The organism is Prolixibacter denitrificans (assembly GCF_003014495.1).
In the GTDB taxonomy this organism is placed as follows: domain Bacteria; phylum Bacteroidota; class Bacteroidia; order Bacteroidales; family Prolixibacteraceae; genus Prolixibacter; species Prolixibacter denitrificans.
This window is the reverse complement of the sequence record NZ_PYGC01000016.1, coordinates 1-51,138: the sequence shown is the minus strand read 5'-3', so window position 1 is coordinate 51,138 and position 51,138 is coordinate 1. Positions and strand designations below refer to the sequence as shown.

Sequence of the window (51,138 nt, the reverse complement as noted above, 5' to 3'; positions counted from 1 at the left end):
GGCTCTGGTGGCCTAAATTGCATCTCAACCTTATTCCACTCTTTCGTTCTTTCTGTTAATTTTAAAAAGATAAGAAAATGTAAACTTAGGAATTGTCATATGGCAGGCGGGTGCCCTCTCGGTTTGACAAGTCAAACCAGTGTTGCCACTCTCCTGCGGGTCTGACAGGATTTCTCTTCGAAATCCCGCCCGACCACATACAAGTGACCGTTAACTATTATTTCAACAATAAACCAACAAATTGACACAGATCAAATTATTTAATCACAGATAAAACAGTCTAACATTCAATCTCATGAAAAAAGTACTTGCGATCATTCTTTGCACATTTGCCTTCTCAGGCAATTTGATAGCACAGTGGCAACAATCCAATGGCCCTTATGGTGGTGACATACGGGCACTCGCAGTTGATACCACCACGAACCACCTGTTTGCCGGCCTTAACCATGGAGGGGTTTACAAATCAACCGACAATGGAGCCAGTTGGACCATGATAAACAATGGCATTGAATTCAATACCGTATATGCACTTGCCGCAGATAACAGTAAGATTTTCGCCGGCACCTATGGTAATGGTATATTCATTTCAACTGACGATGGCAATAGCTGGACCGCAATTAATACTGGCCTGACCACCTATGGCAAATTTGTTAGTAGTATCGTTGTATTTCGGGGTAATGTATTTGCCGGAACGAATGATGGTGTTTATTTTTCTTCGAACGATGGTAGTACCTGGACTTCGGTCAACAGCGGAATCCCTGACAATTCCCTGTATGTTCAATCATTGCTATTAAGTGGGGGAATCTTATATGCCTCCGTCGCAGGAGGAGGTATCAATGGAGGCATTTACAGGTCGGCTGATAATGGTGGAAGCTGGACAGAAGTAAATAACGGCTTATCGGGGAACAGCTTAAATGTTAGCTCGATGGCTGCAAATGATAACGGAATTTTCGCTGCTACAGGAGATGGCATTTATGTATCGACCGATCATGGGGACACGTGGGCGAAAACTTCAAATTTTTTGACATCGACGAACGCTGTTGCTGTAAACGGAAGCAATATTTTTGCCGGAACAATTGGCAGTGGTGTTTATTTCTCTCCCGATAATGGTGACACCTGGGCGGCAGTCAGTGATGGAATACCAGCTAAGTATATTGGAGCTTTTGTCATATCTGGCAACAATATTTTCACCGGAACATGGGATGGGGGTGTCTTCTTGTCAACCAACAATGGAACCAACTGGACCGATGCCAACAATGGTATCACGGGCATGGCAATTAGCTCCATCGTCCATTCCGGTGACAGAATCTTTGCCGGAGGTTATGGTGGAGTTTACACTTCAACAGACCAGGGGAACAGCTGGACGCTTGTGAACAATGGCCTATTAAGTACTGCTGTTATCCCACTAGCGGTTAGTGGAGGTAATATTTTTGCCGGGACACAAAACAAAGGTATTTTCCTGTCGGCGGATAATGGTGCAAGCTGGACAGAAGCAAACAATGGCTTAACTAGTACAGATATCCGTGCCCTGACAGTGAAAGGAGACAGTATTTTAGCGGGAACGAACGGTGGAGTTTTCTTATCGACGGATAGTGGTAGTAATTGGGTGGAAAAAAATAACGAATTGTCAAAAGGATATGTGATGGCAATTGCTACCCGTGACACCTGTACTTTTATTGGAACCTCAGATGGTGTCTTACTATCAACCGACAACTGCGACAGTTGGGTCGACGCATCCAGTGGCTTACCAGGCGATACATGGGTAGATGCCATTGTTGTAAGTGGAGATAACGTTTTCGCAGGAACTTTTGGTGGTGGAGTTTACCTATCATCAAACAATGGTAGTAGTTGGACTGCTGTCAATAACGGCCTGTCCGATATGCAAATCATGTCATTAGCCGTTAATGAAAATGGAATTTTTGCCGGAACATACAACGGCGGTGTGTTTGTGTCAACGGATGATGGTAGTAGCTGGATAGCAGTAAACTCAGGCCTGTTGTGTAAAAGAGTAAGCTCTTTAATGCCAGGTTCAAATTATGTTTATGCAGGTACTTCAGACGCAAGCGTCTGGACAAACGACGTTGGAATAACCGGTGTACGAGAAATTAAAAAGTCAGAAATTTCAGTTTTTCCAAATCCGGCTAAAGAAACTCTATTCCTTAGAGATATTAAGCCAACCGCTGAAATTTCGATATACAACATCAAAGGGAAACTGTTCATCAATAAAATATTAACCAGCAACCAGGTTGATATTAGCAGCTTACCTCGCGGACTTTATGCCATTAAAATTGTCGATAAAACCGGAACAAGAACCGGAAAGTTTATAAAACAATAACTGAGTAGCAACCGGTATATGCTCGGGCGGGACTCTGAGACTTCAGCGCCGCCCGGCCATATACGAGGGACCATTGTGCTTAGGCTAAAAAGAAATTAACTAAACAAAATGAAACAATTGATTAAAAAGTATTCTATACTTTTAATTTCCGCTTTTATTTTAGCGAGATTATTGACTGCTACGATAATGGCAATATGGCCCGATATCCTTACAAAGCATAATATTGATGGAAGTACAACAACCTTTTCATCCGACTACATAGAACGGCTAATTGAATATTTAATGAACATTGTATTCATTGTATTGATATCATCTGAATTTAAAAGACAAAAGATTGAGTCAATTCCAATATTAGTTGTGACTTTCTTTTCAAGCTTCACTGGGGTTCTTTTCTTTTTAATATTTGCCGCTCAAAACAAATTAACTTTAATCACTAACGAACGATGAAAGATTTTATTAAAAAGATAAATAAGTACGTCATCTTAATGATTGTATCATCACTATTTGGAATGCCTTGGTTTTATTTTAGACACTTGATTTTTGAATATAATGGCCCGGATTCTATAATCGAATCAATTCCTACATTTGTTGACTATGCAATTAGATTGACTGTGATTATTTTGCTAGTAATTGATTTCAAAACAGAGAATCTAAAAAATGTTGTTTTGACTTGCATTGCTGCATTCTTCTTTCCTCTACTTGGAATCGTAATCTTCTCAATATTATTGATTGAAAGTAATAGACAAAAAACCAGCGCCTAACAACCCGTCATATCGGAAGGTCGGGTCCCGAAGTGCCAGGACCGCCCGAACACATATGAGTGGCCGTTACGCTTGAAATTCTGAATGAGCAAAAATGAATAAAAATATTTATGAGTTAATAGTTGGTTCTGTCATGATAGTTTTAGGAATAATGAACATATTTTGGGGCAGAAAGTGTTTTAGCTTTTTGTACAAAAGAAAAATAATTGACTTGTTACCTGGTGATAGTCTGGACACAAATCATTGGCGTTCATTAATAGGCTCAGTACTATTTATTGGATTAGGAATATTTTTGATAATTAAATCATTTCGATGAAATAAAACCTAAACGCCAGCCGCAAACCAATTGTCATATGGAGGAATAGAACCGTTTCAGTTTGACAAACTAAAAAACTTGTCGCCACCTCCGACTAACGTAACCTCATTCTAAAACTAGATGTCATGGCAAAAGCAAAGATTTTAAGTTTAATGACAATTTTGATAATTACTCTTTTTGCCTGTACAAAACCCAAGGGCATCTGGGAGGATAATATTCATCTTTCAACTAAAAGCGCTGAATTTAATGCTTCTGGAGATTCTGTAACAATAAAAACCGGCGGTGATTGGTGGTGGATTTCTGATGTTTCGGTTGATAGTACGTGGTATTATGGTTTTACAAGTGTTGATATGCAATCCGATAATTACACAATTAAGGAGGATTGTTTTACCGTTGAACGCCGTGATAAGAATACATTATTTATCAAAGTTGCAGCGAATCCTAATAACGTCAAAAGGATTATCACAGTTGGACTTGAAGCAGGAGACTATTTTGACAGGGTGACAATTACTCAAAAACCAAAATGATTCTCTGCCAGGAAAGATAAATATTTTTTGAAATGAGAAAAAAGCCCAGTCCATAATATATTGTAATATGGCAGGCGGTCCCGATGACTACTGGGATCGGTTTGACTAGTCAAAACAAAGTAGCCACCTTGCACTAACGTAAACAATCATTCTAAAACTAAACCTCATGGCAAAAGCAAAGCAATACGAAGTTGTTGGAAATAAACTAAAATGTCCAATCTGCGAAAATGAAACGTTCGAAACTCGCAAAACAATACTAAATCGAACCTGGTTTACGATTTTCCGGTTACAGTCCTGGGACAAGACAGTCATCAATTTTGTTTGTTCAAACTGCGGGCATATCCTACCGTTTCTCAGAAAGGATTGAGTCACCCACCGGGTGCAACGCGGAGATTCGGGCCTTCATCGATAAACCTTCCCCTGTGTTCATTGTTCCAACGTAAGCATATTCAATACCGAAAGAACCATGAGCGAAATCGTAAGTCATATCAAACCGTTGGGATTTCAGTGGGAAGCCCTTGACCCATTCTTGTTTTGCGTGCATCACGAAGATTTTTTCCCGAAAGGAAATGCCAACCTGGGTCCCGACAAAAAGGAATTGGCGGGAAGAAATATCGGCCAGGATTTCCATGTGAAAGATGGCTGGCGCATGTATCACGGGCAGACCGTTCCGGGTTTCCCGCCGCATCCACATCGTGGTTTCGAAACGGTAACGGTAGTTCGCAAAGGTTGGGTCGATCACAGCGATTCGATGGGTGCAGCCGGCCGCTACGGTAACGGCGATGTGCAATGGATGACGGCTGGTAAAGGTTTACAGCACTCTGAAATGTTTCCGTTGGTGAACCAGGATACAGATAATCCGATGGAACTTTTCCAGATTTGGTTGAATTTGCCGCGTACCAGCAAAATGGTCGAACCGCACTATAAGATGTTCTGGAACGAGAATATTCCTCGCTACGAAACGACTGATGCGCAAAACAGGAAAACAAAAATTGAATTGATTGCCGGTCAAATAGACACCCTGGCGGCTCCCGTTCCTCCACCAGATTCGTGGGCGGCAAAAGACGAAAACGAGGTGGCCATTTGGGTGATACACATGGAACCCAACGCAGCGTTTGAGTTGCCTGCCGCTTCACCCGGGGTTAACAGACGACTGTATTTTTATAAAGGTGACCAGCTTCAATTGAACGATACAAACCTGCCGGCATACCATTCGGCCGATTTACAAGCAGACCAGCAGATCAACATGATGGCCGGTGAGGAAGCCTGCTCTGCCTTGATTTTGCAGGGACGGCCCATGCGTGAACCGGTGGTTCAGTACGGACCGTTTGTGATGAATTCCAAACAAGAGATTGATGAGGCTTTTTCGGAGTACCGGCAAACACAATTTGGGGGCTGGCCCTGGCCGCAGGATGAAGTCACCCACGGCGCCGATGCGAAACGGTTTGCCATCTATTCGGACGGCACGAAAGAGGAACGGTAATATACTGCGAACACCGTTGCAAAGGTTACTGCCCGGAGAATACGGCTTTGCGGACAACTTCGTGAAATAGCGTTCTTTTTCCACCAGAGAGTACTGAAAGCTACAAGAACATGCTGTGAAATCAATGCTCATAAGAACAACACAGGAGCCGCCGACTTAAATCATACTGCCTGTTTTACCGCGGTGCTGCCGTTGCAATTTCTATCTTTCCGATACAAATATACTATCATTGTTTCCACAGTTGATGAACTTAATGCATCTTTACCTACGCAAAACATTTCAGCTTTGGAATGAACGACAAGAACCTACATACCCGAAAAGACCGTACGTTTGCATTCATGTCTCTAAGTGGTTTTTTCCGTAACCAATTCAACCGTTGGAGCCTTATTGCCGCTACGCTTGTGCTTCTCGGCATTTATGGCTATTTCCTCAGCTTTCGCGACATCCGGGTGTTTCCTTCGCAGCACAATTTTGCTGTTGGCTTTTACGACGATAGTGCCAACGGGGGCCATTCGGAAATTGTGCAACACAGCGTCTCCGATTCAGCTATCGCTCTCGATTTCCAGTTAAAGAAAGGATTTCTGAGCCCGTACGTCGGAATAAGTATCGGCCCCACCCGGGACAGTGTTATCAATCTGACCCACTACAACGAAATCCGATTGACTGTAGCTGCACAGGGCATCAAAAACATCAATTTTTCGTTGTTTACCCGTAACCCCTACTTCCGCCAAAAAGGCAACAGCAACGATTTGAATTTCTATACCCTGGTGGAGATTTCGCCGGAGAAGAAACAATATACCATTGATGTCAACCAGATGAATGTGCCCGATTGGTGGCGCAGCGTGAATCATATTTCCCCACAGGAGAAAACCCGCCCCGACCTGAAACACGTTCACAACTTCAACATGGGAAATGCTTACGCACCCCTGTTGAATACCACCTGCTCGTTGCACATTTACTCCATATCCATTGTTCGGGATAATAGCCGGCTAGGCATCATGCTAATCATTGCATGGTTAACATTCTTCATCCTTTTAGTTATCATTTATCACCTCCGCGCCTGGTTGAAACGAAAGCAGGTTTCCATTACTATCTCCTACCGTTCCGTGGAAGTGGAAGAAGAGAAACAACCGGGCGAAGACTTTATCGCCTACATCAACCGGAACTTTCAGGAGCACGAGCTTTCCCTCGAACAAGTGTCTGAGCAGACCGGCGTCACACCGCGCCGAATCGCCCATTTCATACAGGAAACCTACGATTGCAACTTCAAAACTTACATCAACCGTATCCGGATTAACGAGTCCAAAAGGCTACTCCGCGAAACCGATTTACCCATTGGCGAGATTGCTTTCAAGGTAGGATTCGGCAACCAAAGCCATTTCAACCGCGTTTTCAAAAATCTAACAGAATTAAGCCCTTCTCAGTACCGCGAAAGTGTGCGCTAGCGCGTTGCACTTTTTGCAAAAAGATTTCCATTTTTTGTCAAAAGAAAGAAAAAGCATCCTCCTAATATTGTGTAGAAGGGAATCGGTTGCGGCATGATAACGGCACAAATTGTCATGGCTGAATCTCTTCAATAAGCCAATAAAACATTAATCCAACACAAATGAATTTGATAATGAAAACCAGGTTGACCGGCATTCTCATGCTGAGTTTGCTCACACTGCTTGCTTGTCAGAAAAAAGACAATCCTAACACCCTCTCGATTAATCCTTCACAGGTTAGTTTCCCGAAAGATGGTGGCAGCGCTTTGCTGGCGCTCCAGACCGATGCTGACTCATGGAACATCAGCAATCCGGCGTCCGACTGGCTCGTTGTATCGAACACCAGCGGAACCGAGAAGAATGCCCAAATCTCGTTGAAAATAGAAACCAAAACGTTGACTGCCCGCACCGACACCCTCACCATTATGGCCGGTGATGCTAACCCGGTTCAGGTGATGGTGTCGCAGGCTTCGTCAGATTATCTCTACAATCTTTCGACCAGTGAAAACAGCTTCAGTTTGAAACGCTCGGGTGACTCGGCCACGCTGACTGTTACAACCGATGCCCGGGAATGGGCCATGAGCACTGATGCCGATTGGTTACAACTAAGTAAAACAGCCGGCGGACAAGGCTCGACCAGCGTCAATATGACGGCTCCCGAAAATACCGGAACCGATGCGCGAACCGCGACCCTTACCCTAACGGCCGAAAATGCTCCGACGGTAGAAATTACCGTTACACAAAAAGGTGAGATTTACCCCAGCTACAATACCTCACCACAGGCACCCGATGAAACCGGAATGACCAGTACCGCCGCTGAACTGGCTGCAAAAATCAATCTGGGCTGGAACCTCGGAAATTCGCTGGAAGCCACGGGAGGTGAAACGGCCTGGGGAAATCCGAAAACGACCAAAGCGTTAATTGATTTGGTGAAACAAAGCGGATTCAACGCCATTCGGATTCCTTGTTCCTGGAATCAATATGCCAATGCTGCTACGGCTGAAATACAGGCTGATTGGCTGCAACGGGTCAAAGAGGTCGTTCAATACTGCATTGACGATGATATGTATGTTATCCTGAATATTCACTGGGACGGCGGCTGGCTGGAAAACAACTGCACGCAGGATAAAGAGGAAGAGGTGAATGCCAGGCAGAAGGCGTTCTGGGAACAGATAGCCACGACGATGCGTGATTTCGACGAACACCTGCTCTTTGCCAGCGCCAACGAACCCAACGTCGACAATGCCACACAGATGGCGGTGCTGGAATCGTATCACCAGACCTTCATCAACGCGGTGCGTTCAACCGGAGGAAAAAACAGCTACCGGGTACTGGTTATCCAGGGACCGTCGACTGACATCGAAAAGACCAACCAACTGATGACAAGTCTGCCAACAGACGAGGTCGCTGATCGGTTGATGGTTGAAATTCATTACTATACTCCCTGGAATTTCTGTGGAATGACCGAGGACGCCGACTGGGGCAAAATGTTCTATTACTGGGGCAACGGCTATCACTCCACCACTGATACCGAACGCAATGCAACCTGGGGCGAAGAACCAACGGTAAATGACTTCTTTGGTCTCATGAAACAGCAGTTTGTCGACAAGGGTATTCCGGTAGTCCTGGGCGAGTTCAGCGCGGTGCGCCGTTCGGATTTGACCGGCGATGCCTTGACATTGCATTTGGCTTCAAGAGCTTATTTCCTGAAGTATGTGACACAAAAGGCAAAAGAAGACGGAATCTTGCCATTTTATTGGGATAATGGTTCGATGGACAATAACAATTGTGCTATTTTTAACCGGAATGACGATACCGTGTTCGATCAGCAGGCATTGGACGCTATGGTTCAGGGTGCCAATGCTGCTCAATAACGATGTCCGTTATGAAATGAACACAGATTTCAAACCTATCATTATTCATATCATGAAGAAAACTCTGTTTTTGTTTGCCCTGCTGGGAAGTATGATGTTGGTTAGTCCGTCGATGGCCCGCAATCACTCGCGGAAAGCGGCTGAGAAGGTCAGGACCATTAGCGTTGATTACAACCAGGTGAAGGGCGATTTCAATCACATGTTCCGGGAATGTGTGGGTGCCGGTCGTGCCAACGAAGGTTTGCGTGCCGACTGGCAGCAGCAGCTGGCCGTTGCGCACAAGGATTGCGGTTTTCAATACATCCGCATGCATGGCCTGTTAACCGACGATATGGGCGTTTGTAAGATCAACCGGAAAGGTCAGGTGGAGTACAATTTTCAGTACATCGACGCGCTATATGATTATATTTTGAGCATCGGGATGAAACCATTTGTCGAATTGGGATTCATGCCCAATGCCCTTGCCAGTGGTGATAAAACCATTTTCTGGTGGCGGGGCAATGTGACGCCTCCCCGGGATTACGACCAATGGGCTGATTTGATTCGCCACCTCGTACAGCATTTCACGCAACGCTATGGCGCCGATGAAGTGAAAACATGGTACTTTGAAGTATGGAACGAGCCGAACCTATCTGGCTTTTGGGCCGGGACGCAACAGCAGTATTTCAAACTCTACAAGTATACCGCCGAAGCCATCAAAGGCATCGACAAAGATTACCGCGTGGGAGGACCTGCCACAGCCGGTGCGGCCTGGGTTCCTGAGATGATCAATTTTTGCGAAAAGAACCATATTCCGATCGATTTCATCAGTACCCACACTTATGGCGTAAAACAGGGCTTTCTGGATGAATACGGAACTACCGGAACCGTGCTGAACAAGGATGAATGGGCCGTAAGCGGCGATGTCATCCATTCGCGCAAGCAGATATCCGAATCATCGATGCCCAACCTAGAGTTGCACTATACCGAATGGAGTGCCTCCTATACGCCACATGACCCGATTCACGACAGTTACCACGAAGCGGCTTACATTCTTGAAAAATTAAAACAGGTGGGCAATGCGGCCAATTCCATGTCGTACTGGACCTTTACCGACATCTTCGAGGAAGCCGGTCCACGGTTTACTCCGTTTCATGGCGGCTTTGGATTGATGAATTATCAGGGAATCAAAAAGCCGGCTTTCTTCGCTTATTCTTACTTAAATAAGATGGGAAAGACGGAACTCCAGGATGCTGACAGCGCTTCGTGGGCCTGCAAAGATGCCGACGGAGATATGCAGTTGCTGTTTTGGGACTTCACCTACACCCTGCCCGATTCAGTCAATAATCAGGCGTATTACATCAAGAATTTGCCGGCCAAACCGAAAGGAAAGGTGAACGTGGAACTTAGCGGAGTGCCTGCCGGAAAATATCAAATGGAAGTTTACCGGATTGGCTACGAGATCAACGATCCTTACACAACCTATTTCCAATTGGGAAGACCGAAACAACTCACCCGACAGGAGGTCGCCTTCATTAAGGAAAAGAACAGTGGTGCCCCGGTTGCTGAGGACCTGATTCAGGTAGATGCTACAGGCAAATTCAGCAAGGAATTCCCGTTAAGGGAAAATGACGTGTATTTGGTGAAACTGGTCAAACTCTGATTGAAACGAAATACTTTCTAAAAAAGAAAAAGAGATACTCGGTCCTTCTGAGTATCTCTTTTTTATTTAACCTATGAAAAACGACTATTCCGATGCTCCTCCACCGTCAATGGTTTGAATGGAACCATCTTTATTGTATTTCAACTCGGTCACTTTGACACTTCGCAACCAGGTTTTTCCACCGGAAGGTTTGGCATCATGATAGAACAGATACCATTTTCCCTGGAACTTCACAATCGAATGGTGGGTTGTCCATCCCACTACCGGTGTGAGAATCACGCCCTGGTAAGTAAACGGACCGTAAGGGCTATCGCCAATGGCGTAACACAATTTGTGTGTATCGCCCGTTGAGTACGAGAAATAATATTTTCCGTGGTATTTGTGCATCCAGGAAGCTTCAAAGAAACGGCGGTTATGATCGCCTGCCAACAGTGGTTTTCCGTTCTTATCCAAAATCTGGATCGTTCTCGGCGCTTCGGCAAACTGCAACATATTGTCGCTCATGCGAGCCACCTGGGGACCTAATTCCGGCTCATTATCAGCAGGCTCCTTGCCACACTCAATCGCCTTTCCGTTGCGGTAACGCTGCAGCTGTCCACCCCAGATACCGCCAAAGTACATGTAGTATTTTCCGTCATCATCTTTAAAAACTGCCGGGTCGATGCTGAAACTACCCCGGATGGGATTCGCCTCCGCTTTAAACGGACCTCCCGGTTTGTCACTGACTGCAACACCTATCCGGAAAATGTCGGTCTTATCTTTGGCAGGAAAATAGAGATAGTATTTTCCGTCTTTTTCTGCTGCGTCGGGAGCCCACATATGACGTCCCACCCACGGAACACTGTCCTCATCAAGAACGACTCCGTGATCGGTTACCTTTCCGTCAATGTTATCCATCGAGAACACGTGGTAATCACGCATAGCGAAATGATCGCCGTTGTCATCTTGCGGAATGCCTGCATCGATATCATGCGAAGGATAGATATAGAGTTTTCCGTTAAAAACATGAGCCGACGGGTCAGCAATATAAATATCCTTGACCAAATACCTTGTTCCGCCCTCACTTACTTTCTTGTCAGATTGCTCTGACTTACGCCCGTTGCTGAATGCCATCAAAACAAGTGATGTTGCAACAACCGCAAACGTCATTCCCCGTAATACGTATTTTTTCATCTTGCTAATTATTTAATCTGGTGTATTGTTTATTGGTTTTTGGCTATATCTGTTTTTCTTATTCTAATCTGGCACTTTCCGGTGGGCCAAGATAAGATGTTTTTTCTCCACCGGCATCCACAACAATTTTCTGAAGTACTACTGCCGGATCAATCATCCAGACTTTCAGCGTATGCTTACCAGGTCGCTCAACCGGTAAACTGACTTGCTGTATGTTGATCTCGTTGCTAACCCAGCTGGCCCAGTTCCGGTAATTTTCATCCTTGTTCATGTTAATGACAACCGGCTTTTGGTCGTCAAATGAAACGGCCAACTGCAGTCCGTTATCATTATAAAAATTCAGCGTAGGCGAAAGATACAGGTTCACTTTCGCTGTGCCCGATTGATACAGGTACATGTCGTATTCCATATGCGGACCATCCGAGCCGGGTGTTTGTTTATTTGCCGTTACCGGGAAAGGAGACATCGCTGAAAGCGTCCGTCCTAAACCGGGAATCTCTTCCCATTGGATTCTGTTGGCCGGAATATTCCGCGTACAATGTGCGGCTTCCATTGAGACATAGCCATTACTTTCAATAAATCCGTTAAAGGTCGTTGGGTTGGGTTGAGTCAGATGCTCGACGACTGCATTCACTGTAATTGTTTTGCCTCCTTCCTGCTGTATTTCTACCGCTACCGTGTGTTTACCTTCCGGGACTTTATTCCAGTCGGCCGACAGCCAGATCCGCTGGTTCTGTTGAACAGTTCCGCTTTCCGCCTCTACTTTCAGCCAGGGTTGTGCTGTAGTAATCTTGTACTTGAATGGCTCTTTCCCACGGTTAAACACATCAATGTAAACCGGTTTCCGGTTGAAATTATCCATCTCCGGAAGTTCGGCGGCAAAAGTTCCTTCCGTCAGGAATGTGTCTGCCCCTTGTATCGCGACTCCCATTTGTGCCTTTTCGGGAAGCGTAAGGTCATCCAGTTTCGGCATACGGTTATATTTCGGCTCCTGCCAGTAAGTGTAGCCGATGTGCGTCTGAGCCATCATATGATTCCACTTACCGTCGGCCAGCTTGGTATGATAGTAAACCGTTATCAATGAATCCTCCTCAAAACGCGCCTTGACGGAATCGCCCCAGTCGTTGGTCATAGCACTCCCCCGCCCAAAAGCCTGGTGGTTTTTCGCGGCAGCGTAATACATGGCATTTAAATTGGCACATGCTGTAATCGGGTGTTCCACCAATTCATAATAGGCATCCTTATATTTTGGAGGCATTTTATGGCCCAACTCCTCTGCTTCCCGTGCCAGCTGACTATATTCATTCACCACCCGTTCATACTCCTGGTAATGGTTCAGACTGTAGGTTTCGGGAGATAGTAATTCCGGTTTCCGGCGTCCGTTATATTTGGCGTACAACTGAAGCATTCGGCCAATCTCTTTGGCATGTTCGGTGCCGAATTGCTGAGCAGCCCATTGGGTCGTATATTCCGGCAACTTCTCTTTCGGCATGGCATCCGGGTTCCAGGCGTAATCCAGGAAAAACGAAATGGGCAGTTCTATTGGTTTGAGATCGCCCACGTTCACCAGCCAAATGCGGTCGACACCGTGTTTATATGCCAGATGCATCTGCTCCCACACCCGAGGCAGCGGATTGGTGTTTAGCCATTTGTAGTTACGCGGTCCACCTACATAATCGAAGTGGTAGTAAATACCGTAACCACCTGAACGAGGCTTCGCATCCAGTTTGGGAAGCTTGCGAATATTTCCCCAATTATCGTCACACAACAATAAAGTCACATCATCGGGTACGCGCATCCCCTGATCGTAATAAGCCTGCACTTCCTTATATAGCGCCCACAGCTGTGGTGTATCTTTGGCTGGTTTGCCGGTCACTTTCTCTATGATTTTCCGCTGGTCTGCTACAATTCGCTCCAGCAGGGCGATATTGGTTTTGTCTCCCATTGCTTCATCGCCATCGCCACGCATTCCAACCGTGACAATACTTTCGTGATGGTCCATCCGCTCAATGCCTTTGGTCCAGAAGGTATCCAGCACTGCCTTACTCTTGGTATAATCCCAGGGAATGCCCTTTTTGCGGTAGGGAGCCCACTCGGCATGCGCCCGCATCATCGGCTCGTGGTGCGAGGTTCCCATCACGATTCCCATTTCGTCAGCGAGTTTCGGGTTTTCCGGGTCATCACTATTGAAGCTGGCCCACCACATCGCCGGCCACATGTAGTTGCCTCGCAGGCGCAGCAGTAGTTCAAATACCTTTTCATAGAACTTGTGATTGAAGCCACCATAATTGGCTACCGCCCAACGTCCCAATGCAGGCTCTTCGTCATTTAGAAAGATTCCCCGGTATTTTACTTTCGGCGAATCCACCAAATAACGCCCCTGCTTTACGTAAACTGCTGTACGCACCGGAACCGGTACATCAGCCCACCAATTCCACGGCGATACACCAATGTTCCGTGACAAGTCGAACAAACCATAAATGGTTCCCCGCTTGTCGCTTCCGGCGATGACCAACGCCTTCTTAACACCCGGGAAAGGATTGTCGACAACCTGGGTGACTGTCGCCTCCCATTTGCCTTTTATATCGGAAACATCGATTTTGTGTTTTTCGATAAGATGTTGAATCAACGAACTCCTTCCAACGGTACCCGCCAGAATAATCTCCCGCGCCTTTGGAATATCTCCGACTACCAGCATGGGCTTTGTCTGCGTTACTTTTTGCAAGTCGTTCTGAACAAAGCCCGCAATAAGCTTCACACCTTTATAATCATCGCTACCGATAACGATAGGAGCTGTTTTGCCATCCCGCGCAAGCGTAAAGCCGTTATCGACCTGAGTTGTGCTAATGTAATTGTGAGTGGGTTGATTATTCTCTTTCGGAGCAACCTTCGACTGACACGATTGCAACAGCAACCCCACACCGAGCAAAGTCCCCCAAAGGCTCCTGCTCAATAATTTCCTCATTTTTCCGCTTTCGAACATAACTATCAATATTTTAGTTGACTGAAGCTTCCTTCAGTTGATTGAGCACTTGATAATATGCCGGTTTCTTGTTAAAATTCTCATCCCATAGCAATGGGGTTCCCCGTTTGTTATTACTGAAGCTGGGAATCCAGGAATACTGATCCGACAAGCCCCATATCATAAAGGCCGTACAATTTTGGTCTTCGAGCCAAATCCGGGCTAACTTGCCATAGGCATCAGCCTGCTGTTTTAGAGTTTGCGCGTTTTCTTTCCCTGTATCGATGCTGATATCCAGCTCAGTAATTTGTGTTTGCAATCCCAAATCCTCCAGCCGTTGCATATTCTTTTTCAAACCGTCAAAATCGATTTTCCCTACCTGAAAATGACATTGTAAGCCAACTCCGTCAATAGGGATTCCCCTATCTTTCATGCCTTTTACCAGCTCATATACAGCGTCCGATTTGGCATTCATGGCTTCTGCACCATAATCATTGTAAAAAAGAAGCGCATCGGGATCAGCCTGATGGGCCCACACAAAAGCAGAGTCGATATACCCGGGACCGATAACTTTCATCCAAACGGATTTCCGATAATGATCCGGTTCATTTTCATCAATGGCTTCATTCACCACATCCCATGCATATACTTTCCCCTTCAAATGTCCTACCACCGTTGTAATGTATTCCTTCAAAACGGATAGAAGTTCTTCCTGCGACAATTGATCGTTGTTCATCCACTTCGGTATCTGCTTATGCCATACGAGACAATGACCACGCATCTTCATTCCATTCTGCTCAGCAAAACCGGCTAGTTTATCAGCCCGGGAAAACACGAATGTCCCTCTTTCAGGTTCCATCATATACGGTTTCGTTGCATTTTCAGCCACCACCGTATTAAACTCCTCTTTCAGTATTTTTAAATACTGCTCGTTGGTTCCATCCATGAAAAAGCTGTTGTGAACAGCTACCCCGATATTACGGTGCCGTTTACCGGCATACTCCCGCAAGGTTTCTGTGTCTTGTCTTACACAGGAAGTCTCCCCTACGACCAGGATTATTAGCAGTGAAATGAGAAAACTTTTAGTCATTTTCTGAATGTGTTTTTTGTTATGAATAGCATATTTAAGTGACTATCTCAAGGATAATCGTAAAGGCTCACCCGTTGAATCATCCATTGTCCGGAAGGAATGCGGACGTGCCGCCCTTGATGAGTCTGGTCCCCGTTCAGTCGCCGAAAATGCCAGTTATCCCCCTTCTTTTCCGCTTCATCAACTGCCAGAAGACCAACATTCATTACCGGATTTTCTGCATTAAAAAAGGTCAGCACCAATCCGGTCCCGATAACCCAGAACTCGTTATCCGTTGTTTGAATAATGATTCCTCCTGACGCAGGCCAGTCATCCAATTTTGAATCAGGCGACCAACCAAGGGTAAAATCATGCGATGCAATAATTTTATAATTTCCAAAGTGCAGCGTATCCCGTTGGTGACTGTAGTCGAACCACACACCCGTCTGCGGATGCTTATCGAGCATATTTTGAACCTGGGAAATGAGCTGATAGCTTTGGGTCAGTGAATAGTCTTCCGGGTTGTCTGTCGACTCGATGGAAAATGGACTGAAACCAAGTGCATGATGTTTTCCCAAAACATACAATGCCTGAGTTCCGTTTTCCGCTCCCCTCCTGATCTCCGGGATGAAAAGCGGATTATTTGTCAAATCATACTTCCGGCTCCACTCTCTGAAATCACCGTGATAAATATCCGGTGAAAGCAGATTGAGATCCGGTGCTGCTGCTTTCCACACATCAATCAAATGAGGTAACGGGCCACCACTGGGATACTGTCCGGGATTCAGTCCGGGACGATTCAGTGCGCAATTCACATACAGTGGAACGGGCAGCACTTTCTGACCGGCGGCGGCAATATGGTTAGCATACGACGCCAGATACCAGGCAATAAATACCTCATCGGTGGCGAGCCCCTTTCCAAAAACCTGGTCCCAGTTTCCTTTTGTTTTGAATCCTTGCGAAGACCAAAGGTTCAGCAAGTGAGGTTGTAATTCATTCCGGTGACTAACCAGGTAATCAATTAGCTTTCGGGGAACATCTTCATTAAATTTTTGATTAGCTGCATCGGAATAATCACGGGCACCGGGTAACATTCCAATTTCATTCTCTACCTGAACCATGATAACCTGGTGACTTTTATCCCTCCGGGCGATATGCTTCAGCAGCTGTACATAGGCCTCTCTGTCTGCTTCGAGGTTTTCGTTATAAAAAGGAGACAGAATTTCGGCCGAACGGCCCTTTTTGTCTTTTATTCGCGGAAAGCGCTTAAAATCTTCCTTCACCCAGGCGGGTGCATAACAAGACATGCTGTTTTTCCAGCTTCCAAACCAAAGCAATACCAGCTTGATTTTATTTTCGCGTGATTGACGAATCATCTGGTCAATCAGTTGAAAATTGAACTGACCTTCTTCCGGTTCGACCAATTCCCAGTAAACAGGAACAAGAACCGTATTCAGGTGCATAGCCTTCAGCTTCGGCCAGATGGCAGTCAAATAAACACTATCGGACGAAGAGGAATTGCCCAACTCGCCGGCCAGCATCTGGTAGGGCCTGCCATCAACCATCAGTTGTGTGACTTTTCCATTCTTCTGCAGATGTGGAAAATAGCCTGGTTGTGCACTCAGGTTCAGACTAAGTACAAACAGGGTAAACAGCAATGTTGCCTCGTGTAATCTCATCAAAAATTTCTTCATTTAATAAAGGACAGAAGTAACTTGAAAGCTACCTCTGTCCTTGCTAATACACGCTAGCTAGTTGGTTAGTACTGAAGTTCACCGGTAAAATCGGCACTCACATCCCGGCCGGCCAATCCGTCGGCAAAGCCTTTATAAGCGTATTTTCGTTCATAGTTGGCATCCCAAAGGTTGGGCGCATCATCGGGTATCCAGTTCACATGCTCCTGCTCATTATCAGAAACACCCCAGGCAGTAATGCCATACCGTTGATTCTCCGGAACATATTTCATGTACGCATCAACAACATACTGATAGAGAGCCGCCTGTTGCGCCAGTTGCTCATCTGTAGGCGAAGATGTGCCCACCTTGATATCCAGCTCGGATACCTTAATGAGTTTGCCGGTCGCAGCCAGTTTCTGGAACATCTGGGCTATTTTAACCGTATCGCTGCTGAGCGACAGGTGCATTTGCGTTCCAATACCATCGACGGTAGCTCCCTGGCTTTCGATATAACTAACATACTGAATCAACCCGTCGCATTTCTCCAGGCTGTATTCCAGGTTATAATCGTTGATGAACAGTTTGTCATCGGGGTTACCGTATTGGCGGGCCAGGTTGAAAGCTGTTACGGCATAATTCTCTCCCAGGTATTTCACCCAGTAGAATTCATCGGATGCCGGATCGCTTACATTTCCATCCCGTAAAGTACCATCTTCGTTCATGGGTTCGTTCACTACATCCCAGGCGTGTACATCGTCTTTATAATGACTAACCATCTGGGAAATCCAGCTTTCCATCGCATCACCGATGATCTGGGCTTTTTCCTCAGGAGTTTTTTCAATAACAATCGGTCCTGCGGCTGTAGCCTGTGCGCTTTTGGTCGTATTTTCTACAATTTTGATATCATCGATATAGTAAGTAACGTCAGGCAAATAACCCATGTCGAAGCTCAGTTTTACGTCGGATGTATTTGTCAGCTGAACAGAGATAGCTGTCCATACACCTGCGGGAGTGGTAAATGCTTCAGAAGCGCCTGTTCCCGTCCAGTCCATCCATGGGTATTGATTTCCGTCTACTCCTCCCGGGAAGGAAACACGTCCTTTTCCGTCGATATTCGACTTAACATTGAATGAGAATGTGTAGGTTTTGGCGGGATCCAAAGAGATCTGATCACTTTCCAGCTGGAGGTCCCATGCATTGGCTGACGACGAACTGGAAGTCATTTTAACTGAATAGTCACCTGAAAACTTATCTTCGGCAGTTGCTTCTATACCAGCACCTGCATTATTAACAGTCCAGTTAGTCAAATCTCCGGTTTCGAAACCACCGTTCTGGACATAATTGACTTCGGTAGGCTCAGCATCCAAATCGACCACCATAATGTTATCCACATCGATGTAATAGGTCACATCAGGCAGATATCCCAAATCGAAGAACATTGAGAATGTACTACCGGTAAAATCGTTCACGGTAAATTTCACCTGCTGCCATTGCGAAGTGGTTTCGAAAGCTTCGGTGTAGCTGCCACCGGTACTGTACCAGTCTTGCCACGGATAATTATTGGATAGCCCACTAAAAGAGATACGTCCTTTACCCGGCTGGTCCGATTTGATGTAGAAAGATATTTCATAATTGTGCCCGCTCACAACCGCGATGTCGGGAGAACCTAATTGCAAATCCCATGCGTTTGCGGATGAAGAAGAAGAAACCAATTGTACCGCCTTAGCTGTACTTGATAGACCCGCTCCGTCGACAATGGTAATTCCGGCACCTGGATTTAGTTTGCTCCATCCGTCGAATGAACCATCCTGCAAACCGGTTATATCCAAGGCATTACTACCGGCCGGAGCAGGAACCACTGTCGGTGCTATGAGTCCGTTTAAATAGCTTGCGTTCTGATTTTTATGCCACACCAGGGTATGCCCGTACACTGTCAGTCCGGCTTCTTTTGCTTTCGCGATGAGTCCGTCAACCGGGCCAAAATTCAATTCGCCCTGTGCATTGACCATTGCCGCATGCTTCATGGCATAACCTACCGCTATTTCGTCGAAGTTTTCGTTCACGATATTCCGGTAGGTTTCATCATTCATATACAAATCCAAACCGATGCCCACACCGAGGGTAAAATCGGTGTAGGTTTTCAATGATTCGTAGCGAGAAATTTTTTCAGACAGAGCCAATGGCAGCTCAGCTGTGGTTACTTCGCCATACGAAGGATCTCTTCCCCAATCCATTTTATTCGTGTCACATGAGCTCAGACTCAATAGTAGTGAGCAACAGATAGAGAAAGGCAAAATATGACGTATTATATTTTTTCTATTTCGTTTCATAATCGTACCTATTTATATTGGTTATTCTGCAACGCCAGGGAAATCGCTGTACGATGGAGTGTTCAGCGGCACGACGCGAAGATTGTCAAAGTATATCTTTACATTGGTAGCTGTTGGCTCCACAACATCAGGTACACCGATATTATGAAACCATGGGCCTGATTGCTGGTAAGCTGCGTCAGCCATAGAGGTAACTACATCACCAAAGGTCTTACCCACATAGTCTTCGCTATCGCTGAAAGGAAGCGTAATGGTAAACCAATAACCCGGGTTCTCGAAAGGCACAACCGTTCCGTTTACATACCACGGACGATAAATCATACAATACCTATCCGTTCCGGAACCGTCAGCCATTACCATTCGAATAATACCTGAATTCCAGTCATTTTCAACATAAATATCCATTTGCACACCACATTCCGAAGCAGGTGTACTGGCCGGAATTACCGAAAGAAGATTAGACGGCCAGCTCGAACTGTTGGTCCAGTACCGTTTGTCAGAGTTCGCGGCAATTGATTCGCCATTCACGTTGAAACACTGGTAACCTCCCTGTGATTTGGGACCATCACCTGAGGCGGGAATCTCATCAGTTAAAGGAGTTCCTGCATCATCAATTCCGGATGCCCATGAGTAGTTATTGACATCATCAAAATTCTGGAACAATCCTTTTTTGAAATTAAAGCACGCCGGCGAATAAGCACCTCCATTGGCGCCCACAACCAGAATAGCTCCTCCATCATCGGAAACTCCATCAGGTACAGTTACCATACAGAATTTGCCATCTTCATCATCTGAGACAATGCCTTCGGTTACGGTTACGTTGCCGGGAAACGTTATGCTTGTGATACCCTGCAACCCGGTTCCATAAATCGTAATCCGATCGCCTGCCTGGGGCATTGTATGCGAAATCGCTGTAACCGTTGGAGCGGAAGCTCTTATTTCGAAGGAATAAGTGAAACTATTGCTCTCGCTTTTGAATAACCGGATGGTATTTTTCTCTTCCTCAGTAGCTTTAATCGTCGGTACATTTTGAGAGATACTTACCAGCATGGAATTATCCGTCATGTACGCAGGGTTAAAATAACTATCGTAGCCATTGATAAACACTTTCTTCACTCCGATAAACCCAGAGCCCTCAAGCCTTATCGTTTGTCCAAGACGGGCAAATGTAACTTCCCTGTCGGGAACGGAAGATTCAGCATCTTCCAGATAAACCTTGGTAACCGTTACGGGCGTATTAACCCCATCGTTGTTGTCTTTTTCACACGAATTCAGCAATAACGTAAAAACAAACAACCCAAGGAATAACGTCCAAAACCTTTTATATTCTTGATTTTTCATTGGATATCTTTTTGAGGAATTATTCAAATAAGTCAGTTATTCTCTCTTCCGTAAATTCATAAGGAACAGGAGCATCACCCAATTTCGGGTTCTGAATCAGTTCTGATTCAGGATAAGGCAACAGGAAAATAGAAGCATCAGCCTGCCCTACCGGACGGGTTCCCGGATTTCGTTCGGAATCGATGCTTAAATTATTGGGGGCGCTGAACAAGTAAGCTGGGATCGTTCCCCGGTCCTGACCGTCGATATAGTTGATAATTTCCTGCTGTTTGTAATAAGCACGGCTTAGCAAATCGTACCAATACCTGCCTTCCATACTGAATTCCACACGGCGTTCGTGGCGGATATCTTCCCATGAGATGCTGGTTTTAGCCTCCAAACCGGCACGTGTGCGAACATCGTTAAAATACATCAGAGCAGTTGCATCAGTCGTACTTTCGTTATTACCCAGAACAGCCTCGGCATAATTCAGGTAAACTTCGGCCAAACGCAGCATATAATTATCGAGAGCTGAGTTCATTCGCCCGATAGCAGGATTATCTTTACTGGAGCCGACAACTCCTTTTTTAACATTCAGGGTCGTAGAGCTGTTTCCCGATACATTTCGCTCATAAAGAAGTCCGCCATTGGCCTGGTTGATTTCAGGATAAAAGTCACCATACCCCATCCACGTTGCCTTGCGGCGGATGGTGTCGTTTTCCTCATACTCCTTAATCATGTCGTAAGGACATCTCGTCCAGTCGCCCCAGGCAGCATCGTCGCCCGTAACTTCCGAACCAAATGCAAAATAGGCCTGGTGAGTGTTAATCACTCCATATCCGGTAGTACTGTTCAGACCCGGTACCCACTGGAAGGCAAACATCGACTCGGTGTTGTTGTTATGTTCGATTTTGAACAGATCCGGATAATTTTCCATCAAACTAAACGGGCCTTGGTTAATCACCTTTTCGGCAGCTTTTTTAGCCAGATCGAGATAAGCCTGATCACGTGTTCCTACATTCGGACTCTCTCCGTAATTCGAAGCAACAAAGCCCGAATAAGCCAGATAAAAACGGGAAAGCATCCCAAAGGCACTGTAACGATTAACTCTGCCAGGCTGTCCCGACTCTTCAGGTAAATATTTGGCAGCAAATTCCATGTCGCGGATGGCAAATTCGAACGCATCTTTCTGCGGATTGGAATTAACCACCGGATTAGACGCCAACGGCGTTGGGTCTTCGGAAATAATCACATTACCCCATAACGAAGCCAGGTACCAATAAGCCGTACCACGCATAAAGCGAGCCTCAGCTATATACTGTTGCTTCACATCGTCAGCGGCAGAGCTTTCATTTATACTCTTGATTACTTTGTTTGATTGCTGAACAACCACGTACAAAGACGACCAGGCACTGACCAAAGGTCCTGTCAGTCCGGTTACCGACAAGTCGGCAAAAGGATAAATGTAATCGGAATAGGGCGCGTATAAATTGTAAGCCATTCCGTCGCCTAACCCGTAATAGAACTTGTCATTGAAGTCGAACCAAACTTTATTATAAAGAGGGGCAGTGAGTGCAGGAAGATTATCTTCCGTAAGGCTACTCCCGGTAATCAGGTTGTTAGGCTTAATATCCAGATAATCATTGCATGAATTTAACGAGAGTGCCAATGCAATGATTAATGAGAAAAATATTCTTTTTGTTTTCATTTTCACTGAATTAAATGGTTAGAAAGTAACATTGACACCAACCGTATAAATCCTTGGAGAAGGATATCGTCCGTTATCCACACCGTTTAACTGGTTTCCCCCGCTATAGGATATACCCACTTCCGGATCGAAACCGCTGTAGTTCGTAAACGTGTAAACATTCTGTAAATTAGAGTAAACCTTCACATTGGACATACCAACCTTCCTTACCCATCTTTGAGGCAAAGTGTACTCCAACGAAATATTCTGTATCCTGAGATAGGAACCATTTTCAACAAAACGGTCGCTGAATGCGAAATCATAATCGGAAGTGGCTGTTGACTGGGGCAAACGGCTCATGTGCGGATCACCACCGGTAATTTGCACATTCCGGTAATCATTCGGACCATTGGGATCGATGAGTCCTGTTTTTGCATAATCAATAGCATAGGCAAACAGGTTGGAAATATTCCTGCGCGGATTACCCATATACCGGCGGGCATAGTTGATCACATCGTTCCCGTATGAACCGGTGAGGAAAACCGATAAGCTCAAATTTCCGTACGTAAAACTATTTCCTACTCCGTATGTAAATTTCGGTTCCGGATTTCCGATAAACGTGCGATCTTTCTGGTCAATTACTCCATCGTGGTTTTGATCTTTATAAATGTAATCACCAATCCATACACCGTTTTGTTCATCGATAGGCAGATTACTCATAACCGGAACACGCTTTATATTTCCGTCTTTGTCTTTGTAATAGAAATCGGTTGCCTTTTCAAACCGTCCGATAACCTGGTAGCCGTAGAACTGGCCAATAGGTTGACCAACGATGGTACGGTTGATAATGGTAGAACCGGTAGCCCCCCAGCTTGAATCATCTATAGAACGAACATCTTCTCCCGTTTGTGTATTGATTGACAGAACCTTGTTCCTGTTCAGTGTAAATACGAAATTACTACGCCAGTGAAATTTATTATGGCTAATGTTAACAGTGTTTAGCGTAAGCTCAATCCCTTTGTTCTCTAATGACCCCAGGTTAACCCACGGGCGTCCGCTTGCACCTTGTCCGGAAGTTCCGACATACGCAGGAAGCGATGCCTGTAACAACAGGTTTTGAGTTTTCTTGTAATAGACATCGCCAATAAATTCAATCCGGTTCTGGAACAAGCTTAAATCGAGACCGACGTTGCTTGAACTGGTTGACTCCCATGTCAAATCTTCATTGGGCGTATTGGCTGCAATCAAACCTGTTCCCCAGTTGGTGGTTGCAGTTGTGTAGGCGGCCAGCCATGCATAATTGTCCGGAATATTTTGGTTTCCGACCAATCCCCAGCCTAACCGAAGTTTCAGATTATTAATTACCGTATTATCTTTCAGAAAATCTTCGTTAGATACTTTCCATGCCAGAGCAGCGGATGGAAACCAACCGGCACGTTTGTTCCTGGCAAACTTAGATGACTGGTCGTACCTTAACGTTGTCGTCAGCAGATATCTGTCCGCATAAGAGTAGAAAATACGGCCGAAGTTGGAAAGAAGCGAACTGGCTCCGGTATACCCGTTATTGGCGGCCGTCGTGGCATCACCCAGTGTTAAATCAGTAGCTCCGTTGGTCGGATAACCGTTACGGGTGCCGGAAAGAAAATCCCACGATGATTTTTGCATTTCAAAACCATACATGGCGGTCACCTTATGCTGTCCGAAAGTCCGGTCGTAGGTCAGAATATTTCTCCAACTCCAGAACTTGTTGTATTGTTTGGTATAAGTTCCTTCATTGTCGTCGCGGAACTGTGTTTCCGAGAGATGATAAGTAGGTTGAAAACGATAGGTATTAATAAAATTGAAGTCAAACGAGAACTCGGTACGGAACGACAATCCTTTTAATACCTCCGGAGTTAGTTCGACATAAGTATTCGACCGGATGCCGGCAGTTTCCTTTTGGTTGTCAATCAGCATGGCCATTGCCATGGGATTGGTTGGCATATACTGCTCGTTCGATGCAGCGAAAGAACCATCCGGATTACGTACGGGCACGTCCGGCGTTGTCTTAAGTGCCGTTATCACCAACGACTGATCGGAAACTGTCAACTTCTGATAAGTATTTGAAAAAGCGAAGTTAACTCCTGCTTTCATGTAGCTTTTAACTTGCGAATCAAAGCTTCCGGTCAGGTTCAGCCTTTCAAACCCGGAACCTGCCGCAATACCATTCTGGTTGGAATAACCTGCCCCCAAATTGTAGGTATTTTTTTCGTCCCCGCCCGAAATAGAAAGATAATGATTGTTCATCGAGGCCGTTCTGAATAACTCATTCTGCCAATCCGTTCCTTTGCCTAATAAATCGGGGCGGACAAAATTATTGTTGTAATTGATCAATCCCAGGTCAGCCAGGGTATTCCGGTGTGTGGCATACTGTTGCAAATCGAGCACATCGAGCTTGGTGGGTATTTGCTGCCAACCAACGTAACCATTATAGTTAATCGTTGCTCTTCCTTTTTGCCCCCTCTTGGTTGTAATAATAATTACACCGTTAGAACCACGGGCACCATAAATGGCAGTTGCAGAAGCGTCTTTTAGAATATCCATCGAAACAATATCGGCCGGGTTGATAGAAGCCAATGCACTTGTATTTGTGTTCCCAGCGCTGGTTGCCCCGCCGTCAATTATAACACCATCTATCACGTAGATTGGCTCGTTAGATGCACTCAAAGAATTGATACCGCGAATCCTGATTGAGGTACTGGCACCGGGCATTCCGGAGTTTTGCTGTACCTGTACACCGGCAGCTCGTCCTTTAAGAACCTGGTCAATAGATGTTGGAACGGATTCCTGTATAGCATTGTCGGATACCGAAACAACCGAACCGGTTAAATCGCTCCGTTTCATCTGTCCGTATCCCACCACAACAACTTCATCGAGCGACTTAACATCTTCCTGAAGGATAACGTTAATGGTTCGACGATTGTCGACAGGAATAGTTTGCGGCTGATAGCCCACAAATTTAAATGTTAACCGGGCATTCCCGGGAACATCTAAAGTATAGACTCCATTGTAGTCAGTAACTGTTCCCTGAGCGGTGCCTTCCACCAGTATACTGACACCTGGGATGGATTCGCCGGTCTTTTTATCAGTCACCTTTCCGGTTACCTTGATATTTTGTGCCAGCGCGACAAAAGTTACCGAAAACAGAAGGAAGAATGTTACCGTAATTCTCCTTTTGATTGTGTCAGTTTTCATCATAGGAAATGAATTTAGTTGTTAGATAATTGGATAGAGATTTTTCTTTTCCAGGATTAGTCAGATCGATCGGAGGCGTAATTCTCCCAGACCTCCTTTTTGGAAAGTAATGCTTCATAGATTTGGATTAATTCACGACAAGTTAGGTTGTCTGAAATTTTTTATAATTAAAGTTTTAATTTTTTACTGGCTGGAATTTTTCAATATTCATCCAGCAGGTAATTAGTAAAATTGGATTTTCGTTAGATTCTTCTTTCAAATGTAGGTATATATCTCGCGTGCGCTTTTGCTGTTAGTTACCTATGCTTTTCCGTACGTTACAAATCTTGCGAAATGGTTACATTTTGTGCGATCCCGGTTACACAGTTTACCCGATTACAATATTTTTGTCTCGGGAAGTATATCCGGATTTTTTTTTAATTTAGACTAGCCCAGAAAAAGACTTATGCGATCCAAGCTTTTCATCCTGATTGTTGCAATTTTCCATTTTGGGGTTTGTATATCGAATGCCCAAACCAAACGACTGTTTGACCACAATGAAGGCTTGTCAAATAGTTTAATTAATCAGGTATTTCAGGATCACATGGGCTTTATTTGGGTAGCTACCGAAGATGGACTGAACCGATTCGACGGCATCAAATACACTTCCTATTCACACCATGACAATCAGCCGCAATCGCTTAAATCAAATTTTGTTACATCCTTGGCGGAAGACAAGGATGGGAACCTTTGGGTCGGACTAATTAATGGTCTTCAGATTTACGATTATGCCACCGAGACTTTCAGGGAAATAAAACTGTTTACCGACAGCACCAACATTCATCCGTATATCAGCTCGATCATTTGTGCATCGAATGGTGATATCTGGATGACGACTTCCGGATACGGTGTTTTTCGTATAAAAAGAGATACCGAAATCCCGGTCCAACTAACAGGATTGAATGAACGCCTCAACAGCCATTTTTTGCGTACCATTTTTGAAGATAGCGATGGTACCGTCTGGCTTGGTTCCGATGATGAAGGGCTAAACTCGTACAATCCGAAAACAGACGAAGTGTTAAGTTTCAGACAATCTGCACCGCGAGGATATGCATTAACAAGCAACGATATATCCAGCATTTGCCAGGATAATCACGGCGGCATTTATGTTGGGAGCCTCAACGGAGGATTGGTTCGTATAAACAAGAATACCAGGCAAATTGAAAGGATTCCATCCGCCGGAACCACTCAGAGTAATCTCCCTGTCAAAAGCCTTTACTTCGATTCTCAACATCAATTATGGGTTGGAACTGATGGATTCGGGTTGAAATTACTGAACCGAAAAACAAATCAACTGGAAAGCCACTCCCCTTCAAGTTCGTCTTTCGATTTCTCGAAAAGTAAAATTCATTCTATCATCGAAGATACAGAAGGGAATCTTTGGGTTGGTATTTTCCAAAAAGGACTTTTTCTATTCCCCGACACACCCGAGATGTTCAGACACTTCGGATACGAAGCTTTTGGAAAAAACAGCATCGGTTCGAGCAGTATTACTTCCATCGACGGTAAAGGTGATATTCTTTGGATTGGTACAGATGGCGACGGTATTTACCGGTTAAACCTGGCTAATGAAAAGGTCAAACACCTTACCCTGAGAGATCCCAAAGGTGTTACCAGGGGAAATAACATTTTGGTTCTTCACAACGGACCAGATCAATATTTATGGATTGGTACGTATTCCAACGGGCTCATCCGCTACGATAAAGAGAATAAATCCATCAAAATATATAAAAACGACCCCAAAAACGGCCACAGTCTGGCAAACGACAAAATTACGACCATCAAAGAGGATTCAAACGGTGAACTTTTACTGGGTACTTTAGGCGGCGGGATCTGTCGTTTCAACCCCAAAACACAACTATTTTACAAAGGCTTGAATATTCCCGATTCATTAAATGACCAGATACAAAAATGGGTCAACGATATTTTCATTGATAAAGACCGAAGATATTGGGTGGGAACATATGGCGGACTTTATGTGGTTGATCCGAAAGCCGGTGTGGTAACCCGTTTTTCAGAAGCAGATAAAACGCTCGTTAATAATACAGTGTACTGCATCCAATCAGATTCGAAAGGAACAATTTGGGTAGGCACCTACGATGGTTTGGAAAAAATTGATCCACAAACATTTCAAACCAAAGTTTACCGGATGGAGAACGGTTTGGGGAGTAATGTGATATGCGCGATCCAGGAAGACGAGCATCATAAGCTTTGGATCAGTACGCATAAAGGATTGTCTCGGTTTGACCCCGAGAAAGAACTCTTTACCAACTATTATGCTTCGGATGGAATCCAGTCCAACGAGTTCTCACGAAACGCTTCCTTTAAAACCAGCCGGCAGGAATTGTTCTTCGGTGGTATCAATGGAATCACGGAAGTCAAGAAAAATTATCCAAATTTCAAACAAAAAATCAGAGATGTCATTCTAACCGATTTCTCTCTTTTTAACCAACCGGTTCAAATCGGCCAGCAATCAGGAAAACATATCATACTAAATAAATCAATTGTGTTGGCCGACACCGTCCGGCTACGTGAACGCGACAATGTTTTTTCCATTGGTTTTACATCGCTCGAGCTGGCCAACCAGTCACGCATCTCCTATCAGTATAAGATGGTTGGATTCGATGAAAACTGGAGTATCACCAACTCCATGAACCGGAGAGCAACCTACACCAATCTCCCGCATGGTACGTATACTTTTTACGTCCGTGCCGTTGATAAGGCCCAAATTTCAAATCCCCGAAAGCTTACCATCATTATCTTTCCACCCTGGTACAAAACGGCCTGGGCTAAAGCACTCTGGGTATTGCTGATTTTCGGTCTTTTCTATGGAATCATCCTTTTCTACCGGGAGAAGCTTATGCGTCGGCACGCCGAACAAATTAACGAAATGAAGATGCAGTTTTTCATCAACATATCGCACGAGATTAAAACGCCACTGGCATTGATTATCGATCCGTTGGAAAAACTACTGAACCAAAAATCCGATGAGAAAACTTCCAGGTTATACAAAGTGATGTATCAAAATGCCAGTAGAATTTTCAGACTGGTTAACCAGCTGATGGATGTGCGAAAAATCGATAAAGGATTGCTCCTGGTCAAGTTTCAGCAAACCAATCTATATAATTTCACCCGGGAAATTTCTCATTCATATGACCTGTTGGCAATAAGCAAGAATATTTCATTCGAAATCGAAACGACCGACCCGGATATTCAGGTTTGGATCGATCCGCTGAACTTCGAGAAAGTAATTCTAAACCTATTATCCAACGCTTTCAAATTCACGCCGGAAGGTGGTTCAATTAAAATTCATATAGAAAAAGTCCCTACGGAAAAGCAGGCTCGGACCGAACGGGTGAGAATTACTGTAAGTGACAGCGGAACCGGTATTAAAGAGCGTGATTTGGAACGCATCTTCTCGCGTTTTTACCAGGTCGATTCCAAGGAAGCGAGATACATGGGCGGAACAGGGATTGGTTTGCACCTGTCTCGGTCACTCGTTCAGCTGCACAATGGTGAACTCATCGCTAAAAATCGTACGGATGGCCCGGGTAGCAAGTTTATCATTACCCTACCCTTGGGAAATGAACATTTGCCGAAAGAAGATCTGGTAACCGAAGAAAACCTTTTGCCGACTCCCATTCAACGGATTACACCACAAGTATCGCCTCGGATAATTGAGGAGAGTCACCCGAAACACCAAAAGCCAAAGACCAGTTACAAGGTGATGATTATTGATGATGAAGATGAGATCAGGAATTACCTGGTAGACGAACTTTCGGGAACCTATAACGTGGTAGAATATAAAAATGGGAAAGAAGCTTTTGAAAGTCTGATGGATGAAAATCCCGACCTAATTCTCAGCGATATCATGATGCCCGAGATGGACGGTATCGCCTTCTGTAAAAAAGTAAAAGGAAATATTCATACCAGCCACATTCCTGTCGTTCTGTTGACTGCCCTCTCTAAAGAAGAAAATCGCGTTGAAGGAATTGAAACCGGAGCTGATATGTACCTGGTAAAACCGTTCAACAGTGAACTGTTAAGAAAAACCATCGCCGGAATACTTGAAAACAGAAGAAGGATTTACGAAAAATTCAAAGACACCGAAGAGCAACACGGATTAGTTGACACTGCGTTAAAGTCACACGACGAAATTCTCATGCAGAAAGTGATGACGATTGTTAAGGATAATATCTCAGAAAAGAACCTGAACGTCGAGATGCTGGCTGAAGGTGTCGGGATCAGTCGGGTTCATATGCACCGCAAGCTAAAGGAGCTGACGAATCATTCGGCGCGCGATTTTATCCGAAATATCCGGATGAAACAGGCCGCTTATCTGCTCGCCAACAAGAAGCTCAATGTAAGCGAAGTAGCATATGCCGTAGGTTACTCCAATCTCTCCCACTTTTCCAACACGTTTAAATCTCATTATGGCGTTTCGCCCAAAGAGTACAGCGAAAAACAACACAAATCGATGGAGGAAGAGGATAAAGAACAATAAAATATCGACCTTTTGCTCTGCACGACTTTCCTGAACTGAACATTCTCCACGTGTAAAAAAACGGTGCAAATCTTTGTCAAACAACAGAACCGTGACCGATCCATCAGCAGCAGCGAACCTGTGATTTTCACTATAAATTCTACTTTACTTCGCAAAAAAAGGGAGCTGGTCACCCCAACTCCCTTTTGTGTATCAGTATCAGTTTACAATAAAACAGTCGCGGTTAATTGTAACCCGGATTTTGATAAGCTGCTTTATCTGCCTCACTCATTTCAAGACCATCGATCTGGCTTTGTGGAATTGGACGCAGATAGAGATACGGTTGAATATTCCGCGTCACAGTTTGCGGTGTATGATCTCCATAATTAGCTCCGCCAATTTGATAGGTTCCGGCAAGTTCGCCCCATTTCTGGGTGCGCACCAGGTCGAACCAGCGATAACCTTCGCCGTAATATTCACGTGAACGCTCAGCAAGGATATAATCGATCGTGATATTCGCAGGTGTAGCTGCGACCATTTCAGCACTATGATCTTCCACTTTGGTAGAATCACCGTTGTTGTCATAGCGCCATTTTCCGGCACGCGCACGAATCACATTGATTAAATCCCTGGCGGATTTGCCTGCTGTTGTGGCAGCCCCTTTCACTGCCGCTTCTGCTGCTATGAAGTAGAGCTCAGAAAATTTAGCAATATTGAATGGACGGGTTACAGCGGCATTCGGTTGTCCCAAGCCTCCGTTGTTATCGGTACGATAGGTACCAATCTTCCAAAGGCCAGGATATACAATCCGGCTAATTCCGCTCGGCGCGATCACAAAGTCGGACCGTCCGGGAACTTCAGCTGCACCGATGTTGCTATTACCTGCTCCACTTGGATAGGTAAGCGAAGTTGCCGGGTCGTTGTTTAAGAAAGTCAATATTGCATCGCCGGGCTGAACCTCCATAAAGTTTGCATTATAAACAGGGCCAGTGATGCCGGCTTTATCCCAGTTACCTCTGTAAACCGTAGTAAAGGTACCGTCGTACCGCGAATCGTTCGTTTTATCAGCAAAAGTGTTTTTGATTACACCAATCGTAGGACACATACGGGTCCATGGGCGTCCCAAATGCTGCTCTGCTTCACGCTGAACAGAACTCATTGCTGACCATTCGGTGTTGGAAGAGCTGCTTCGAATCACCGTGTAGTTCCACGTCATCATCCAAACAGCACAGTTATCATGATCACCGGCGCTACTGTATGTAAGGCTACTTCCGTTGTAATATTCACTGGTCTCGGTGTGATCGGCATACAGCAATATTTCGTTATTGCGATCATTGGGAGCCCAGTTAACGTCATAGTAAGTTGGCTGTAATCCGAAAGGTCCGGGATCGTCGATGGCAGCTGTTGCTACATTATATGCCTGTTGAAAGTACCACTGAGCATCATGTCCGTCTGGATCAACCCGGTCACTCGCCGGATAAGTAGGAATATTATTGGGATTTTCAAGCCACCACGCATAGGTGAGATAGGCTTTAGCCAAATAAAGACGGGCAAGTGTTTGCGTGGCACCACCGGTTACCCTTGGATTGACGGGCAAGTCGGCTACTGCTTTCAGTAAGTCCGGGAATATGGCTTTGGTATAAACCTCGGGTACCGTATTGCGGGTTGAAACCCTGACAGGAGATGTGTTAAACTTCAGTTCCCCTGCACCTAAATCCAATGGTACTCCACCGAACGTTTGTACCAGCAGAAAATAGTCAAATGCGCGAAAGAACCTGGCTTCAGCAATCAAAGCGTCGGATATGCCTACTGCGCTGGCATTTTCGATGATACCACTTGCCGTGTTAATGTCAGGGAAAGTAGCTCCCCACAATCTGTCACTACGGCTGCTGGTCGAGGTGATATCACCCTGACCCGTCATATCCATCACTTTAAAGTTCTGGTCCGCACTCTGAGCATAAGTTGCTTCATCGGTACCGGTTTCCAGGGTATTATAGAAGTAAGCTTCTCCGTAGATATAGCGCAGATGTGCATACAAAGAAGTCAATCCTCCGTAAACACCTTTTTCGGTTTTGAAAAAATCAGGTGTATAAATACTACGCGGCTGCTCATCTAAAATATTATTAGAGCAAGACGCCAGGAACAACGACATCACGATTGCTCCCATAAAAGTTTTTATATGTATACGTTTCATTATAGTCCTTTTTTAGAATGTCAAATTGATGCCGAACAAATAATTGCGTGTTGCCGGAGTGTTTGTACCCAACGTTAACAAACGTTTCAGGTTATCAGAATAGGGTACTGCTGCATTTTCGTTACCGTATGAGTTGGTCTCAGGATCCAGTCCAGACATTTTATGAAATGGCGAGAACATTACAAATGGATTCTGCACCGTTACATAAAGCCGTAGTTTACTAATACCTGCATATTTTAGCCAGCTACTGTTACGATCGAAATTGTACCCCAATGACAGGCTGCGGATTTTCAGGTACGATGCACTGAAGTAACCCAGCGTACTGCCATATTTGGGATTGTCTCCACTTGTTACACCACCCGGTTTCGGATAGGTAGCATTTGTGTTATCCGGTGTCCAGTAATCCACTTGTACATTATTTCTTCGTCCGCTCAACATGTTGAGATAGCCCGATGCTGAGTAAAGAGTGCTGATGAGAATTCCACCATGCTGGAAGGTTCCAACACCGGTCAGATCGAATCCTTTATAAGCCACACGGGTATTGAAACCGCCTTCAAAATCGGGATCTACACTCATGATTTGCCGGTCATCGGGGCCAATTGCCCTTGTCGGCGTACCGTCAGCATTGTAATCACCGGTATATTTCACTTTAATCATACCGACATTCCCTCCTGGTTCCAGGATATCCAAATATGGATCTCCTTGTTGCCAGAGGCCTATTTTCTGATAATCGTAAATCACATTAATCGGATGACCTACAAACCACCAGTTGGCTTCGTCTTTTTCCTGTCCCGATGCCAGTGCGACCAGTTTGTTGCGGTTAGCAGATACATTGATGCCTGCTTCCCAGGTCCATCCATTGACATTGTCCAGTATTTTACCGTTAAGTGAAAACTCCAGACCTTTGTTTTGGGTTTGACCAATATTTCCCACGTAACTGCTTACTCCGGACGTGCTGGGCAAATTAACACTCAGCAAAATATCTTTTGTATTGGTTACATAGTACTCTACGGTACCCGACAGGCGACCATTCCAAAGACTGAAATCCAAACCGTAGTTCATTGTTTCCGAGTACTCCCAACCTAAATTGGGGTTGGGAAGTTGCGACACATAGTAGCCGGTTGCATAGTCGGTTGAACCAAAATTGTATGGCCGGGTGTTTAACAGTCCAAGCGTAGCGTAAGGCTGAACAGCCTGGTTGGAGGTTTGTCCGTAACCCAAGCGTAACTTCAACATATCAATTGGCCTGATATCTTTCATGAACGATTCGTTCTTGATATTCCATCCGACTGATACAGCAGGATAAGTGTGCCACTGATGTCCCTTTGCCAACCTGGAAGACGCGTCGGAACGAATAGTTGCTGTTAACATGTAACGGTTGTCGTATGAATACATGATACGTCCCATCCATGACTCCAAACCACTTTTCTGATACCATTGCTGATTAGGATCCACCGTGATTTCACCTTGCGCACGTCCCAAATTGTAATATTGGAAAGCATCCGACGGAATATCCTTTGCTGACATGTATGACCGATTGTACTTGGTTTGTTCTGCAGAGTACAAGCCTACGACATTTACATGATGTTTTTCGTTAAAAGTGCGATCATAGGTCAACAGGTTTTCAATTGTCCAGTTGGTTGTAAGCGAGTTACTGACAGAAGCTGTTGAAGGAGTCGTCGCATTGCTGCTGTTAATTCCCTCTCCTGTGTAACTACCTCCATTACTCATACGGAAGTTCAAACCGAGATTGACACGATACTTCAGGCCCTCGACTTTCGGGATTTTTACCTCTCCGTACAAAGAGTTGTATGATCCAAAAGCTTTCGTTTGACTCAACCACTGATTCTTCAGACTATCGAGTACGGCTTTTGAATAGACCCAGTTTTCGTCCAGCGGCATCTTAACGGTTCTTTTCCATGAGCCATCCTGGTTATACGGGCTGGCCAGAGGAGACATGCTCAAAACACCGTAAAGTCCCACCTGCGAACCATCTGTTACGTTATAGTTATTATTCGTCGTGAATCCGAAGCGGAAACTTTTTCCTACCGATTGATCTACAGCTCCCCGCAATGTGAAACGCTCGTATTGTTGCGTAGGTATAACCGCTTCATCATGGTAATAACCTGCACCAAAGCTGTAGCTCCCCTTGTCGGTACCACCGGAAAGACCAACATCGTGGTTTGTTACCACAGCTGTTCGGTACAACAAGCTTTGCCAATCAGTATTTACATCATTCGATTCATCTTCTCCATTTGAATACTGACCGGCAGCTTGACGAAGAGCAAGCAACTCTGGACCATTCATCATCGGATATTTGGCAAAAACACTTTTCAAGCCGTAGTAACCGTTGTAGGTAATCTGTGCTTTTTGTCCTCGTCTCCCTTTGTTCGTGGTTATCAATATTACACCGTTGGCTCCGCGTGAACCATAAATAGCGGTTGCCGACGCATCTTTCAAAATATCGATGCTCTTGATATCACTGGGACTGATATCGCTAATTGACCCGGCAAAGGGGATACCGTCAAGTACGATCAGCGGGTTGTTATCAGCAGTCAGCGAACGCGTACCGCGGATGCGAATCTGCATATCGGCACCCGGCTTCGATGATGTTTGCGACATCTGAACACCCGGCATACGTCCCTGCAGTGCCTGTGTAATATTGGAAGATGCTACTTCGCGCATCTTACTTCCATCTATCGATGCAACCGAACCGGTTACCGCTTCTTTCCGCTGTGTACCATATCCAACGACTACCACCTCATTCAGCCCGACATTTGAATCCTTCATGGTAATATCGATCTGCGAACGGCCGTCGATGGCAACTTCCTGTGGTTCCATTCCCACAAATGAAAATACGAGTGTTTGTGCTTTTTCGGGAATCGACAATGTGTAGTTTCCGTCAGGATCGGTAATGGTTCCCATGGTTGTCCCTTTTACCACGATGGAAACGCCCGGAATCGGCTTTCCCTCCTTATCGGTCACCTTTCCTTTAATGTCCTGCTTTTGCTGTGTGGCAGGCTTCTTTACATCAGCCGGTTTATCGGCCTTTTTGATAATTACTGTCCGATCGTCGATTTCGTAAGTGAAACCATACGGAACCAATATTTTATTCAGAATATCCTCAACCCTCGCATCTTCTACATTGACATTCTGGGCTGGAATATTCCGCAGTAAGTCGGAACGATACAGAAAACGGAACTCCGTCTGTTCTTCAATGTTCTTAAGAACATCCTCAACTGTAGCATTCTCCACTTTTACCCGGACACTTGTCTCTTGTGAATAGACACTTGCCGTTACATTTCCGAAATCAAGGAGCAGGAATGCAAACGCAATTCCCATACCGAGCAAGATTCTTCTTAACCTACCGTGAATAGCAGGTATACTTCGGTTTTTTTTCATAGATTTGAATTGTTTAGATAATTACTATTTAAACGCTCACCAAAAAGTGATTGGCGGGAAGTGTACGCACCATTTCCCGCTTTTTTATTTTACTGTTACCAGGTTGTCTTTTATCGAAAATTTGACTTCGTCCGTTTTTTCAATCAGATTCAATATCTCCGAAAAATCAGAGTAACGCTCCAGATTACCGGTAAATTGAATTTGTTTTGCCCGTTGATTTGAAAAAGCTATTTGAACATCATACCATCTTGACAATGTGTTCATCATGTCATCAAGTCGTTCATCTTTAAAAATAAATCGCCCGTTTTTCCACGCTACATAGCGGGCCGGATCGACCACCCGCTTCGTAATTTGATTATCCTTCAGCTTTACAACGCTTTGCTCATTGGGAACGAGTGATTGCTGCACGTTCGGATCACCTTTCAATTGCACATTCACATGCCCCTCAACCAAAGTAGTATAAGTAACCGAGTCTTCCGGGTACGCTGAGATGTTAAAGTGCGTTCCCAATACCGTGACGATTTGCTTGCCCGAAACAACCCGAAACGGTTTGTGTTTATTTTTGGTCACTTCAAAATATGCCTCTCCGGTTAGTTCAATTTGTCTTTCGTTATCAGCGAATTTGACCGGATACCGCAACGTACTTTCTGAATTCATCCAAACTTTGGTTCCATCGGCTAACACCAGGTAGTACTCTCCTCCCCGTGGTACTTTCAATGTGTTGTAGCTTATCTTTTCGGAAGGTTTCGATGCAGCGGTGTACTGCAGTTTGTTTCCTGAGTTTTTAAGCGATGCACCGTCTTCTTTAATCTGGAAAGTATCGTTTTCTGCCAGGTTAAGGCTTTTCCCATCATCAAGAATAAGCACTGCCTTTTTGCAACCAGGTTGGATTGTCTTCACGTTTTCAGCCACCGGAGTCTCATGCCGATTCTGCTGGCTGTAATAGAAAAAAGTGAAAGCCAGAATCAAAGAAGCAGCTACAGATGAGATGAGAATCAACCGACGTCGTGTATTTGTTTTTTTGCTGGAAATCCGATGTTTCACATTGTTCCAGGCTCCATCGGTTTCGTCGCGTGACAGATTGATAGTCGAACCGCGTTCGTAATACTCCTTTAGACTATTGTAATAACGCTGATGCTTCTCGTCCTCCTGCAACCATGCTTCAAGCGTTGCTCTTTCCCGCCAGGTAGCCTGATTGTGAATAACTTTCCAGATGATTTTTATATCGATGAAGTTGTCGTTCGTTTCCATTTATATTAGGAATCTTTACTCCTGAGACACGAGGAATATCAAAATGGGTGACAGCATTACAGAAAAAAATTGATGGATGTTGTTTCAATTAATCTCTTTTTCAGCTTTTCTCTCGCTCGTTGAAGCTGTGTTTTGACGGTATTTGAGGAAATTTTCTTTAGACTGGCAATTTCTTTCGTCTTTGCGCCTTTTAAATATTTCAACCTGAAAATATCCCGCATTTCTTTTGGAAGTGACTCCAATGCCTGATGAATTTGATCTACAATATCAGGGTCCTGCAAAAGCGATGGATCGTTGCTATTTAAACTGGCCTCCAGGAACAGCAAATTGTGTTTGTCTTTCACTTTTAAATCACGCAGATAATTCAGGCACCTGTTGCGTACCGATTGATAGAAGTAAGCTCTGAGAGAACTTTTCACATCCAGATGCTCTCCATTCTCCCAGAGATAAATAAAAAAGTTCTGCACAATATCGTCACTAACGATTTTGTCGAAAACAAATCCGTCGGCGTACCTTATTAGCGAGGCATAATAATCCCGGAACAGCATCTCAAATACTTTGCTGTTGCGTTTCCTTATTTCATCAAGCAGTATTTTATCTTCAATTTTCATTGATTTGGATGAGTAGTCAGCTTATTAAAGGCTTCTGCTTAATAAAAATTCATCTTGTCGTAGGCCAATGATTTCAAAACATTAACATAATTCGTCACAAAAAATTAACTCTTACAAGTGCTTAAAATTAATTTTTATTTACGTACTTTGTACGCAAAGTAGAACTTTTTTTCCTATGAACGAAATTTTGCCTAACATTTCTATCGATAATGCCATTTTCGGGTTTGCAAATGGAGAGCTTAAAATACTGTTAATCAAAAGGGACAAGCAGCCTGAACTTGACCGATGGTCACTTCCTGGTGGTTATGTATACTACAATGAGAACATGGATGATGCTTCCAGAAGGTTGTTGCACGAATTAACTGGCATCTCCAACCTGTTTTTATCTCGTGTAGACGTATTTGGCGATACAGACCGATATCCTGATCGCCGGGTCATTTCTGTTTTATATTGTGCCTTAGTGAAACCGGAACAATTTGAATTGCTTGCCGGTGCACATGCGAAAAAAGTAAAATGGTTCGAGGTAAAAGGAATTAAAAAATTACCGTTTGACCATAATAATATGATCGACACAGCGCTGAGCTGGCTTAGAGATGAAATATGGCGAAAGCCAGTCCTTATCAATCTCCTGCCGGAAAAATTTCCGCTGAACCAAATGCACGATCTGTTTCAGGCATTCCTTCATGAAACGATCGACAACCGAAACTTCAGGAAGAAGGTGATTTCACAGGAACTAGTAGAGCGGCTGAATGAAAAAACCACAGGGGGAAAACAACGGCCGGCATACCTATACCGGTTGAAAAGAAAGTAAAAACCAAATACATCTGAATCAAATAAATCAACACAAAATATAATAGAACAATGTTTGATATTAATGGAAAAGTTGCAGTCGTTACCGGAGGTGGCGGTGTTTTGGGAGGCAGTATCGCCCGTAGTTTGATCGAAGCAGGTGCGAAAGTAGCCATCCTCGACATTCGGGAGGAACAAATCAACAACCGGGTTAAGGAGCTGGAGCAACTGGGTGGAGAAGCTTTTGGAATTGTGGGTAGTGTACTCGATATGGAGGAACTGCGGCAAGCTCGCGAGATCCTTATAAAGAAATGGGGCAAAGTAGATATCCTGATCAATGCTGCCGGTGGCAATATGCCGGGCGCTACCTTAACGGAAGAACAAACGGTTTTTGATATGAAAATTGAGGATTTTCAGAAAGTGACCGACCTCAATTTAAATGGAACTATCTACCCGTGTCTGGTATTTGGAGAAGCAATGGCAAAGCAAGGTGCAGGTAGCATTGTCACTGTTTCGTCAATGGCAACCTACTCTGCCATTACACGCGTACCCGGATATTCGGTAGCTAAAACGGGTATCAACATCTTCACACAGTGGATGGCCATGGAAATGGCGACGAAATTCAGCGAAAAAATCCGTGTGAATGCCATCGCTCCCGGATTCTTCATCGGCGATCAGAACCGTAATGTGCTCATCAACCCCGACGGTTCGTACACCGAACGCAGTAAAAAAGTAATCGGACGAACCCCGATGGGGCGTTTTGGCGATATCAGGGAACTGAATGGCGCTGTGCAGTTTTTATGCTCTGATGCTGCTTCTTTCATTACGGGAGTCATTCTGCCGGTCGATGGCGGGTTCAGTTCATTCAGCGGAGTTTAATTTATAGAACAAAAAAGGCTTAAAATGGCTCTGGAAAAAACATGGCGATGGTTTGGAGAGAAAGACCCCATTAAGTTGGAGCAGCTGGCCCAAATTGGAGTTGAAGGCGTCATAACAGCTCTACATCATATTCCTAACGGGGAAGTTTGGCCCAAGGATGAAATTCTAAAGGTAAAGGAGGCCATCGAATCGCACGGCATGCGGTGGAGTGTGGTGGAAAGTCTTCCGGTAAGTGAAGGTATTAAAATCAGATCAGACGACCGGCCGAGGTTGATTGCGAACTATCAGCAATCTGTCCGTAATCTGGGTGAATGCGGTATCGATACCATCTGCTACAACTTTATGCCCGTGCTCGACTGGGCCCGGACTGACCTTCATTACAAACTTCCCAATGGCGCTGAGTCGATGTATTTCGACTTCCCCACTTTTGTGGCATTCGATGTCTTCATACTGAAACGCCCGGGCGCAGAAGCTGACTATCCCCTGGAACTGGTTGACAAAGCCCGAACGGTGTTCAATAAAATGACGGAAGAAGAGGCGGAGGAGTTGGCTTATAATATTATTGTGGTAACGCAGGGATTTATCGACGGAGTGATTGATGGTTCGGTTCCCGACCCGAAAGCGTTGTTTCTGGAATTTATCGACCGCTACAAAGACATCAACAAAGCGAAACTGCGGGAAAACCTAAAAGCCTTTCTTGACGATGTAATTCCGGTTGCTGAGGAAGCGGGTGTCCGTCTGGCCATTCACCCGGATGATCCCCCGTTCCCGGTTCTGGGACTGCCCCGCATTATCGGGCAGTTGGACGACTACGAGTGGTTGTTCAAGGCTAATTCATCACCTAACAACGGTATCACCTTTTGCGCCGGTTCCCTTTCAGCGCGAAGAGAAAACAATCTGGCTGAAATCATTGAAAAGACCCGTGAGCGGATCCACTTTGTTCACCTTAGGAACACGCAAATGCTGGAAGACGGAAGCTTTTATGAATCTGGTCACTTAACCGGTACACAAAATATGGTTCCTCTTGTAACGGCATTATTGCAGGAGCAAAAACGAAGAATTAAAGTTGGTCGCGATGATTTCAAAATGCCGGTGAGACCTGACCATGGACTGAAACTCCTCGATGATTTCAATCACCAGTACAATCCGGGGTATCCGCTCATCGGAAGGCTGAAAGGTTTGGCAGAGCTGGAGGGCATCATGACTGCGATTGACTATGCTTTATCCCAACAAGGGTAAATAACACAATGCTTTACGAGCAACAAAGGAGCTCTACTCTGACATTGATGAGCTCCTCTTTATCAACCGAATGAATAATAAATCGAAACCAATGAAACGACTCATTCTTATCATGGCTGTCCTGCTAACAACAGGCACGGCAGCTATATCACAAAATAAAACTACTTCATCAAAATCGTGGGTGGGTACCTGGGCCACCGCCCCGCAACTTGTTGAACACCGTAATATGCCGCCGGCACCGGGATTAACTAACAATACGTTGCGTCAGGTGGTTTGTGTTTCCATTGGCGGAAAGCAACTGCGGTTCCGGTTCTCCAATAGATTCAGCGAAAGTCCGGTGACCATGAAGACCGTTCACATCGCGGTTTCGAAAGGCGGAAGTGAAATTGAGCCGTCTACCTCCAAAGAACTAACTTTTAACGGACAAACGGATGTCACGATGGAGCCGGGAAAAACGGTTGTTTCCGACCCGGTTTCATTCAAACTCAAACCGCGAATGCAAGTGGCTATTACCATTGCCTTCGGAGAAACATCTCCCGACGTAACCGGGCATCCGGGTTCACGCACAACTTCGTATTTGCTCGCAGGCGACCATTCCTCGCCTAATGCCGATTTCTCGCAAGCCGCCAAAACCGACCACTGGTATGTAATTAACGGCATTGATGTGATGGCCCCGAAACGGGCAGCAGCCATCGCGATTCTCGGGAACTCCATCACCGACGGACGAGGTTCCGGCACCAATAAACAGGACCGATGGCCCGACGAACTAGCTTTGCGCCTTTTAAAGAATAAGCGGACCCAGGATATTGGTGTGCTGAACATGGGGATTGGGGGGAATTGTGTACTTCACGGAGGTCTTGGCCCTACCGGTCTTAGCCGTTTTCAGCGCGACATTCTGAATCAGCATGGCGTACATTGGTTAATCATTCTCGAAGGAGTTAACGATATCGGCGGAACACCCGACAAGGAAGCGGCTGACAAAGTAGCGCAAGGCCTCATCGCCGCCTATGAAAAGATGATTGATGAAGCACACGCACAAGGAATCAAAGTATACGGAGGAACCATTACTCCCATCAAAAAGTCGTTCTATTACAAAGATTACCGCGAAACAGCCCGGCAAACCGTGAACAAATGGATTCGTACCAGCGGCCATTTCGATGCGGTGATTGATTTTGACAAAGCCATGCGAAACCCAAAAGATACGTTAAGCCTCCGGCCGGAAGCACAGTCAGGCGACTATCTGCACCCTAATGAGCTGGGGTATCGCATGATGGCTGGTACCATTGACCTTTCGCTTTTCAAATAGAACAATACTTTTTTATCGTTGTAAGACACCGTAAGAAATTTACAGACCCAATAGCTAAACATAAAAGATAAACCGATGAAAGGAACAAACTACGTAATCAAACCGAATATTCCGTATCGAATAGCCTCATTGCTGGTGGCCATCTTATTTTTAGGCATCAACCATTCATTTGCCGGAAATACTGGTGATGGTCATCCCGATTCCGCAATTTTACCCGTAAAATCCAGGAATTTGCTGAAAGAAGCCGGTTATCAACAGTCGGCTATCGATAAAAAGATAGCTCAAACCTATGACCAACTCTTCCATGGCCCCAACCGTATCTATTTCGAGGTGGGCGATTCGATGGCATATATTTCCGACCTGAAGAATCACGATGTTCGCACGGAAGGACTTTCATACGGAATGATGATCGCCGTTCAGATGAATAAGAAAGACGTTTTCGACCGGATTTGGCGCTTTTCCAAACACTATCTTCAGCATCAAACCGGACCAAGAAAAGGATATTTTGCCTGGAGTTTCAATCCCAAAACCATGAAACGGAACTCCGAAGGTTCGGCTTCGGACGGTGAACTGTATTACGTCACGACGTTGCTGTTTGCATCGAACCGGTGGGGAAACGATACCGGCATTAACTACTATGCCGATGCGAGGAAGATTCTGGATGCCATGTGGAAAAAAGATGGCACCGGGAATATCTACAATCTCATCAATGTGAAGCACAAGCTGATTTCGTTTGTGCCCGAAGGTGGCGGCTATCACTGGACCGATCCGTCGTACAATGTGCCTGCCTTTTTTGAGGTTTGGGCCCAATATGCCCATGATGGTCACGCACAGTTCTACCGCGATTGTGCCGACTCGGCCCGCGTATTTCTTCACCGCGCATGCAATCCGAAGACAGGTTTAAATGCCGATTACACCAATTTTGACGGCACACCGCATTCCACACCCTGGATGCCCGCAGCGTTCCGCTACGATTCATGGCGGGTCCCTATGAACATTGCAATGGATTACGTTTGGTTTGGAAAGGACAAAAAATGGCAGGAAGCTTACGCCGAAAAGTTTCAAAACTTCCTGCGCTCCCGCGGAATCAACTCATTCAAGGATCAGTTCAATCCGGATGGTTCGAAACCGGAATACATTCTTCCGGCAGGAGGTTTCCAAAAGCTGAGGCATTCGCTGGGATTGGTAGCTACCGCGGCTACAGCCTCCCTGATCACGGTAAACGAAGACAAGAACAGCCTTGATTTTGTGCGTGCCTTGTGGAATGCCAAACTCGAACCGTACAGCGACGGCTACTTCGATCCGTATTACGACGGACTGATGTATCTATTCAGCCTGATGCATTTGAGCGGCGAATACCGAATCATTACGCCCCAAACAGCGAATCAATAGACACTCTTACACATTAACGAAAATCAGAATCCAAGATATGAAAGTCACATTCACGCTTCTCATTTTCCTTTTTGCCGCTCTTACGCTCAATGCCGAGAATGGGCACGACCTTTGGCTGCGCGCCAAACATACAGCTCCGGTCAACGTTGTTTGCTCCGGAAAATCCCCTACTCTCGAAATCGCCAAACAGGAATTGCATCAAGGCTGGCAGGGCAAAGCCAATGCAACATTTGTGCTGAAAAAGAAGCACGATAAACTAATCAAAGGCGATGGTTACCGCCTTAGTCCCGGCGGCATCGAGGCGAACACCGACTTAGGTTTATTATACGGCGTTTACGACCTGTTGCGTCGTCAGCAAACCGGAGAGCCCATCACCGAACAGGTAGAGAATCCGTCGTACGAACGGCGTATTCTCGATCACTGGGACAACCTGGATGGCACCATCGAACGGGGTTATGCCGGCCGTTCCATTTTCTGGCACGGCAAAGATTCACTTGCAGTAACCGAGAAAGATAAAAAGCTGTGGCAGGAATACGCCCGTGCCGATGCTTCGATTGGCATTAACGGCGCTGTTCTCGATAATGTCAATGCTTCGCCGCTGGTTTTGACAACCGAATACCTGAAAAGAGTGCGGGCGATTGCCGAAGTCCTGCGTCCTTATGGTATTAAGACTTACCTTTCGGTGAATTTCGCTTCCCCTTCGGTGATAGGCGGATTAAAGACTTCCGACCCGCTCGACCCGCAGGTGAAAGAATGGTGGAAAAACAAAGCCAAAGAGATTTACAAGCTGATTCCCGATTTTGGCGGCTTCCTGGTAAAGGCCAACAGTGAAGGACAACCTGGTCCGCAGAACTTCGGCCGCACGCATGCCGACGGGGCCAATACCATTGCCGATGCCGTGAAACCTTATGGAGGTATCGTTATGTGGAGGGCTTTTGTATACAGCGCCAACGACGAAGACCGGGCCAAACAGGCCTACGATGAATTCATGCCGCTCGATGGGAAATTTCATGACAATGTGATTGTCCAGGTAAAGAACGGTCCCGTCGACTTCCAGCCGCGCGAGCCTTTCAGCCCGCTATTCGGAGCCATGAAAAAGACTCCGGTGATGCCGGAACTGCAAGTAACACAGGAGTACCTGGGACAAGCTGTTCACCTGGTGTTTTTAGCCCCGATGTGGGAAGAGTTCCTGAAAAGCGATACGTACCAGGAAGGCAAAGGAAGCACAGTTGCCCGCTGCACGGACGGCAGCATTTTCCAGCAAACACACACAGCCATTGCGGGGGTAGCCAACGTCGGGCTGGACACCAACTGGTGCGGACACCCGTTTGCCCAGGCCAACTGGTACGCTTTCGGCCGTCTGGCCTGGAACAACCAATTATCCAGCGACCAGATTGCTGATGAGTGGGTCAAACTCACCTTTAAACCAACTCCTGCCGAAGACCGGACCCATTCGACCGTTCTTCCCATTGTCTGGAACATCAATTTCCTGAAACCGGTGAAACGGATGATGCTGGAGAGTCGTGAAGCGGCCGTTAACTACATGATGCCGCTGGGACTGCATCATATATTCGCGCCGGAAAATCACTACGGCCCCGGTCCCTGGTGGGCGCCGAAAGGTGTTCGCAAAGACTGGACCCCTCCTTACTATCACCAGGCCGATACACTGGGTATCGGGTTCGACCGGACCGAAAACGGTAGCAATGCCGTTAGTCAGTACCACGAACCGCTTCGTTCGCTATTCAATGATGTGAATACCTGTCCCGAAATCTACCTGCTGTGGTTTCATCACCTTCCGTGGAATTATCAAACCCAAAGCGGGTTGACCCTTTGGGACGACCTGTGCTATCATTACCAGGAAGGTTTGGACCAGGTGCGTAGTTTTCAGAAAACGTGGGACAAAGCAAAACCATACGTCGATAAAGAACGGTTTAGCGTGGTGCAAAAGAAACTCCGGAAACAGTGCATCAATGCCCAGGTGTGGAAAGATGCCTGCCTGCTGTACTTCCAGCAGTTCAGCCGCATGCCGATTCCGTATAACATCGAACGGCCGGTACACAACCTGAAGGATTTAATCGAAAACGATATGAAAAGAATAAGATAAATTTCACGTGAAAACGGCTCTGAAATTGAATCCTATCCGAGGATATAATATATTGGGCAGGTTAGGAATTATTATCGAAAGAATTAAAACCAAGTAACGTATCATGAGAATAAAATATCCGTTTTGGTGTTTGCTTATCGGTCTCTTTTTTATGGCTGGTCACACGCAGGCCCAGGATAAGCTGTATCACAACGAATTTCCGCTGAAAGACGTAAAACTACTGGACGGGCCGTTTAAACATGCCCGCGACCTGAATATACAGACGTTGCTGAAGTATAATGTCGATCGCTTACTGGCGCCTTACCGCAAAGAAGCCGGACTGAAACCCAAAGCTCCCAGCTATACCAACTGGGCCGGCCTCGACGGACATATCGGTGGGCATTACTTATCGGCCATGGCGATCAACACCGCTGCGACCGGTAATGCGGCCTGTAAGCAACGGTTGGAATACATGATTTCGGAGTTGAAGAAATGCCAGGATGCCAACACCGTCAACCACCCGGGATGGGGCAAAGGTTATGTGGGCGGCGTTCCCAACAGCAAAGAAGTTTGGAGTACCCTGAAGAACGGAGATTTTAAGGCCTATCATAAAGCCTGGGTTCCGTGGTACAACGTGCATAAAATGTATGCAGGCTTAAGAGATGCCTGGTTGTATGCCGGTAACCAGGAAGCCAAAAACATGTTCCTCAAATTTTGCGATTGGGGAATCAATATCACTTCCCGCCTGACAGATGCCCAGATTCAATCGATGCTGGACACCGAACACGGAGGGATGAATGAAATGTTTGCCGATGCTTACCAAATGACCGGCGACAAGAAATACCTGGTAGCTGCCAAACGGTTTTCACACCGTATGCTGCTGGACCCGATGTCGAAAGACAGTGACAACCTCGATAACAAACATGCCAATACACAAATTCCCAAAGCCATCGGTTTTCAACGAATCGGTGAATTGTCGCATGACAAGAAATATGTGGAAGCCGGCCGGTTCTTTTGGCAAACCGTAACACAAAACCGGACGCTGGCATTCGGAGGAAACAGCCGGAGAGAATTCTTTCCAAGCGCTTCGTCGTGCACCGATTATGTGAATGATGTGGAAGGCCCGGAAACCTGCAATTCCTACAACATGCTGAAGTTGACGGAAGATCTGTTCCGGGTACACCCGAAGGAGAAATATGTCGACTACTACGAACGGACGGTATTCAACCATATTCTGTCGACTCAAAATCCGGAGACCGGAGGATACGTGTATTTCACTCCTGTGCGGCCGCGCAGTTACCGGGTCTACTCGGCGCCAAACGAAGCCATGTGGTGCTGTGTGGGCAGCGGTATGGAAAACCACAGTAAATACAACGAGTTTATCTATACCCACCAGGGCGATTCACTGTATCTGAATCTCTTCATTGCTTCGGAACTGAATTGGGAAAAGAGGGGAATGAAAATTAAGCAAGAGACTAAATTCCCGTATGAGCCGCAAACCAAATTGATTGTCGAGAAAGGCTCTGCGCATTTCGCCTTAATGGTCCGTTACCCGTCATGGGTAAAAGACGGAGCCTTGAAAATAACCGTCAACGGGAAGAATGTTCCCTACAAGGCTCATCCGGCATCGTATATCGCGGTTGACCGTTTGTGGAAGGCCGGCGACACCGTTACGATTCAGTTGCCCATGCACAATACCTATGAGCAGCTGCCCAATGTGCCGAATTACATCGCTTTGTTGCACGGGCCCATTGTACTGGGAGCCAAAACGGGTACGCAGGACTTGAAAGGACTGATTGCCGACGACAGCCGGTGGGGGCATATTCCCAGCGGGAAAAAATTCCCGTTAAACACCGCGCCCATCATCATTTCGAAGGACAAGTCGAAAATTCCGGAGGAGCTGGTACCCGAGAAAAACAAGCCGCTGTTCTTTACGGCACCGAAGTGGAAATTGATCAACCCGATAAAGGTGGAGCTGGAACCGTTCTTCCTGATACACGACGCCCGGTACATGATGTACTGGATGACGCTGACACCTAAACAGTATCATTCGTATCTCGACTCACTGTCGACGCTGGAGAAAAAGCGGATGGCACTGGATAAGCGGACAATCGATTTTGTGGCTCCCGGAGAGCAACAACCCGAAGTGGATCACGCCATGCAGGATTCCAACTCCTTTTCAGGAAACAACCGGGACGATTTTTGGCGGGACGCCCGCAACGGTGGCTATTTCAGCTACCAAATGGCCACCGATTCGGCTACCAACCTTAGTTTAATCGTCCGTTACTGGGGCGACGAACAGGGAAACCGGAAGTTCGATATCTACATCGACAACCAGAAATTGGTATCGGAGGATAACACCGGGAAGTGGAATCAAAAAAAATTCCAGGAAGTAACATACCCGATTCCCAATTCGATGCTTGAAGGAAAAACACACGTCCGGGTGAAGTTTCAATCGCTTCCGCACAGTACCGCCGGAGGTGTTTACTACATCCGCCTGGCGAGGAAGGAAGCCGGACCGGATACGCCGTAATGCATTTTCATCGCTGTGCCCCTTTTCCCTTTCAGCAGGCGTCGTTCATAACCTGGCCGTCGAACAACTGTCGGGTACGCCTGTTGAAGTGGATTGGGTACAGTTTGCCCGATAAAAGCGGAACGAAATCAACTAAATACCAAGAGAAATGAAGAAACGAATACTGGGAAAGACAGGCTTTGAAATTTCGGAAGTGGGATTGGGAACCTGGCAGGTGGGCGGCAAATGGGGCAGCCCGTTCAGTCACCCGAATGCCGGTGTCATATTGAATTCGGCGGTCGATAACGGCGTGAACTTTATCGATACCGCGGATGTGTACAACGACGGTGAGAGCGAAAAAGCGGTGGGCCGCCTGGTGCGCTCCCGCAGCGAACGGATTTATGTGGCTACCAAGTGCGGCCGTCAGTTTTCGCCCCATGTGGATGCATCGTACACGACAGAGGGACTTCGCCGGTTTGTGGAAGACAGCCTGAAACGGATGGAGCTGGAGACGCTGGACCTGATCCAACTGCACTGCCCGCCTACCGAAACGTACTACCGTCCTGAGATTTTCGAGCTATTCGATACCCTGAAGAAAGAGGGAAAAATCAGGAACCTGGGCGTGAGCGTGGAACGGATTGATGAAGCGTTGAAAGCCCTGGAATATGAGAATGTGACCACGGTGCAGATTATCTTCAACATGCTGAGGCAGCGTCCTGCTGAAGATTTCTTCGCGGAAGCAGCGAAAAAGAACATCGGGATACTGGCGCGTGTGCCGCTGGCCAGCGGACTCCTGACCGGGAAGTTCACCCCCGATACCACCTTTGGAAAAGACGACCACCGTACCTTCAACCGGAACGGTGAAGCGTTTGACAAGGGCGAAACCTTCTCGGGAGTGGATTATATGAAAGGACTGGAAGCAGTGGAAGAAATCAAAAGACTCTTCCCGGAACAGACCAACCTGGCAGCCATGGCCCTCCGATGGATACTAATGTTCAAAGAGGTGAGCTGTGTCATCCCCGGTGCCTCGAGGCCGGAGCAGGTGCTTTCCAACGTACAGGCATCGGAATTGCCGGAACTATCCGCAGAGCAGATGGACGGCATCCGACAAATTTATGAGCAACACATCTGGCCCGACATTGCCAACGAGAAGTGGTGAGTTGGTGAAGGCAAAGGCTCAGGCTCAGGCTTAGGCTTAGGCTTAGGCTTAGGCAAAAGAAAAGGAGAAAGGGAGAAAGGGAGAGTGGGAGAAGATGAGATGGGGAAAACAGGGAAGCGAAGGAGAAAGGGAGAGTGGGAGAAGATGAGATGGGGAAAACAGGGAAGCGAAGGAGAAGGCAAAGGCTCAGGCGAAAGCGAAGACAAAACAGTAAATAGAACAAGATAACGATGAATAGAAAGGATGGCATCCGAAATGGATACCATCCTTTTTTTGTGCTACTAGCTTTTGACTACTTTACCAAGAGCTTCGAGCAGCTGAGGCTGGTCTTCAAGGGCGATGCGAGCGACGGCATAGAACTCCGACATCCAATCGTCTATTTTAGCAAATGCGGCATCTTTCTTTTTGGTAGCTTCCTGCGACTCTCCGACTTCGCGGCGGTAGTTGGCCCGCGCGGTTTTTAATTCTCCAATTTGTGCCTGGGTGGAATTCAGCTCCTCCAGACTAATTTTCAAGCTTGCCAATTTTTCCTGGATAGCCGTATCGGCAATAGCTTCCGTGTAGAATTTTTGCACTGTTTCGAGCCATTTGGCGTAGCTTCGGGGTATTGAGCCATCGATGTTCAGTTTAGCGAGCATCAGCGGGTCTTTACGATAAATCACTTTTGCTTTCTTGCGGTGCTTCCGATAAATCTCGTCTATGGCATCGTAGTTGGCTGTAAAGCTGTTGTAGGCTTCGGATGTTTCATCGTCCTCGGTTTTGTTGAAATTGTAGGCTTGTTGGTTTTCTGCCAACAGCGTTTTACCTTCGGCGATTTTGGTGGCATCGTAGCCCAGTTCGGACATGGCTGATGCAATTTCGGGTTGTTGTTCGGCGTTTTCCAACGCTACGCGGTTGCGTTCCAGCAGTTCCGCTTCTGATAATTTAGGTCTGGACATAGACTAAGTTGTTTGAAGTTAAACATGTTGGCCGGGTGTCCGGCCGTTATCTAATACTTTTCGATACGTATGACGTATTAGAGACGCAAAGCGTAGTGCACTACCATCGAACGGTTCGGGGCTTGCTACACTTTTGGGATGCGTTGCTACAGAACTACCCTATTTTGCTACAGAACGCCCCTGGTTTGCTACCGGGCGACGGCGCTCCGCTACCAGGCACCCCTGGTTTGCTACCGGGCGACGATGTTCTGCTACCAGGCACCCCTGGTTTGCTATCCGCAGATCTTGATTTGCTACCGGGGTCCGTTTTCTATTTTGGATACCAGGAGCCTGTTTAAAGAACGCTCTGAATCCGTTTTGGGAACAAAAAGAGAAAGCCTCCGCCCTTCCTGCCCCACTGTTCTGTACGCCCGCTAAAGTCTCCTTTTTTTCTGTCCTGACAACGAATGAGTTTTTAACTTAAGCAAAAAATATGTTTTATGCCAAAAATTTTGATGAACGGTCGTTTTTCTGTGGTGAACGTATGGATCTGGTATGCGAAGAAAAATTATGATAATAGAAAAACGGGGTTCATGAAGGAACTGAAAACCAATTTCAGAAAGATTTTTATTACCTTGATGAGCCATAACAGCCAACAAAATGCCAACAGACCGGACCATCGTACTTGAAAAAGCCCGACACCGTGATAACATGGTGGTCACCCTACGGTTTGAATACGACCAGCAGCTGATTGACCGGGTAAAGCGGGAAGCCGGTGCCCGCTGGAGCCAAACCATGGGATGTTGGTATGTTCCGGAAGAGCAGTTTGATTTACATACCTTTTTTGAGGCATTGAAAGGGATGGCCTACGTAGATTATTCGGGGTTAAAAAAAAGAAATAACAAGCAACCTATGCCGAATCCAGGCGCAATTAAGCCCCGTTACAACTTAAAAACCATCAAATCGCAAGTATCGCCCGGGGTGAAGGAACAAATCCAGTCCTTCAAAC

Annotated in this window: 28 protein-coding genes and 1 pseudogene; 16 read left to right on the top strand and 13 right to left on the bottom strand. The window is 45.8% G+C overall.

The window, feature by feature from the left end; all coding sequences use genetic code 11:
* Positions 1 to 295: 295 nt before the first annotated feature.
* The 6 genes from CLV93_RS19205 to CLV93_RS19170 all read left to right on the top strand — a co-directional run bounded on the left by CLV93_RS19205 (position 296) and on the right by CLV93_RS19170 (position 10,422).
* On the top strand, positions 296 to 2,335 hold the full coding sequence (locus CLV93_RS19205) for a DUF6242 domain-containing protein (protein ID WP_106543850.1): 2,040 nt from the start codon (positions 296 to 298) through the stop codon (positions 2,333 to 2,335).
* 1,202 nt (positions 2,336 to 3,537) lie between these two features.
* Positions 3,538 to 3,939: a BACON domain-containing protein gene (locus CLV93_RS19190; protein ID WP_106543847.1), complete on the top strand. Its 402-nt coding sequence runs from the start codon at positions 3,538 to 3,540 to the stop codon at positions 3,937 to 3,939.
* A 466-nt stretch (positions 3,940 to 4,405) separates the two neighbouring features.
* Positions 4,406 to 5,422: a pirin family protein gene (locus tag CLV93_RS19185; protein WP_106543846.1), complete on the top strand. Its 1,017-nt coding sequence runs from the start codon at positions 4,406 to 4,408 to the stop codon at positions 5,420 to 5,422.
* A 290-nt stretch (positions 5,423 to 5,712) separates the two neighbouring features.
* Complete coding sequence (locus CLV93_RS19180; protein WP_106543845.1) at positions 5,713 to 6,867, top strand: helix-turn-helix transcriptional regulator; 1,155 nt, start codon at positions 5,713 to 5,715, stop codon at positions 6,865 to 6,867.
* Positions 6,868 to 7,040: 173 nt separating this feature from the next.
* Entirely contained in the window at positions 7,041 to 8,780 is a 1,740-nt protein-coding gene (locus tag CLV93_RS19175) for a cellulase family glycosylhydrolase (RefSeq protein WP_170109002.1), read from the top strand.
* Between the two features lie 52 nt (positions 8,781 to 8,832).
* A complete protein-coding gene (locus CLV93_RS19170; protein WP_106543855.1) occupies positions 8,833 to 10,422 on the top strand; it encodes a GH39 family glycosyl hydrolase in 1,590 nt (529 codons plus the stop codon).
* 84 nt (positions 10,423 to 10,506) lie between these two features.
* Here the strand turns inward: CLV93_RS19170 and CLV93_RS19165 are convergent, their stop codons facing one another.
* The 8 genes from CLV93_RS19165 to CLV93_RS19130 form a co-directional block, all read right to left on the bottom strand.
* Positions 10,507 to 11,595, bottom strand: coding sequence for a glycoside hydrolase family 43 protein (locus CLV93_RS19165; RefSeq protein ID WP_246187261.1), 1,089 nt, complete (start codon positions 11,593 to 11,595; stop codon positions 10,507 to 10,509).
* A gap of 58 nt (positions 11,596 to 11,653) precedes the next feature.
* On the bottom strand, positions 11,654 to 14,560 hold the full coding sequence (locus CLV93_RS19160; protein ID WP_106543853.1) for a glycosyl hydrolase 115 family protein: 2,907 nt from the start codon (positions 14,558 to 14,560) through the stop codon (positions 11,654 to 11,656).
* Positions 14,561 to 14,591: 31 nt separating this feature from the next.
* Entirely contained in the window at positions 14,592 to 15,647 is a 1,056-nt protein-coding gene (locus CLV93_RS19155; RefSeq protein ID WP_106543843.1) for an endo-1,4-beta-xylanase, read from the bottom strand.
* 47 nt (positions 15,648 to 15,694) lie between these two features.
* Positions 15,695 to 17,305 (bottom strand): GH35 family beta-galactosidase, encoded by a 1,611-nt coding sequence (locus tag CLV93_RS19150; protein ID WP_246187292.1) that lies wholly within the window; start codon positions 17,303 to 17,305, stop codon positions 15,695 to 15,697.
* Positions 17,306 to 17,385: 80 nt separating this feature from the next.
* Positions 17,386 to 19,536 carry an endo-1,4-beta-xylanase gene (locus tag CLV93_RS19145; RefSeq protein WP_106543841.1) on the bottom strand — a complete coding sequence of 717 codons (2,151 nt, stop codon included), beginning with the start codon at positions 19,534 to 19,536 and terminating at the stop codon, positions 17,386 to 17,388.
* Between the two features lie 117 nt (positions 19,537 to 19,653).
* Entirely contained in the window at positions 19,654 to 20,973 is a 1,320-nt protein-coding gene (locus CLV93_RS19140) for a glycan-binding surface protein (protein WP_106543840.1), read from the bottom strand.
* Between the two features lie 19 nt (positions 20,974 to 20,992).
* Positions 20,993 to 22,660, bottom strand: a complete 1,668-nt coding sequence (locus CLV93_RS19135) for a RagB/SusD family nutrient uptake outer membrane protein (protein WP_106543839.1) — start codon at positions 22,658 to 22,660, stop codon at positions 20,993 to 20,995.
* An 18-nt stretch (positions 22,661 to 22,678) separates the two neighbouring features.
* Positions 22,679 to 25,876 (bottom strand): SusC/RagA family TonB-linked outer membrane protein, encoded by a 3,198-nt coding sequence (locus tag CLV93_RS19130; protein ID WP_106543838.1) that lies wholly within the window; start codon positions 25,874 to 25,876, stop codon positions 22,679 to 22,681.
* Between the two features lie 442 nt (positions 25,877 to 26,318).
* Between CLV93_RS19130 and CLV93_RS19125 the strand changes: the two genes are divergently transcribed.
* Complete coding sequence (locus CLV93_RS19125; protein WP_106543837.1) at positions 26,319 to 30,416, top strand: hybrid sensor histidine kinase/response regulator transcription factor; 4,098 nt, start codon at positions 26,319 to 26,321, stop codon at positions 30,414 to 30,416.
* A 223-nt stretch (positions 30,417 to 30,639) separates the two neighbouring features.
* Here CLV93_RS19125 and CLV93_RS19120 read toward each other — a convergent pair whose 3' ends face one another.
* The 4 genes from CLV93_RS19120 to CLV93_RS19105 form a co-directional block, all read right to left on the bottom strand.
* The gene (locus CLV93_RS19120; protein ID WP_106543836.1) at positions 30,640 to 32,589 is read right to left on the bottom strand and encodes a RagB/SusD family nutrient uptake outer membrane protein; all 1,950 of its coding nucleotides are present in this window, start codon (positions 32,587 to 32,589) and stop codon (positions 30,640 to 30,642) included.
* 12 nt (positions 32,590 to 32,601) lie between these two features.
* Entirely contained in the window at positions 32,602 to 35,991 is a 3,390-nt protein-coding gene (locus tag CLV93_RS19115; protein ID WP_106543835.1) for a TonB-dependent receptor, read from the bottom strand.
* Between the two features lie 84 nt (positions 35,992 to 36,075).
* A complete protein-coding gene (locus CLV93_RS19110; RefSeq protein WP_106543834.1) occupies positions 36,076 to 37,242 on the bottom strand; it encodes a FecR family protein in 1,167 nt (388 codons plus the stop codon).
* Between the two features lie 56 nt (positions 37,243 to 37,298).
* Positions 37,299 to 37,853 carry an RNA polymerase sigma-70 factor gene (locus CLV93_RS19105; RefSeq protein ID WP_106543833.1) on the bottom strand — a complete coding sequence of 185 codons (555 nt, stop codon included), beginning with the start codon at positions 37,851 to 37,853 and terminating at the stop codon, positions 37,299 to 37,301.
* Positions 37,854 to 38,028: 175 nt separating this feature from the next.
* Here CLV93_RS19105 and CLV93_RS19100 point away from each other — a divergent pair, with 175 nt between their 5' ends.
* The 8 genes from CLV93_RS19100 to CLV93_RS19065 all read left to right on the top strand — a co-directional run bounded on the left by CLV93_RS19100 (position 38,029) and on the right by CLV93_RS19065 (position 49,212).
* Positions 38,029 to 38,664 carry an NUDIX hydrolase gene (locus tag CLV93_RS19100; protein ID WP_106543832.1) on the top strand — a complete coding sequence of 212 codons (636 nt, stop codon included), beginning with the start codon at positions 38,029 to 38,031 and terminating at the stop codon, positions 38,662 to 38,664.
* A 50-nt stretch (positions 38,665 to 38,714) separates the two neighbouring features.
* Positions 38,715 to 39,521 (top strand): SDR family oxidoreductase, encoded by an 807-nt coding sequence (locus CLV93_RS19095; protein WP_106543831.1) that lies wholly within the window; start codon positions 38,715 to 38,717, stop codon positions 39,519 to 39,521.
* Positions 39,522 to 39,545: 24 nt separating this feature from the next.
* Positions 39,546 to 40,760, top strand: a complete 1,215-nt coding sequence (gene uxuA, locus CLV93_RS19090; RefSeq protein ID WP_211297921.1) for a mannonate dehydratase — start codon at positions 39,546 to 39,548, stop codon at positions 40,758 to 40,760.
* Between the two features lie 91 nt (positions 40,761 to 40,851).
* The gene (locus CLV93_RS19085; protein ID WP_246187262.1) at positions 40,852 to 42,066 is read left to right on the top strand and encodes an SGNH/GDSL hydrolase family protein; all 1,215 of its coding nucleotides are present in this window, start codon (positions 40,852 to 40,854) and stop codon (positions 42,064 to 42,066) included.
* Positions 42,067 to 42,141: 75 nt separating this feature from the next.
* Complete coding sequence (locus CLV93_RS19080) at positions 42,142 to 43,458, top strand: family 8 glycosyl hydrolase (protein WP_106543829.1); 1,317 nt, start codon at positions 42,142 to 42,144, stop codon at positions 43,456 to 43,458.
* A gap of 37 nt (positions 43,459 to 43,495) precedes the next feature.
* Positions 43,496 to 45,562, top strand: coding sequence for an alpha-glucuronidase (locus CLV93_RS19075; protein WP_106543828.1), 2,067 nt, complete (start codon positions 43,496 to 43,498; stop codon positions 45,560 to 45,562).
* Between the two features lie 103 nt (positions 45,563 to 45,665).
* Positions 45,666 to 48,074: a glycoside hydrolase family 127 protein gene (locus CLV93_RS19070; protein WP_174821594.1), complete on the top strand. Its 2,409-nt coding sequence runs from the start codon at positions 45,666 to 45,668 to the stop codon at positions 48,072 to 48,074.
* Between the two features lie 148 nt (positions 48,075 to 48,222).
* Positions 48,223 to 49,212, top strand: coding sequence for an aldo/keto reductase (locus CLV93_RS19065; RefSeq protein WP_106543827.1), 990 nt, complete (start codon positions 48,223 to 48,225; stop codon positions 49,210 to 49,212).
* A 281-nt stretch (positions 49,213 to 49,493) separates the two neighbouring features.
* Here CLV93_RS19065 and CLV93_RS19060 read toward each other — a convergent pair whose 3' ends face one another.
* Positions 49,494 to 50,150, bottom strand: coding sequence for a PQLLE family protein (locus tag CLV93_RS19060; protein WP_106543826.1), 657 nt, complete (start codon positions 50,148 to 50,150; stop codon positions 49,494 to 49,496).
* A 639-nt stretch (positions 50,151 to 50,789) separates the two neighbouring features.
* Between CLV93_RS19060 and CLV93_RS19045 the strand changes: the two are divergent.
* Positions 50,790 to 51,138: pseudogene (locus tag CLV93_RS19045) on the top strand (hypothetical protein); the annotation flags it as partial.

What these genes read in the sequence shown, in the direction of transcription:
- CLV93_RS19170 (WP_106543855.1), top strand. Translation starts at nt 8,833, where the DNA reads ATGAAGAAAACTCTGTTTTTGTTTGCCCTGCTGGGAAGTATGATGTTG.
- CLV93_RS19120 (WP_106543836.1), bottom strand. Translation starts at nt 32,589, where the DNA reads ATGAAACGTATACATATAAAAACTTTTATGGGAGCAATCGTGATGTCG.
- CLV93_RS19165 (WP_246187261.1), bottom strand. Translation starts at nt 11,595, where the DNA reads ATGAAAAAATACGTATTACGGGGAATGACGTTTGCGGTTGTTGCAACA.
- CLV93_RS19180 (WP_106543845.1), top strand. Translation starts at nt 5,713, where the DNA reads ATGAACGACAAGAACCTACATACCCGAAAAGACCGTACGTTTGCATTC.
- CLV93_RS19110 (WP_106543834.1), bottom strand. Translation starts at nt 37,242, where the DNA reads ATGGAAACGAACGACAACTTCATCGATATAAAAATCATCTGGAAAGTT.
- CLV93_RS19175 (WP_170109002.1), top strand. Translation starts at nt 7,041, where the DNA reads ATGAAAACCAGGTTGACCGGCATTCTCATGCTGAGTTTGCTCACACTG.
- CLV93_RS19125 (WP_106543837.1), top strand. Translation starts at nt 26,319, where the DNA reads ATGCGATCCAAGCTTTTCATCCTGATTGTTGCAATTTTCCATTTTGGG.
- CLV93_RS19100 (WP_106543832.1), top strand. Translation starts at nt 38,029, where the DNA reads ATGAACGAAATTTTGCCTAACATTTCTATCGATAATGCCATTTTCGGG.
- CLV93_RS19130 (WP_106543838.1), bottom strand. Translation starts at nt 25,876, where the DNA reads ATGATGAAAACTGACACAATCAAAAGGAGAATTACGGTAACATTCTTC.
- CLV93_RS19115 (WP_106543835.1), bottom strand. Translation starts at nt 35,991, where the DNA reads ATGAAAAAAAACCGAAGTATACCTGCTATTCACGGTAGGTTAAGAAGA.
- CLV93_RS19060 (WP_106543826.1), bottom strand. Translation starts at nt 50,150, where the DNA reads ATGTCCAGACCTAAATTATCAGAAGCGGAACTGCTGGAACGCAACCGC.
- CLV93_RS19105 (WP_106543833.1), bottom strand. Translation starts at nt 37,853, where the DNA reads ATGAAAATTGAAGATAAAATACTGCTTGATGAAATAAGGAAACGCAAC.
- CLV93_RS19185 (WP_106543846.1), top strand. Translation starts at nt 4,406, where the DNA reads ATGAGCGAAATCGTAAGTCATATCAAACCGTTGGGATTTCAGTGGGAA.
- CLV93_RS19145 (WP_106543841.1), bottom strand. Translation starts at nt 19,536, where the DNA reads ATGGATTGGGGAAGAGATCCTTCGTATGGCGAAGTAACCACAGCTGAG.
- CLV93_RS19140 (WP_106543840.1), bottom strand. Translation starts at nt 20,973, where the DNA reads ATGAAAAATCAAGAATATAAAAGGTTTTGGACGTTATTCCTTGGGTTG.
- CLV93_RS19085 (WP_246187262.1), top strand. Translation starts at nt 40,852, where the DNA reads ATGAAACGACTCATTCTTATCATGGCTGTCCTGCTAACAACAGGCACG.
- CLV93_RS19095 (WP_106543831.1), top strand. Translation starts at nt 38,715, where the DNA reads ATGTTTGATATTAATGGAAAAGTTGCAGTCGTTACCGGAGGTGGCGGT.
- CLV93_RS19135 (WP_106543839.1), bottom strand. Translation starts at nt 22,660, where the DNA reads ATGAAAACAAAAAGAATATTTTTCTCATTAATCATTGCATTGGCACTC.
- CLV93_RS19155 (WP_106543843.1), bottom strand. Translation starts at nt 15,647, where the DNA reads ATGACTAAAAGTTTTCTCATTTCACTGCTAATAATCCTGGTCGTAGGG.
- CLV93_RS19190 (WP_106543847.1), top strand. Translation starts at nt 3,538, where the DNA reads ATGGCAAAAGCAAAGATTTTAAGTTTAATGACAATTTTGATAATTACT.
- CLV93_RS19205 (WP_106543850.1), top strand. Translation starts at nt 296, where the DNA reads ATGAAAAAAGTACTTGCGATCATTCTTTGCACATTTGCCTTCTCAGGC.
- CLV93_RS19150 (WP_246187292.1), bottom strand. Translation starts at nt 17,305, where the DNA reads ATGAGATTACACGAGGCAACATTGCTGTTTACCCTGTTTGTACTTAGT.
- uxuA (WP_211297921.1), top strand. Translation starts at nt 39,546, where the DNA reads ATGGCTCTGGAAAAAACATGGCGATGGTTTGGAGAGAAAGACCCCATT.
- CLV93_RS19070 (WP_174821594.1), top strand. Translation starts at nt 45,666, where the DNA reads ATGAGAATAAAATATCCGTTTTGGTGTTTGCTTATCGGTCTCTTTTTT.
- CLV93_RS19160 (WP_106543853.1), bottom strand. Translation starts at nt 14,560, where the DNA reads ATGAGGAAATTATTGAGCAGGAGCCTTTGGGGGACTTTGCTCGGTGTG.
- CLV93_RS19080 (WP_106543829.1), top strand. Translation starts at nt 42,142, where the DNA reads ATGAAAGGAACAAACTACGTAATCAAACCGAATATTCCGTATCGAATA.
- CLV93_RS19065 (WP_106543827.1), top strand. Translation starts at nt 48,223, where the DNA reads ATGAAGAAACGAATACTGGGAAAGACAGGCTTTGAAATTTCGGAAGTG.
- CLV93_RS19075 (WP_106543828.1), top strand. Translation starts at nt 43,496, where the DNA reads ATGAAAGTCACATTCACGCTTCTCATTTTCCTTTTTGCCGCTCTTACG.